This window comes from Paenibacillus aestuarii, from assembly GCF_027789125.1.
GTDB classification, from domain to species: domain Bacteria; phylum Bacillota; class Bacilli; order Paenibacillales; family NBRC-103111; genus Paenibacillus_E; species Paenibacillus_E aestuarii.
In genome coordinates this window covers 1-52,571 of record NZ_JAQFVF010000053.1, presented here as the reverse complement: position 1 = coordinate 52,571, position 52,571 = coordinate 1, and the positions used below count along the sequence as shown (strand labels likewise).

Genomic DNA, 52,571 nt, shown 5'->3' with positions numbered 1-52,571 from the left:
GCAAATAAGGAGACGATTCATGGTGTCAGATATATTCGCTTCCCAAAGAAGAATTATCTGGAGAATGTCATCTCTTATGTACAGGCTGAGTCTTTTCCTGTCATTCAGGTGTATAACAAACCGGATTGGGTGCTGCCAATCAAGCAAGTGTGCTTCCATTCCCGGGTGGTGTTGTCGCTTCACAACCAGGTATTCGGATCTCATCTTGAACAAAGCGAGTTAGAGGAGATTGTGCAAGCTGTCGATCACATGGTGGCCGTCAGTCAGTTTCTAGCAGACTCGATTGCGAGGCGCTGTCCCTCCGCCAAAGCGAAAATAACAGTTTTATATACAGGAGATGAGCCGAGCATCTACACACCTCATTACACGCTGCAGGGGCAGCGGATTGCGCTGGAAATGAAAAAAAAGCTGGGTATTCCGGCAGATTACTTTGTGGCTCTGTTCGTGGGAAGGCTAGTCCCCAAGAAGGGCTGCCATCTTCTCATCACAGCGATGAAGAAAGTCTTGCAGCAGCAGCCCAGGACAGCACTAGTTATTGTAGGAAGCAAGTGGTTCGGCAATTTCAGCGAGAATGGGTACGTCAAAATGCTGAGAGAACAAGCGAAGCCCATTTCGGAGCATATCTATTTTACGAGCTTTTTGCCCGTTTATGAGCTGCCGGATTATTACACAATGAGCGATGTTTTGATCTGTGCGTCTCAATGGAAGGAGCCTTTGGCTAGAGTTCAGTATGAAGCGATGACAGCCGGTATTCCGATTATCACGACAGGGAGGGGCGGGAATACGGAAATCATCAAGCATGGCCAGAACGGAATTGTCATTAGCCAGTATGAACACCCGGATGCTTTTGCCGAGAGCATGCTTTACATGATTAAAAATAGAGGCAAAAGAGAGATGATGGGCATAACGAATAGAGGGTTAATTGAAAACTGCTTTAATTTTGAGCAATATGCGCTCCGCATTGCGGAAGTCTACAAACGCTTTGACTTATCCGAAGGAGATACACATAGCAAAGTCCCCGCTTCCTGATTGGAAGGCGGGGACTTTATTCGTGGCTCCTAACTCCATGGAGTCAGGAGCAAATATTTTCTATCTTCGGCAAGAAACCTTTCAAAAAAACCTCCCATTAGGGCTATGATTCTAGTTAGCTTCTAAGAGAAGGTTTCGATTTCAAAAATCTCAGAAGATGGTGGAGTAGTACACATATTGCCTGCGCCTATCCAATACTTTTCTTAGCTTGTTCGAGTAAATTAGATACATAATCGGCTTTTTCGTCCGAATAAGACAACAGTGTAGTATATCCTTTTTTAATGGCGTCGAGCTTTCGTTCACAATATTGCTTTGCTACATTCGGGTTTTCTCGTAAGTAATTTCTTATGAGAAGATTATTTACCCATTGCTCGCCATTCCAAATGACGACAGCAAGATTATAGGCATGTTCTTGGCGTTTTCGAAAATACAATCTTCCCTTTACACCCGTTTCTCCGAACCCTTCATAACCAAGTTGTGCTAGTTCATTAGTTGCGGAATTGCTCAGCTCAAGCGTTTTCACGCCTATCAAAACATCAATAATTGGTTTTGCAAACATCCCGTGTACCGAGGTACTGCCAAAATGCTGGATGTCGATAGCATCGTCTCCGAAAGCTTTAAGAAGATTTATTTTTTCGTTTTGAAATAAGGTAATCCACTTTTCATCATAAGGCATTATACGAATAATCTCATCAATTCCCATCCCCAATTTCACTCCCTCTTTTGGTGTAGACTGTCATATAGAAATTAGGATATCATCTCAAATTGCAATTCGTTTGTCAAACGTTTTCAAATGATCAATGATATTATAACTATTCTTAATCGCTGAACTTTACGTGGATCTTCTCCAAATCCGAAATCCTACTATGTAAGTAGTTTTGTATCACGAGACTACAAAGTAGGGGAATTTCTGCATGTTTCTAAGACACAAATCTCCCTACATAAAAAATAATAGCTGCGTCGGATAAAAAGCATAGTAAAAACTCCAAGCCATTGATGACTTGGAGCTTCTAAAGAGGGATCCTATGGATTACTCCCTAGTTTGGATACCTTGATTGATTAGTGTTGTTCCCGAAATTTGCTTTTTAACGGAGTCAATATCGGCATTGGTGATCGTGAAGTCTCCGCGTTTAGCATCTGGTGCTTGCAACTGAATCCCGGTGAGGAGCTTTGTGCCATCTTTAGGATTCATTTCTTGTGCCTGCCGGCGCTTCATATTCGCGATCGCTACACCGGCCAGAATCAAAATTAATGCCCAGAAATATCCTTCTTATGATGTTAAACTGCCAAATAGTTAGCTACCCAATTTACGACGATTTCGACTTATTATAAATGTCGAAGGCGACGGCCAGGAGCAGCACCAGACCTTTAATGCCTTGTTGCCAATCGATGCCTAATCCGACAAGGGACATACCATTGTTCATGACGCCCATGACAAGGCCACCAATAATTGCGCCTATCACTGTGCCGACACCGCCACTTGCGGAAGCACCGCCAATAAAGCAAGCAGCGATAGCGTCTAGTTCGAAATTGGTGCCCGCCTTCGGCGTAGCTGCGTTCAGTCGAGCAGCGAATACAAGACCGGACATGGCCGCAAGCACGCCCATATTGACGAACACCCAGAATGTTACTCTCTTTGTTTTCACGCCTGAGAGGTTAGCCGCCTTCTCATTGCCTCCTAGCGCGTAGATATGACGTCCCATGACCATCTTGTTCATCACAAAAGAGTATATAATCACTAAAACCGAAAGTAGAATCAGGATGTTAGGTATCCCTTCGTATTGCGACAGTACAAAAGCAAAAGCAAGGATGATTATAGTGATAACTGCTAGCTTAGCCACAAATAAGCCTGCTGGTATGACCTCGAACTGATACGTAAGCTTTGATTTGCGGTTCCTAAGCTCAATTAGAATGTAAATGATAGCGAGCACTGCTCCGATCAGGATGGTAAGCAGATGACTATCTCCCAGAGGATCTGCGATAAAACCGGAGCTTATTTTTTGGAACATCTTCGGATACGGCGCAAGCGACATTCCATTTAGCACAATCATCGTCAAACCGCGAAACAGCAACATTCCTGCCAGGGTAACAATGAAAGACGGAATTCTGACATATGCGACCCAAAACCCCTGCCAGGCGCCTACCAGAGCTCCAACGAGCAGACAAAGGATTACGGAAACCGGGAAAGGCATATGATATGTCACCATCATTACGCCGGACAGCGCCCCAATGAATGCTGCCACCGAGCCGACCGACAAATCAATGTGGCCGGTAATGATAACGAGCAGCATGCCGATAGCAAGAATGAGAATGTAGCTGTTTTGCAAAATCAGGTTCGTCACGTTCAAAGGTTTAAGAAGCGTCCCGTCGGACAAAATTTGAAACAACAGCGAAATGAGCACCAGCGCAATGATCATCCCGTATTGGCGAATATTACTCTTAAACATGCTAACCATGGTTTGCATGCCTAGTCCCCCTTGTTTTCGTCATGTATTTGGCAATAGCCTCCTGCGATGCTTCCTCTCTGCTTAATTCACCGGTCATCCTCCCCTCACTCATTACATATATCCGGTCACACATGCCGAGAATTTCAGGCAGCTCCGATGAGATAAGAAGGACACCTTTCCCTTGCCCGGCCAGATCGTTGATAATCGAATAGATTTCATACTTCGCACCGACGTCGATTCCCCGCGTCGGTTCGTCTAGAATAAGAATGTCAGGCTTTGCGAAAATCCACTTACTGAGTACGACCTTCTGCTGATTGCCGCCGCTCAAATTTCCGGTCTTCTGCAAGATACTTGGCGTTTTTATATTCATTTTCTTGCGGAACGAGTCCGCTTGAATAATTTCCTGGTTTTCGATTACAACGCCCCTTTTGGAAATCGAGTTCAAATTACTGAGCGTAATGTTGTGCTTAATGTCATCGATCAGAATCAATCCATACTGTTTCCGATCCTCCGTCACATAGGCCAGTCCTTGCTTGATCGCTTTATTGATATCGGATAAATCCGCTTCCTTCCCGTTGATCGATGCCCGACCGCTAATTTTCGTACCGTACGACCTACCAAATAGACTCATCGCAAGCTCCGTTCGTCCCGAACCCATTAGGCCGGCGATACCGACCACCTCACCTTTACGGATGTAAAAGTTGATGTCGTCAATGACCTTTCTCTCCGGATGCAAAGGGTGATAGACATTCCAATGGCTAACTTCGAAAATCATATCGCTGACATTCGGCATTCGGGGCGGGTACCGGTGTGTTAAATCACGCCCTACCATGCCTTTTATAATGCGGTCCTCATCCACCTGGTCCTTCTTCATATCTAGCGTCTCGATCGTTTGCCCATCCCGCAAAATCGTGATCGAGTCAGCTACTTTCGCAATTTCATTGAGCTTATGGGATATCATGATCGACGTAATTCCATGCTTTTTAAATTCGAGTAGCAGCTGCAGTAAATTTTCACTGTCATTTTCATTTAGCGCCGCTGTCGGTTCGTCCAAAATCAGCAACTTCACCTCTTTGGATAGTGCTTTGGCAATCTCGACCAACTGCTGCTTACCGACACCAATATTCGTAATCAGCGTCTGTGGAGATTCAGCCAGGCCTACCTTATTCAGAAGCTCTTTTGTCTTCATGATCGTTTCGTTCCAATTGAGCACGCCGCGTTTGGCCTGCTCATTGCCGAGGAAGATATTTTCAGCGATTGACAGGTATGGAATCAAGGCGAGCTCTTGATGAATAATGACGATGCCGAGCTGCTCACTATGTTTGATATCTTTAAACTCACATACTTGCCCCTGAAACAAAATGTCGCCTTCATACGTTCCGTGAGGGTAAACACCGCTAAGCACCTTCATCAAGGTCGACTTTCCTGCTCCATTCTCGCCCATCAAAGCGTGGATTTCTCCCCGCTTGACCTTCAGATTAACGTTCTCCAACGCTTTTACACCCGGAAACGTCTTCGTAATCCCTTTCATCTCCAAAATGATATCGGACATTTTCATCACCGCCTATCCCAATCTAACAACTGCAGTGGCTGCCAATCCGGCCGCCACTGCATCCGTGTTCCTATGATCATCTGTTACGATTATTTGCTGATTTGATCTTTTTTGTAATAGCCGCTATCCACTAGCACTTTTTCGTAGTTCGATTTGTCGACCGAAACTGGCTCCAGCAGGAAGGCAGGAACGACCTTCACGCCGTTGTTGTACGTTTTCTCGTCGTTGACTTCAACTTTCGTGCCTTTCAACACGCTATCGGCCATCCCAACCGCTTTTTTAGCCAATTCACGGGTGTCCTTAAAGACCGTTTGCGTCTGCTCACCGGCAACGATCGATTTCACCGATGCGAGCTCAGCATCTTGACCTGTGATGACCGGCATCGGCTTTGCCGAGCCATAGCCAACGCCCTTCAGTGATGAGATGATCCCAATGCTGATACCGTCGTATGGAGAAAGAACCGCATCAACCTTATCACTCGTGTAATTTTTGCTGAGCAAGTTATCCATCCGCGCTTGAGCCGTCGCACCGTCCCAGCGAAGCGTAGCCACTTGCTCGAATGCCGTTTGCTTGCTCTTCACAACCAGCTTGCCGGAATCGATATAAGGCTTCAGTACAGACATCGCACCGTTAAAGAAAAAGCCTGCATTATTATCATCTGGGGAACCTGCAAACAACTCGATGTTAAACGGACCTTTGCCGTCTTTGAGGCCAAGTTTCTGCTCGATATACTGTGCTTGCTGCACGCCAACTTTAAAGTTGTCAAACGTCGCATAGTAGCTGACGAAATCACTTTTCCGAATCAAACGGTCATAGGAAATGACTTGGATTTTCTTGTCGTTTGCCTTCTTAAGGACATCCGTCAGCGACTCTCCATCAATAGGAGCGATAACTAAGACGTTGACGCCTTTGGTGATCATATTCTCAATCTGGGAAACTTGATTTTCGACCACATCTTCGCCATACTGCAGATCGGTTTTGTAGCCGAGCTTCTTGAATTCGTTCACCATATTTTCACCGTCATGTACCCAACGCTCCGAGGACTTCGTCGGCATCGAGATGCCAACATATTTACTTGCCGAATCGCCGGAGCTTCCACCACTTGCCGACTGCTTGTCATCCGCCTTTACTGCTCCTGGAGAAGATCCTCCTCCTGTTGCAGCACCGCCACTAGCTGCCTGCTGCCCTCCACATGCGGCGAGCGCGAACATCATGAATACAACCATAGTTAACCATCCGAATTTTTTCATTTCGACCTTCCCCCTAGATTGTTTTGTTGTTGCAAAATGAATATAGCACCCTCTGGGAATGAACGTCTTTCGAAATTGACGCACGTTTTTTTCAAAAATTAAACTTTCCTCGCAGGTTTAATATTTATAAAAAAGGTGCTCTACTTTTCAAAGATCTTACTGAAAAATTGCGCTATAATGAAAAAAGTACGCTACAGGGGGATAGGACTTGAAAAAATTAATTGTCATCTATATGATCCTGATCGCCGCTTTCATCGGTTATGTCACCTTGCATCAGCTCAACTCAAAAAATTCGAAAGATTACGGTCTGGAAAGCGGATTGCGAGGAGAAGTCGACGAGAAATACGTCATGGTGACATTTCAAGCCGGTATGGATTACTGGAAACGAGGGATAAAAGGTTTTGAAGATGCGGCCAAGGTGCTGAACGTATCTGTTGAATACCGAGGAGCGACCCAATACGACGCGAATGAGGAAAATACCGTGCTCGAGCAGGTAATCGCCAAAAAGCCCGCCGGCATTGCCGTTACTGCAATAAATCCGGAAGCGCTTACAGCCACCATTGACAAAGCCGTTCAAGCGGGTATTCCTGTTGTCTTGTTCGATTCGAATACCATGGACAGCAAGGTACGCACGTTTCTCGGTACAGACAACCGATCGGCTGGTGCAACAGCTGCCAACCAGCTCGCCAAATTGATCGAAGGGACCGGAAAAGTAGCAATTATTACCAGACCCGGACAGCTCAACCATCAAGAACGCACGGACGGATTCGTCGATACACTCAAGAGCTCTTATCCAAACATTCAAGTGGTTGCAATCGAAAACGGGAAAGGCGACCAAGCAGAATCTGAGCAAGCGACCCGCCGCATTATACAGCAAGTTCCGGATTTGAATGGCATTTTCGCTACAGAGGCTAATGGCGGTATCGGGGTCGGCAATGCGCTCCTTCAGACTGGAAAGGCAGGCAAAATCAAAGTGATAGGCTTCGATACAGACAAAGGCACGCTCGACATGGTCAAAAACGGAGTGCTGTCCGAAACTTTGGCGCAAGGCACTTGGAATATGGGGTATTGGTCACTGCAGTACTTGTTTCATCTTCATCATGGCCTTGGTGACTCCAATGGCGAATCCATCAGCACATTACCAGTTTATACAGATACGGGTATATCCGTCGTGACGAAAACAAACGTGGACAGTTATTATGCGAAATAAAAGCTTTCCCTCTGTCGGAATAAAGCATATGCCACTACGCTTTAAACTCATTGTCCTGTTTGTTCTCGTCAGCATCTTGCCCTCCATCCTTCTCGGTAGTTTGATCAGCATCGCTGTAAACGACACGATAGAAAAGCGGGTCAACGCCAATACGTTACAGCTTATCGACAATGTGAACAAATCGCTCGAAGCGTTCGTGAATGAAATGCAGAATACGACGTATATGATCTCGTTTAATCCCGACATTTCGGAGTTTATGGAAGGAGCCCCTGTTCCGGCCGGCTACTCCCATTCGGAGCAAATGTACAGGATGAAGAAGTTTCTGCAAGGGTTTACAACACTACATTCCGAAATTGCAGGCATTCTGGTCACGAACAGCACGGGTGACTATATCAGTAACGATATGTATCCCCGTTCATCGGTCAAGCTGACGGATGAGCTGTGGTATAAGGAAGCCGTGGCCGGTCGCGGTATTTTCCGGTTGCTGGGACACCCCCACAATCGCGGTATTTCGAATCATGTTAACTACAAAGACGAAGAAGTGGTCACCGCCGTCAGGGCTATACTCGATCCCGCCACCCAGCAGGTTCAGGGCGTCATCATGATCGATCTCAAGCTTCGGGTCATTGCTGAAACGGTCCGTGACGTTCGGCTTGGTAAATCCGGTTACTTAATGGTGACTGATGGAAACGGCGAAAGCATCTACTCACCTCCTCATCCGATTTTGGCCGAGATCCCTAAGGAATGGTTAGGCGACAGCGGTTCAAAAGTAATCACAAAAAACCTTGAGCAATTAACCAAAACTACAGGACAATCCTCCAATACGGTAAGTCATGGTCCTGTACAGATTATTTACCGGAAATCGGAATTTACCGATTGGACGACGGTCGGCGTGTTTCCAATGCAGGATACGGTCAATGACATTAGCCAAATTCGTTTCTATATTGTTTGCTTTATATTTTTCGTTTGTTTGGTCGGCCTCGGGTTGGCTTATTACTTATCATTTACGATCACCCAACCAATTCGTAAGCTTATGGCTTTGATGCAGAAAGTAGAAACCGGAAATTTATCCATACGTTATACCGGGCAACATAATGATGAAGTCGGAATACTTGGCCGTGCATTCAATATCATGCTCAGCCAAATTAACAAGCTGATCAAGGAAGTCGGGCGCAAAGAACAGCAAAAGCGCGAAGCAGAACTTCGCAATTTACATGCCCAGATAAAGCCCCATTTTCTGTACAACACACTGGATACGATCCATTGGCTAGCCCATCAACGTGGAGCAAACGAGATAACCGAGGTCGTCGATTCACTATCTACTCTGTTTCGTATTGGGCTCAGTAAAGGAAAACCGATTATTCCGTTATCACAAGAAATCGAACATGTGCGAAGCTATTTAAAAATTCAAAAGACACGCTATCAAAGCAAGCTCGAGTATGAGCTGGATATCGCCCCGGAAACTGAAGGTCTGTATATTATGAAACTGATCGTTCAGCCTTTTGTTGAGAACGCTCTCTATCATGGTATTAAAGAACGGCGTGGCCCGGGTTTAATTCGAATCTCCAGTGAAGTCCGGGATGGCAAGCTGTTGCTGTACATTAGAGACGACGGTAAGGGAATGGACAATTCCGCGTTAAGCCGCCTACGGCAAAGTCTCGAGGATGTCAAAGAAGAGATTGTCCAGCAGACGGCTAGCCCGATTCGATCTAAAGCGACTGATCCATCATCAGAGGTATCCTCTGGAGGTTACGGGCTTTTGAACGTCCAATCTCGCCTGATCCTAACATTCGGCGAAGCTTATGGGTTACTCGTGGAAAGCGAGTATGGGAAAGGCACGACGATCACGATTGTTCATCCTTATTTGAAGGATTTATATCAGGAGGTGCATCAAGATGAAGACTTGGAAGGTCATACTAGCAGATGATGAAGCCCTCATCCGCAGTGGCATTCGTAGTTCAATACCGTGGGAGCAGCTTCAGATGGATGTCGTCGGGGAAGCCGAGGACGGTGAGGAAGCACTGGAATTGGCCCTCCAGCTAAAGGCGGATCTTATGCTCGTCGACCTAAACATGCCGATCATGGATGGTCTAACGTTAATCGGGGAGCTTCGCGAAAAACTACCAGAATGCAGGGTAATCATCGTCACCGGTCACGAAGAGTTTTCCTATGCACAAAAAGCGATCCGCCTTGGTGTGGACGATTACGTACTTAAGCCGATTCGAGTCAATCAGCTCACCCATGTGCTATCGGAAGCGAAAAACCAGTTGGATCAGCAGTCCATGCAGCAGAAGCATTTTGAGCTTGCCAACCGGCAAATCGCCAAAAATTTACTGCTACTACGGGAACGCTTCTGCTTAGAGTGGATAGACGGAGAATTAAATACCGATCAAATCCGCGAACAGCTAAAGTTTTTGCAGTTGCCGAGCAATGCGCCCCGGCTGCTCGGAGTCGTCCGCTGGCCTGAAGTGAGCCGGGGACAGCAATTTCTACGTGAAAATGACCGGCAGTTATTCTTGTTCGCCATTGAAAACATCATCGGAGAATACATGATACACTCGCCCCATGTTCTGTTCCGCGACCGTGGAGGTCTTATCATCGTTCTGACTTGGGATATGATCGCTGAAGAAACGCTCGCACAGATGGAGCAATCGATATCAAAATACTTAAAAATTTCCACTAAGCTGCATTTCACGAATGTAGCCGGGGGGCTATCCGGAGTTCCCGCTGGATATCTGGAAGCAAGACAAAGCGTCTATCAGGAAATACAATTGTCCCCGCTCGTCCGCAGAGCCAAGCTGTTTGTTCAAGAGCACTATGCTGAACCAGAATTGACACTTGAAGAGGTTGCTGAGAGTCTTCAGGTATCTCCTGTCTATTTCGGTCGGGTGTTCAAACAAGAGGTTGGTGTTTCGCTAGGGCAATATTTGGCTCAAATGCGGATGAAGCGTGCTATCCAATTACTTGTATCAACGGAACTTAACATACTGGAAATAGCCGAGCGCGTAGGCTACCACTCGCAGCACTATTTCAGCACGTCGTTCCGCAAAGCTATCGGCATCTCTCCTCTTCAATACCGGCGAGGCGGACTGTCAGACGACGTGGAAGTGGAATAGTTCACCTGACTATGACATATTGAAAAGCTATCCTATTTCGCCTAAAACCTTAAAGCAACCAAGAAATACAAAAGCCTGGAAAGTATGTTTCCCAGGCTTTTCTATGTTAGAGGTGTTCCGGCACATTTGGGCATTATATAAATGTTCCTTCACTTCCTCAAAAGCAGCGAAGGAAAAGCCATTAATTTCAGCACCTCCTTAGAGTCTGCGGCCATTCGGACGTAGCGCCCATGAAGCGATATTGAGTGCAGCATATGCAAGCGGAAGGATAATATGAAACCCATAATCACCATAATCGTTAGCAAAGGAATGAGATAATGCAGCACCAGTCATTAAAAAGAAGAGTCCAGCATGAGCCCATTCTTTAAGCCGAGGAAAACCTGGCACGACGATAGCAATAACTCCAAGTAATTTCCAACTCCCGAGAATGTTCGTGACGTATAATGGGAAACCAATATTGGTCACTAACTCGACATTTCCCCCAAATCGCATCAGTTGCCCAATACCGCTTAACGTAATAGATGCTGCAAGTAATATTGTGACTGTCCAATAAGCAATCATTTTTCCTAGGTGCTGGGTTTCTACTTTCACAGTTGTTTCCGTACCGATAATGTGACTCATTTGTTTCCTCCTCATGATGGTTTCAAATGGAACTTATTCAGATCCTCTAACATTCCAAAGGGCTAGCTTAATCGGACACCATTCAGTGTCATTTTGATTATATGACACCATTTGGTGTCGTGTCAACAACCTTTTTAAGCTCTAGACGAAAACTATCAGTCGGCTATGTATGCAAACATTTCATGCACCTTACTCTTTGACTACATGTTAAAAAGCCTCGGCGCGATAATACCGAAGCTTGTTGATTATGATTCGGTTCTAGATAATGGGCGGTTCGCTTAACGAGCAAGTCCAGATTCCAATTTGACATCTCCTCCCTGTCATACATCGTGAATCATTTCGAGGGAACGTAACGCGGCTGTAACCGTTATTTCATTGGGCAGTTGTTTCATTTCATGTAGCGATATTCCAGCAGATTCTTCAAATTCGAGATTTTCTGCAGCAGCTTCTCCCCTACATTGGTTTCCCTCACCAGCTTCCGCTCCAGTTCTTTGTCAACCAGCCTTTTTACAGACAATACGTCCGTTCCGTTACATAACACATCTTCTTTTGATTTAAATCTCTGGTGGGCAACGAGTTGCATGCCAAAGGAATTATACAACAAGGTATATCCGGCGATACCCGTTGTGGATTGATAGGCTTTGGAAAAACCGCCGTCAATGACAACCATTTTCCCGCTTGCTTTAACGGGGTTCTCTCCACGAATTTCTTTAACTGGCGTGTGGCCGTTAATGATATGTCCATGATCAGGATTCATATCAAACTCCAGCAGGATTTTCCGGCAGATCTCCTCATTTTCACGCAAATGGTAATAAGGGTTCTTTCTCTCCTTATAGGTTTCTTTATCTTGGATAAAGTACCGTTCAAAGGTGGTCATTTCTCTCTTTCCAAAGAGTGAGGAACATTCCCCTGTCCATATGTACCAAACCATATCCGTAGCCAGATCATCCGTCTCTTCCGGATGCGCAAAGGCGTAACGTAAATAATATTCAAAAACATCGAGCAGCTTACGACCCGAATACGTCTTGTCTTCAATCTGCATTTCTTCCATGTTTCCTTCTTCATCCAAAGGAATACAGCCGTGAAATAACAAATTCCCGTTGTATTTTAAATAAAGGCTACCCTTTTTCATAAAAAAATTCATATGTCTGGCCAGTTTTTCGGAATGCTGAACGGAGAACAGCAACTTTTCCATTACCTGCTGTTCTTCCTCAAGCAATTTTGCAGGCTGCTGCGGATTTACGGTTGCGAAACAGGTGTTTTCCAGCGGGTAAGTTTTACCGCGGATCTTGATTTCAGTTTTGTCGTAATCGATTTGCTCAAGCAAAAGCCTTTCAGACATATTAAAGTATGGTCGTCTCTTGATAATAGGGATTTCAAGCTTAAACTGGATCATGGCAATGGCTTGATGAATTTTGGTAATCTGCAGGATTTCCTGCTCCGAACCATCATGGTCAGTCTGCAGCTTCGGTCTAAAGGCCGGATTGTCATCATAGTATTTCTCCGCCAAGTTCAACAGTGGGCGAAGATTGATTCCATATACGTCTTCGATAATGTTCAGATTGTCGTATCTGGCGCAGATCCGAATAATATTTGCAAGGCAGACCAGAGAACCCGCATAGGCGCCTATCCAAAGGACATCATGGTTCCCCCACTGAATATCTACAGAATGGTAGTTAATCAGCGTGTCCATAATTTTATCGGGGTCCGGCCCGCGGTCATAGATATCTCCGACCACATGAAGATGGTCAACCACCAGGCGCTGGGTTGTATAAGCAAGGCCGATAATGAGCTTGTCCGCCTGGCCCAAGGAAATAATTTGCCGATAAATTTCCTCATAATAAGGATCCTTATTGTTGGTCGAATCCGTCTTGTATAGAAGCTCTTCTACAATATATACAAATTGCTCCGGCAGAGCTTTACGCAATTTCGAGCGCGTATATTTGGAAGAGGCATAAGAAATGAGTTTAAGCATTTGTTCAATCGTTTGTCTGTACCATCGGTTCAAGGCTTGTTTATTGCACAGGTCTCCTTTAACCAGCTGTATTTTTTCTTCCGGATAATAAACTAACGCCGTAAAATCATTGATTTCATGATCCGTCCAAACCTCACGGAACAAGACTTTGATTTTCTCTTTAACAGTACCCGAACCGTTTCTTAGTACATGCTGAAAAGCCTGGAACTCCCCATGCAAATCACTGACAAAATGCTCAGTTCCCTTGGGAAGATTGGAGATCGCTTCAAGGTTGATGATTTCTGTTACAACTTTTTCTTCCGTATCATATTTCTGGGCCAATAAATCTAGAAACTGCGCATCCAAAACAGATGTCCCCCTTCAAGGAAATATGGTGATGTATAAGAGGTTTTTTTAATGGGGCTAGCCGCGTACCTTTAAGCTTAGTGTTAACAGTAAATGGGAAAAACATTAGGCTTTAGATTGTCCTGAAATTATTGGAGCAAGAATATCAGCTTTCCCGTTACCCCCAAAAACTTCTTGCTGTTCAACGCTTAACACCCGTTTCATAAGTTTATTGATTTCATCTATCATAGATAACTCCCGTTAACGTAAGAAGCTGCTGAGTGCAGCGGTAGTTTCAACTAAGTTGAGTATTGAGCTCAAGTGTCCGCGCATACGTTTAGCGTGTTGACAGCGGGGACTTCACATCCACGGATGGATAGTGACAAGTAAAAAAAGAAAGGATACCCTTTGCCGTTCATGGCAAAGGGTATCCTTTCTTTGTCAGATTTGATTATTTCATCGGTTGAATTTGGATTGCTCTTCAAGATGTCTTCCACCTCTTGGTAGGAGATTAATCCTACTCCGGTTGCTGCACCAGCCCCATTTTTATGTTCAGCCTTGAAAGCTCTTTCGTATTTGAATGCTTCTCACCTTTCACCCGACATCAAATAGTAGAAAATTACTAAAATATTGAATTTTTCCAACCTTTTAATTTTGCCACGGCTTCGACATAATAGTAATCTCCGTAAATGAGCGATACGTTGACATTTAAGTCATGCGGTTTGTTTCCAGTTCCCTGCAGAAGAATTGCTTCATGTTCAGGAAGATGCCAGGTTGCGTATTGACACGTCAGTGTTTCAACGATTCGCTTGGCTTCCCGCAGATATAACCCAGCCTCTGACGGCGGCACTTGCTTCGATATATCGATCATGCCGGATGCCGCGATTGCCGCAGCAGAAGAATCTCTAGGCTCCGCTTGCCGATCCTTTACCCGAAAATCCCATAGAGGCACTCCGTCCTTTTCAACATTAGCGATGAAGAAGTGAGCCACTCTCTTCGCTGCATCTAAATAGCGAGTCTGTCCTGTAAGCCGATACATAACGGAGAAGCCGTAGAGCGCCCATGCGGTTCCTCGGCTCCACGCAGAGCCAGGTGAATCCCCCTGCCCGCCTAATTCCTGAGTGAACTTTCCTGTTTCCGGATCAAAACAGCAGATATGCCGAACCGAGCCATCTTCGCGGATAAAATTCGCCATCGCCGTCTCCGCATGTGCAAGGGCAATATGCTTAAATCTCGGATCCTGCAGCTCTTCCGCAGCCCACATCAAGAGGGGAAGATTCATCATACAGTCGATTATCGACCAGCCGGTGTTGCCCTCCTGCCAAGCTCTAACACCGTTGTTCCAAGCCCTGATAAATCTGCCTGCAAGATTAAATCTGCCAGCCAGGAAATTGGCAGCTTCCAATCCGATTCTGCGCGCGTCGGCATCACCGGTCAATTTATATTTGATGACTGCCGTCGGAAGAAACTGGAAGCCCACGTCATGGTGCAAATTGGATGCTCTGATGAAGTTTTCCTCAATCTGCAAATCCCGGTTCCAGGCAGCGGTCTTATAATGTTCTTTACCGGTTATGTCGTACATGAGCCAAAGGATCCCCGGCCAAAAGCCGGATGTCCAGGCGTCGCTTTTGGTATCGTCGTAGATGCCATCCTCTTTTGCTACATGTGGGATTTTCCTGCCGATTTGGTTAATCATTTGGTCGATTTTCGCTTCAATTGCAGCCCAAAGACCGTCTAAATCCGAAAGGGAAAGTGCTTTCTCCATCATCTTTTCCGTTCCTCTCATAGTAACTTAATACTTACAGTTACAACTGTTTATCGAACCAGGCAAGGACGCTTAGGGTCAAACTTCCACCCAGGAATCAAATACTGCATGGCAACAGCGTCGTCGCGCGCTCCAAGGCCATGCTCCTTATACAGCCGATGAGCCAGCTCAACTTGCTCCATATCGAGATCTACGCCCAGCCCAGGCTTGTTCGGAACGGAGACTAGACCGTTGACAATCTTAAATGGCTCCTTAGTCAGCCGTTGGCCTTCCTGCCAAATCCAGTGCGTATCGATAGCCGTGATTTGCCCTGGCGCAGCTGCCGCTACATGTGTAAACATGGCCAGTGAAATGTCAAAATGGTTGTTGGAATGCGAGCCCCAGATAAGCCCCCAATCTCGGCACATCTGAGCGACGCGTACGGAGCCTTGCATCGTCCAGAAATGCGGATCGGCGAGCGGAATATCGACCGATTGCAACTGGATGGCGTGCCCCATTTGTCGCCAATCCGTGGCAATCATATTGGTAGCGGTACGCAGACCGGTCGCTTTCCGAAATTCGGCCATTACTTCCCGCCCGGAATAGCCGTTCTCCGCGCCGCACGGGTCTTCCGCATAGGCAAGTACCTGATGCAAATTGCGGCACAGTCGTTGAGCATCGGCAAGCAGCCATGCGCCATTGGGATCTAGCGTAATCCGTGCCTGCGGGAATCGTTCGTGCAGCGCAGTAACAGCTTCGATCTCTTCTTCTGCGCGAAGCACGCCTCCCTTCAGCTTGAAGTCGCGAAAGCCGTATCGTTCATAAGCCGCTTCGGCAAGCCGGATGATCTCATCCGTGGTGAGCGCCGCTTGGTGGCGCAGCCGGAACCAGTCGTTATCAGCATCAGGCTGGCTCGTATAGGACAAATTGGTCTTCGTTCGATCGCCGATGTAAAACAAATACCCGAGCATTTCAACTTCATCACGCTGCTGTCCTTCTCCGAGGAGAGCTGCTACCGGAACACCAAGATGCTGGCCAAGTAAATCAAGCAGTGCCGACTCGAGGGCGGTAACGGCATGGATCGTCACGCGTAAGTCGAACGTTTGCGAGCCGCGTCCGCCCGCATCCCTATCGGCAAACCGGCCTCGTATTGATTGGAGAACGTTATTGTAGTTCCCGATACTTTGGCCGATCACAAGGGGCTTGGCCTCTTCCAGCGTTTGCCGTATTCGCTCTCCGCCGGGCACTTCACCGACGCCGGTATTGCCTGCATGATCTTTCAGAATCACAATATTACGCGTGAAATAAGGAGCATGTGCGCCGCTCAGATTCAGCAGCATGCTATCACGGCCAGCCACAGGAATAACCAGCATCTCGGTAACGACCGGCGCAGCGTTAAAGAAGGTCATGAACAATCACCGTCCTCAGGATTTGATAAATACTGTTTTAAGAGAGGTGAAGAATTCGATTGCAGCCCTGCCCTGTTCGCGGGAATGTGAGCTCGATTGCTTCATGCCGCCGAACGGAGCCTGCAGCTCCACTCCCGCGCTTTCTGCGTTGATGCGGATCATTTCGGCATCCATATCGTTAATGAAGCTGAGCATGCTGCCTATATTTGTTGTAAAGATAGAGGCGCTTAGACCGAAATCGACATCGTTAGCCAACTCCAGCGCTTCTTCCAAGAAATCGACCTTCATTTAGGCCAATACCGGTCCAAAAATTTCTTCCTGCGCGATCGCCATCTTTGAAGTGACATGCTTTTAAACGGCTCATAGACGTCGCGGTGTACGATGCCCCTGCTCGTTGCTGTACATTTTTGACCGGTGGAACGGAGTCCTCCTCTGATCGTAGCATCGGCGGCAAGGTCGAGATCGGCATCGGAAGCGACGATAACCGGATTCTTCCCGCCCATTTCAAGTTGATATTTCGCACCACGCAAGAGCGGTTTTAGCCGATCCATTTACCGACTCCGTTGGAGCCGGTAAATGTGATTCCACTCACGTCCGGATGTTCTGCTAAGCCTTGGCCAATAACGGATCCAACTCCTGTAACCATATTTGCGACCCCTGCCGGTAATCCGGCTTCAGCTAAGCATTCGAAAAGCTTGGCACATGTAACGGCGGTTTCGGACGCTGGCTTTACGACTACCGTATTGCCGTAAACTAAGGCAGGGGTCATCTTCCAAATCGGTATTGCTATCGGGAAATTCCAGGGAGTGATGACGCCGACGACACCGAGCGGCACTCGAGTTGTAAACATCAGTGCACTGCTATCCGAACGGCGTTATTCAAATCTTGAAGTGAAGATTCCTGAACAGAACCGACAACCTCATGCCGGTTTGCGGGGTTTAGACTAGCTTCGGTCTTTCCGGAAACGGATGGCTGCCATGTGCCGCCGATATAATTCAAATATGTCTTCGTCTCCATTCTTTTGTCTACTGTTAAGCCTCCTCTCCTCTCACGTTGATGATGGTTTTGGAAACTTGTCAAAAGCAATTTGCAAGATGCGTTCCAGCTGCATGTAGTGTTCTTGCTCCACTGCAATCAACGGCGGGCGGACTGCGGTCCCAACCGGCTGTCCGATGATTTGCATACCTGCTTTAATCAGCGCTACTGCATAGCCCTTTCTCTGCTTACGAATATTCGCAATCGGGAGGATCACATAGGTATACAGCTCATGAAGAAGCTCATTGTTGCCACTAAGCAGTGCTTCGTAGAATAGTCTCGAGATGTGAGGTATGTAGTTGGAGATCGCGGATGAATATGAGGTAAAGCCTATGCTGTAATATGCGGGCATCGTCACCTCTGCCATCGGCATTCCGTTCAGCCATGCCAACCGCTGCCCGATTGATTGTGTCAGCTCGACATTCAGCTCCATATTCCCGAGGCCGTCTTTAAATCCGACAACTTGAGGGTATTCGATTAATTTTTGAAGCGCTTTCAAACCAAGCACACAATTATCCCGCTGATAAATAATAGCATTTAAATCGGTCGATTCGACGATATTGCTTATGTAACGAACTAGTCCCTCCTGCTCAGGTTCAATCAAATAAGGCGGCAATATGAGATACCCGTCCGCTCCAAGCTTCTCGGACAGCCTGGCAAGCTCCAAGGCATAGCTGATGTTGCCCCCTACACCGGAATACACCGGTACTTTGCCTTTCGTTACAGAAACGGCCACTTCAACCATCTGTTCATAATCAGCCAGCGAAAGTGCATGAAACTCCCCGGATCCGCAGCATACGAAAATGGAAGATAAGCCCTCCTCGACGAGGAAGCGGACGTTTTGCTCAAAAGCCTTTGCATCCAGCCGGCCTTGATCATCCATTGGTGCAACTGGAAAGCCTAGAATACCTGTCGGTACTTTTCTTTCGTTCATGATCATCCCGATACCACCTTTGATTTATAAGAATGTTAATTACAGCGAATTCATGACTTTCATTCTCACATGATGGAGATGAGCATACATGCTGGCATGCGCTGCCACCGGATCTCGCTTGGCAAGCGCGTCATAGATCGCTTGGTGCTCGCGCAGCGTCGACTCATGACTACGATCTTGTAGAGCGATTTGGCTCAGTGTCTCATCGAACATGCTTAACAGTGGATCAATGTTTCCCTCTAGAATCGGATTGTTGGCGCTGTAGGCGATTACACGATGAAACTCTTTATCTAGCGGAGCATAACCTTCCTTGTTTTCGGACATCTCATTGAGCAGTTGTTCCAACGTCCGAAGCTGCTCGCTTGTAATTTTCTCCGCTGCTATCGTAACAAGTCCAAGCTCCAGCGCCATTCTGGCTTCCATTATCGCAGGAATATCTCCGGCAGACAGCGCTAGCATAATGGAGTACGGCTTGCTGCCAATCTTCTCGGCGAAGTAGGTGCCTTCGCGCGTCTTACGGCGTATGATCCCCATCGTCTCCAGCGAACTGAGGGCTTCCCGCAGCACCGGCCTGCTGACAAATAACATCTCACACAACTCTAGTTCTGACGGTAGTTTATCTCCCGGGTTCAGCGCTCGGCTCTTCAACAGGCCGATAATTCTGTCGACAACTTGCTTTGACATCGTTTCGCGTTTGATCGATTTCATGTTTAAGTCTTTCTGAGGATTATCCATGGTGAACTCGCTTTCATATATTCTCGATTTGTCTTTTTGTTAAATTGTAAGACAAATAAACTAGCGCGTCAATAAGATTTCATAAGTGAAATAGCGGTGTAACGTGAGAACATTCGGAAATGGAGGATCACCTTGTGCGAGAGATTCATTTTCTAGAACCAAGAAAAAAAGCAATCGAAGACCTTTAAAACCTTCGATTACTTCACTTTATAGTTACCCGTCATGTAATTTACAGGTAAATGATCTATTTTTCCAGTTGATATGGGAATATCACTCTACAACATCGCTAGCACTTCACTTGTTTTGCGAATTCGAGCAAATTCCTCATGCAAGTTCACTAATGTCATCTCGTGGATTTGTTCAGGAGTATAATACGTCCCATCAGGGCTGCGGCGGCCGAACGTAGCGCAAGCATCCTCAACAAGTATAGGATTAAAGCCGAAGTTACCAGCCATACGTGTTGTCGTTTCTACACAATGATTCGTTGTCAGCCCTACGATTACCATTTCCTCACACTGTAATTGCTCAAGTACATGTTCTAAATCAGTGCCTATGAATGAACTATTAACGTTTTTTTTGAAGATGTATTCTCCCTTAATCGGCTCAATTCCCGCCTTAAATTGGCACGTTGTTTTGTTATGATAAAATAGTGATGATTGTATCCGGGATACGTGCTGGACAAACATGACAGGTCTCCCAGATACTCTCCAACCGTTAAGCAGCATTTTGATTTTTTCCTCTGCATCTTTATTATTCCGTTCCCCCCACTTTGGGTCATTGAACGCTTTTTGAACATCGATAATTAGTAAGGGCGTCTTTTGTGAAATATTGTTCATCGTTTGTAACCTCCATAAGTTAATGAATTCATTCTATCGAAAGGAGCAATTATTTTACACAAAGATGTGTATGTGTTTTAATGAAGTAACTTAGAAATATTTTTTATTTTCGATAAAATACTTTAAAAATAAAGGTGATATACCGTGGATCAAGTGGATCAAAAAATTTTAATGGTACTCCAGGAAAATGCCCGTATTTCGATGACAGAGCTAGGCCAGCGCATTGGCTTGACAGGACCAGCGACTACTGAGCGAGTCAAGAAGCTAGAGGATCGTGGAATCATTGAAGCCTACCGCGCGAAGCTATCCTCTGAAGCACTAAACAAACGAGTGACTGCTTACATTTTATTCGAAACGGAACGTTGCAAAGCATTTGCAGAGTTCTGTAAGGAGCACCCAGAAGTGATGGAGTGTCATCGACTTGCGGGACAATACAGTTACCTTGTAAAACTTGTCACCGAATCCATCAAAACAATGGAAGCTTTTATAGACAATGCAATGCCCTATGGCAAGTCGTCCACACATATTCAACTTTCCTCGCCTGTTGACTACAAAAGCTACTGCCTATTGAATCAATAAAAAAGGTCTTGTTGGGTAGCTCTTAAACACATTCTAAACAGCAAAACAGGTGCTTTCCTCTTATGAGAATTGCACCTGTTTTGCGTGATGGCAGCGATCATGATCTCCTTGCCATTACCCACATGCAGGTTGCCCCGCAAATGTGCTTTGACTTTGATTTTCACATCCGCCCAGACTGCTAACCATACAGGGGGTAAGCAAATCCCGCGTTTTCAAATCAAGACCGCCACGTTTCTTGACTCTCTTCAATTCGATTCATAACGAAGCCTCCTGCTTGTTTTCGGCTGAATGAGGCAGCCGCAAGAATGACGGCAATCGCGACGGATACTGCCGCGCCCCAACCAACAGCCCGTATTGACGCACTTCCTACAGCAATACCACCAATTCCTCCGGCTGTAGCGATGCTAAGCTGTAAGATGGAACCGTACAAACTCAGCATAATTCCGGAGGCTTCCGGAGCGATTGCGACCAAGTTAAACTGAAGGCCAGGTCCGGATGACCAAGCTGAGAAAGCCCACAGCATAAGGAAAGGAATGGCGGCGAATGTTGATTTTGCGATACTGGACAGCATCACCAGCGCTATCACTTGAACGAGCATGCTGCCCATAAGTGATCTCGGGATACCGATCCGGTCCGTCATGAATCCACCGAACTTGGATCCGACTAAGGTAGCGATCCCGAAGGCAAAGAGAGCAATGCTGACTTCCCGCTCGTTCATGGATGTACCGTTCAACAGGAAAGGGACAATATATGCATAAAGCATGGCATATCCCAACTGCCAGAAGAATGTGACACCAAAACCGTTTAGGATTTCTGGGTTTTTCAAAAGCGCTAGTTGCTTGCCTAGAGGAATAGGTGCATCACCTGCTGTAGGTGGAATCGTTCGAGCTACGGCAAAGATCGCAAGCAAGCTAAGAATACCGATGGCGACGAAGATGACCTGCCAGCCGTACGCTGCAGCCATGACGCGGCCAATGGGAACTCCGGCAATTAGGGATGCACTGAACCCCATGATCACTGTTCCGATTGCCCCTGCTTGTTCGCCGGGGGCCGCGTGTTTTGCTGCGACGGTCTTAGCTCCGATAACGAAAACACCGCCCCCTATGGCAAGCACTATTCGGGATACGATGAGAAATCCGAAACCTGGCAAGGTAATTGTCAAAATGCTGCCGATAACCACTATCGCTAGAGAATACATTAATAAATAGCGCCGGTCTATTTTTGTCGTGGCCATAACGAAAATGGGTGAACCAATTGCGTTTGCGAGAGCGAATACGGTAATAAGTTGTCCTGCAGCCGGTACTGAAATATTTGCCCAGGATGCAATTTGGTCTAGAATACCAGCAATCACATACTCCGATGTACTGACAAAGAAACTAATAAAGGCTAGCATGTAGATTTTCCAGCTATTATTCATTTAATCCCCCTCTACTCAATACCAGTAACTTCCAACTCTTCTTATAAGTTGTTTCGCGCTAGTCATCATAATTCCATTAACCCCAATCAAAATGAACATTGATTGATTAATCAACTCACGTTAATAATTCTAAACAAAATCAAAATGCTTGCAATAATCAATTCCTTATGATGTGTAGATTACTCAACAAATCATCAATAATTGGCGATTATCTAAGAAAGGTGAGTATAGAATGAGTAAAGTGGATAGAAGGGTACTCAAATTTCAAGAAGCAATAAAGAAAGCCATCTTGAACTGATGGCTGAAAAAAACTAACTTCGATGATATTACAAACCGGGACCGATAAGGCTATTCATTTTCTATCTCCTGTAATTCATCGTTTACTTTTACCAATCGATTGCTTTGCCATCTCTGTAAAAACCACTACGCGGCCCTTCCGAACCGATCATCGCCGACTGTAGGATCAACTCAGCAGCACGTTCCGGAGTTCTCGGAGCAGAGGGTCCCCCCATATCCGAGCTTACCCAACCCGGATCTACTGCATAAATTTTAATTTCTCCTCTGACTTCTGCTGCTGCCATTCGGGTCAATGCATTCATGGCAAGTTTGGAGATTTTATACGCACCCGCTCCTTCGTACGACAAGGCATTCATAGCTCCATATTCCGAGGAAACATTGATGATCCTTCCATATTTCTGCTTTTCCATGAGTGGAATAAAAGAATGCATGACATGGTAAACGCCGAAGAAATTCGTGGACATCGTTCTTTCCAAAATCGCAGGATCCATATGCAATAACTTCACATTCTCATCCAAATATACGCCTGCATTGCTAATCAATACATCCAATCGACCAACATTGTTGGTAACGGTCATGGCTGCTCGACGGATGCTTTCTGGATCTGTGACATCCATGACGACGAACAAAACATCCAATCCGGACTCAGTAAGTTTTTGCGCTGCTTCAGATCCCTTCTTTGAATCCCTGCTTGTCATAATGACCTGGAAGCCCATGGAAGCTAATTGTTTGACTAGTTCGTATCCAATTCCCCGATTCGCACCTGTGACAAGAGCTGTTTGCTTATCTTGCATTATTGGAAGCCTCCATTCGGTCATATATCAAACTTCTTGGATAAATTGCCGCGATACTTAATAACAGGAACAAGATTCCCCCTAGCATGACGTACTGTGCACTTATTCCGGATATGAATAGTCCGCATACACTTGCACCAATGGTTGTTCCCAAATTGGCAGATGTCAGAAAGAGTCCATTCGCAAATTCAAGTGCTTCTGGTGCTGCAGACACAATCCAATATTGAGCTATGTTTCCTCCAATACCGCCCAAAATCCCCCAAAACAAAATTATAAAGAACATGGGCACACTGAACTGCCCCACAATGAATAACAAAATGTAAACTACTCCCATTACAAATGGATAAGACATGACCGCTCTTAATGCATGATTAGCAAGCAGTTTCCCTGCAATCATGTTTCCAACAATATTTGCCACTCCGTATAGGAATAACATCAAACTGATTGTGTGCCAAGCATAATTCGTCACGGTCTTCAAATACTCTGCAAGATAACTGTACACCCCGAATACGGCTCCGTTCATGAAGATTACAGCGGCAATGGAAAGCCAGGTCACGGATCTTCTTAATACGGATAATTGAGTACCATATGAGAGCCTTCCCGCAACAGGCATGGAGGGCACATACAAGAGTGTCGCTACGAATGCGACTGTCGTTATGGCAGCAAAAAACAACATCGCATAAGCAATTGAACTAGCGGTAGCAATCAAACTCGAGATCGGAACGCCAAGGACCATCCCCGCAGACACGCCAACGAAAACTTTGGAGACTGCCTTTGAAGCTTCTTCCTTGCTGACGGACGCCGCTGCGACGGTAAATGCCAATGAACAATAAACAGGATGGAAAAAGGCCGGAACGACACGTGCAATCAATAACACGGAAAAGTTTGATGTAATGGCAGAGACAAGGCTGCCCACAATAAAAATGCCAAGTACGAGCAACATCACTTTCTTGCGATTCATGCCCGAAAACATTAAGGGCAAAATTGGGCCGGAGACGGCAACCGCAAGCGCAAAGAGACTTACGATCAACCCTGCGGTGGAGATGTTGACATGGTAATTGTCCGCAATTATAGGCAAGATCCCGATTACGCCCATCTCGGTATTCAAAATACCGAATACACCCAAGGTCAATATATAGACAAGCATATGGTTTCCTTTAGTTCTCATAAGCCATAGATGTTGAGAGGGTAGAATTAAACTCGAATCCGGAAATACACGCCCCTAAAGAGATCAAGATGTTGTGACCGGAACCCTGCTTACGCATCACAGGCAATACCGCTCGCATAACATTCATTGGGCCGATCAACGCCACCTGCAGCTGACGATCAGTACTTCGACCAGTCGCAACGACTTGATTTCCAGCATTCAGGGCTGCTTTCGCGATATCGACATCCATGCCACGCCCGGCACCAGTGACAAGCCAAACTCTTTGTTTAGACATTTTTCTTCCTCCTGTTAATGATTATTTTAGGCACAAAGACATAGACTAGTGTACGACCCAGCGCCAGCAACGAAAGGTAAGCATTACTATCTAACTTCGCACTCACTGTATTGATGATGAGATCGAGGGTTCTCAGCCAGTTCCTTAAAATCCCCTGGGTCGTTCGTGGGATAATAATGTTCCGGAAATCGTATTCCTTTGTTATTTATTTTAGCGGGCTTTTCCCCCATAGCAAATACTCATATCTAATAACAAGATATGCTTGTAAGGCATTTCTGAAATGTGTATTGTAAAAGTAAAGGGGGGGTTTAAATGGAAGTTAGAGTTTTGCGCTATTTTCTTACTGTTGCAAGAGAAGGAAGCATTACAGGTGCTGCTGAATTTTTGCATGTTACACAGCCAACTTTGTCTAGGCAATTAAAAGATCTTGAAGAAGAGTTAGGAAAAAAACTATTTATCCGCAGTAGTCACAGTATCATTCTCACAGATGAAGGAATGCTCTTAAGAAAGAGAGCAGAAGAAATCGTTGATATGGTCGATAAATTAGAGGCAGAATTCAGATCCATGGAAGAAACAATAAGTGGTGATGTTTATATAGGCAGTGGGGAAACAGACGCCATGAAACAGATTGCGCGAATAGTAAGAGATTTACAGTTAAGTTATCCAAATATACGGTACCATCTCTACAGCGGAAACGAAGATGATGTGACCGAACGGCTTGACAAGGGACTGCTCGACTTTGGTATTTTAATTCAACCGGCTGATTTGTCAAAGTACAATTATATCAATATCCCAGCCAAGGATGTTTGGGGCGTTGTTATGAGGAAAGACAGTCCTCTTGCTTTCAAAGAAACCATTCAGGCAACAGATTTATTGAATGTTCCGCTAATTTGTTCACGCCAGGCCATGAAGCAGACATTTTCTAAAAATGAATTTGCGGACTGGTTTGGTGAAGATTTCGATAAATTAAACGTCTTGACTACATACAATCTTGCATATAATGCTGCCATTATGGTCGAGGAAGGCATTGGTTATGCAATAACTCTTGATAAGATCGTGAATACATCGAGTGATAGTAACCTTTGCTTTAGACCGCTAGAGCCAAGACTTGAATCTGGCTTAAATATTGTTTGGAAAAAACATCAAGTCTTTTCGGCTGCTGCCGATATGTTTTTAAAAGAGTTACGGGCAAAGTTTTAAAAGCGCCCAAAATGAGTCTTAATCATCGTAATCCCCCCACATTAAAACCCACTCTTCGCCATACATGGATTACTCGCAAAATTTGCTGGGTTTTTGAGTACTCCCTAAAAGCGAGATGGTTATCACAATAATGTCGTCGCTTCAAACTTACGAGCCCTTCTAATTAATTTAGAATTTGACAAAATGTGGTATTCCAGAATTAATTAGAAAACGGAGCCCGCAAATCCGCGCGACTCCGTTATTGTTGTTTCAGAATTGAGTTAGAATTTGAAGTAAACGGCGGCGAAAATGAAGCTTTGTTGCAGAATTCGCTAGAAAAAATATTTTGGCCAATTTTCTGAATATGTAAATATTCACTCGAAGCTTTCGACCATGTAACAGCTTATTTAATCACTTTTTTATTCGTACTAGTCATGTAGTCCTTCATCTGAGGCGCATTATGCCAGCAGTTTCCGCACCTAGACATGGCATCCCTATTTGAACTATTGATAAATGTGACTACCCACTTCTTTGAATTCATTCGATTTTTCCCTTAGTCCCTGCTCAATAGCTTGCTGTTCTTCTAGCCCATGCTGTTTCGCATAATCGCGAATGTCCTGAGTAATCCTCATACTGCAAAACTTAGGCCCGCACATGGAACAAAAATGAGCCGTTTTTGCCCCTTCTGCAGGAAGGGTTTCATCATGATATTCCATCGCTCTTTCTGGATCTAACGATAAATGAAATTGATCTCTCCAGCGAAATTCAAAACGCGCTTTGGATAAAGCATGATCCCTCTCTTGCGCCCCTGGGTGACCTTTTGCCAAATCTGCCGCATGAGCAGCGATCTTATAGGCTATTACCCCTTCACGAACGTCGTTTTTGTTTGGTAAGCCGAGATGCTCTTTGGGTGTGACATAGCAGAGCATAGCGGTTCCGAACCATCCGATCATCGCTGCTCCGATCGCTGAAGTAATATGGTCATAACCTGGGGCAATGTCCGTCGTGAGCGGTCCCAACGTATAAAAAGGTGCTTCCTGACAAACCTCCATCTGACGATCTACATTTTCTTTAATCATATGCATGGGAACATGCCCCGGTCCTTCGATCATGACCTGCACGTCATGTTTCCATGCTATTTGGGTAAGTTCGCCCAGCGTGTCTAATTCGGCAAACTGCGCTTCATCGTTGGCATCCGCAATTGACCCGGGACGCAGCCCATCTCCCAGGGAAAATGCGATATCATAAGTTTTCATAATTTCGCAAATTTCCTCGAAATGGGTGTAAAGAAAATTTTCTTGGTGATGAGCAAGACACCATGCGGCCATAATCGAGCCGCCACGGGAGACAATACCTGTAACACGTTTCGCAGTCAAATGAATATAGCGTAATCGGACTCCAGCATGAATCGTAAAGTAATCGACACCCTGCTCGGCTTGTTCAATAAGTGTATCGCGATAAATTTCCCAGTTCAATTCCTCCGCTTTGCCACCCACCTTCTCTAGTGCTTGATATAAAGGAACAGTACCAATCGGAACGGGGGAATTGCGGATAATCCATTCCCGTGTCGTATGAATATTTTTACCCGTGGAAAGATCCATAATGGTATCCGCACCCCACCGCGTTGCCCATCTCATCTTTTCAACTTCTTCGTCGATAGATGAAGCTACGGCTGAATTTCCGATATTGGCATTGATTTTTACTAAGAAATTTCGGCCGATAATCATCGGTTCACTTTCAGGATGATTGATGTTGGATGGAATAATGGCTCGGCCGGTAGCCACCTCATTACGCACAAATTCTGGAGTTACGTTTTCTCTTAACGCTACGTACTCCATTTCAGGGGTTATGATCCCATTTCTTGCGTAATGCATTTGAGTTACATTCGCTCCGGCTGCAGCACGCAATGGACGGCGATTCATTCCAGGGAATAGATCTGCTTGATTGAGTAATTCCTCTTTTCTATGACCATTGTCTTCAGCTTGGACGGTTCTACCTGTATATTCTTCCACATCGTTCCGTTCCAATATCCAATTTAGCCGATTCAGCGGAAGACCCTTACAAATATCTGTTTGTACCAGTGAGTCTGTATATGGACCACTGCTATCATATACCCTCACAGGTGAATTTTTTTGTTCGTTATCGATACTACCAGTCGGGGTTAATACAATCTCACGCATCGGAACATTAATATCTGGACGTGAACCTTGAATATAAACCTTTTTGCTGCTCGGAAAAGAAGATAGGTCAGGAATTACTTGATTGCTTTTAGTTTCGCTTGCCATTTTATTGCCTCCTTGGAGTTCAATTTGTGCAAGCAGAGGCACCCGTGTACATACAAAAAAGACCGCAACGAAAAGAAGCGGTCTTTGTATACACAAAGGCTTGAACGTTTCCTCCGCTGGCATTACCCAGATCAGGTTTTACGGTCGACAGCATAATGAGCTATCCTCTCAGCCTGGTTAAACCAAGCTCCCGTGTATTCGATTGGTCAACTACATCTTATACGTATTGGTAACATAAATCAACCCCTATTTCTTTGCTCGAGACTACTAAAGAATCAGCCGCTTGTCTAGTTCACTAATGCTAATTCCGACAGGGAATCTATTATGACAAAGAAAGAAAAAGGATTAACGAAAGAACAGGCACTGCAACTAGTCTACATAATGAAAAAAGCCTCTTCTAAAGTCGGGATCCCGAAAATTGTAAAATAATAAAAAACAGCGGTGCCCTTTCTAAGAGCAATGCTGTTTTCATTTTAAATAATATGTCTTGCCTCTGTAACAACCCATGCCAGCTGCTGCTGATATTGATTCAGCAACTCATCAAGTTCCTGAGATAAACGTAATGCATCTTGAGATGCATATCCATACTGCTCACATACCTCGTACAATTCTATCCTTTTTAGCTCAATCGCTCGTTCAACTTGAATGATCCCTATCACGCAGCAACCCTCCATTTTCGTTCAGATATGCTCAGATAATTGAATACTAAGACTCCTCCATATCTTCTCATCGTGGAGAATGCCGGATTCTAAGAGTACCCTCCACCATCCGCGAAATGCCACATTGATAGCTTGCCTCTCTTCTCCTTGCGGATAAGGGCCTCCTAAACGGGTACCACATACCAGATAGGTATTTGTCATTCCAGAATTTACGAGCTCATCCTCAATCCACGCTTCGAATGCACGAGCGAACAGTTCATAATCTCTGCGCCAGTAAGCACCACGAGCCTTGGCATCAAGGTAAAATGAGCTAAATTCGGTAGTAATAAAAAACTCTTTCGGAACTTCCCTTTTAGCGTCCCTAAGCATTCAGCAATAAGTGAATCCAATATCCTCCCACATCCTACCTTTAGTGGAGTAGGTTTCTTTGAGTGCCACAAGCACCTTAGTTACGTCAAAGTCGTTCCTTTCCAAGCTTCTCTTAACACCTGAAACATAGGGTTATATAAAATATACATCCGTTTTTACCTCATTCAAAAACTTTAGATCCTGTCTTTATAAACGAGGGTCAGTCCCCTGGTAAGCCTAAGGGAGCTTTTACTCATTTTCATTCATCTATTTCTGAAAGCGAAGGAATCACATTTTGCGCACCAAGGCGGGTTACGGTGATGGAGGCGGCCAGTTGGGCAACGTCCACAGCCTCATCTATACTTTTGCCCGAAGTGATCATCGCCGCCAGCGCACCCGAGAACGTATCCCCTGCGGCCGTCGTATCGACCGCTTGGACTTTTCGTCCTTCCTTATACACGCTATCGCGTCCGTTATAATAGACGACGCCCTTCTCGCCAAGCGTAATAAGCGGATAGCGTATCCCTTTAGCCCGTAAAATCGTTAATGCAGCGAAAGCATCATCCGTAGTTTGAATATCTACACCGGTATATAGCCGGCATTCGATTTCATTAGGGGTAAAATAGTCCACGCCTTGCAAAATCGCATCTTCGATCGGAACGGCAGGGGCCGGATTGAGAAAAATAGGCACTTTCCCTTTCACCAGCTCTATAGCCGCAATTACAGACTCCATAGGAATTTCCAGCTGTAGCATAATAGCAGCGGCCGAAAGCAGCTCTTCCTTATACCCGGCAATATAATCAGGGGTAACCCTGTCGTTGGCGCCGCTATCCAAAATAATACAATTATCCCCATTACATACCGTGATAGCGGCAACCCCAGTCGTTACCTTCGGCTCAGCCGACATGTAGTCCGTACGGACCCCGAATCCAGAGAGGCTGTCCAGCAGAGAGCGGCCGAAAATATCGTCCCCTACTTTTGCCATCATCCATGTCTCCGCGCCCATTTTGGCGCTAGCTACGGCTTGATTGGCTCCTTTGCCGCCGGGGGACAGGAAGAATCCTCCCCCATGAATCGTCTCGCCGATACTCGGCATCCGATCCGTCTGCATCACCATATCCATATTGGCGCTGCCAATGACAATAATCTTCATTCTAGTTCCTCGCTTCAACCCAAGCTTAATGATCCGCAACCAGCAGGCTGACGACCTCTCCCTTATTGACATCAATCAGGCCAAAATCCGTGATCTTGAGCGCCGGGCTGACCGGCAAGGAATGGGTGCTTATCGACATAATAGGGTTATAATGATTGTAACCCAGCGACCTCATCGCATCGGTCAGACGCTGCACTTCTTCGGCAGCTTGCTCCAGCGGCGCTTCCGTCAGGATTCCGCCTACTGGAAGCTGGAGATTCGCCAAGATCTGCCCCTGGTGTACGACGGCAAAGCCCCCTTGATTCCGAATGACCAGATTGGCAGCAAGCTGCATATCCGTCGGATCATGCCCCACGACAAGCAGGTTATGATTATCATGCGAATAGGTCGTAGCAACTGCCCCACGCTGAATCGTATCGCCGCCGATCAGACCGTAGCCTCGGCCGCCGCCTTTGCCGTAACGCTCGAAGGTGGCGATCAGTCCGAAGCCGCTTTCCTGCCACTGCAGCCGTCCGTCCTTGATCTCCGCTTCCCCGATATGCTCTTCCGTAAACGTCGAGCCGTTCTTAACCATCATCACACGGCACTTATGTGTTCCGTCCGCAGCCTTGACTTGGACGTCAAAGTCCTCCGCTTCCAGTTCATTCAGCTTCACACTGCTGTAAAAATGTGAAGGGAACGTGTACGACGAGTTTGCAGCAGCATAGGACTCGCCTACGGAGTAGACGTTTCTTCCATTCTTGTATACTTGCTCAATCGACAGCTTCTCCAAATCCGACAACAGCACGAAATCTGCAATTTTGCCGGGCGCGATAGCTCCGCGATCATACATTCTCATCCGGCGTGCCGGCGTGAAGGTGGCCGCATAGATGGCTTTTTCCGGTTCCATGCCCATCTCCATCGCCTTGCGCACAATTTGATTCAAATGCCCTCGGCGCTGGAAAGAATCCGGCATGACGTCATCCGTCACGAAGCAGAAATGCTCCGCCACATCCTGACTGATTAAATACTTCATGACTTCAGCGGTCATCGACTTTTCCTGAATTTCAAGAAACATCCCAGCGGCAATCCGTGCTTCCATGCCCTCGACCGTTTGATGCGTATGATCCGAATCCACCCCGCTATAGATCACCCGTTGCAGGTCCAGATCCAGCAGCTGCGGACAATGCCCCTCGATGATCAGCTGCGGATGATGCTGGCGCATATGGTTCAAGATCTGGTTCGTTTTGCAGTCACGATCAGTGATGATATCCACATAGTTCATAATCTCGCCCAGGCAAATAATGCGCTCCGTACGCAGCAGCTCGTCCATATCCTCGATCTCGATCGTACCGCCCGTCGTTTCCATGGAGGTTGCCGGTACCGAACTTGGCAGCGCGTAGAACATGTCGGCCACGCACTCTTTGCTAGCGGCTATCATTTCCTTGACGCCCTCCAGGCCGAATACGTTCGCCATTTCGTGAGGTTCAGGAACAATGGTGGTCACACCATTCCGGATTAGTCCGTTAGAGAACGCCTGCGGAGTGACCATAGTGCTCTCAATATGCAGATGAATATCGATCAGCCCGGGAATCATATAGCGCCCTTGGCCGTCCAGCCGCTCGGCTGCATCGAAACGATCGACCCCCTTGTGGCCGATGTAGAAGAATCGGCCGTCCAGAACCGCTGCATGACCAGGGATGAATTTTTTAAAATAGCTATTAAAGATATGAATATTCTCAATAAGCAAATCGACTTTCATGATGTCGCTCCTCCTGCTTGCGCTACTCCACCAATACCAGCTTCTCGCTCGGCAGCACCAGTCGAACCGGTTGTCCGCTGGCATAAGGGAGCTCCATTTCTTTATTTACAGTAAAATCGCCGAGAGACGTCTCTACCACATACTGATAGCTTCGTCCTAGGTAAGTGCTGACCTTCACGCGGCCGCTCAATTGATTGGCTTCCCCCGCCAGCTGCTGATCCGTGCCCATCAGCACATCATCAGGGCGAATGGCCCCTGTCATGCCGTTGGACTTGACCTGACCGGGCGCGAGCTGCGTCAAGAATGTGTGATCCTTCGTCCGAAGCCGGATTACTCCGCTGCCCGAGCCTTCCTCCCGGCTTTCGAACGCGATAAAGTTGGTAAACCCGATAAAACGTGCAACAAATTCCGTCCGCGGATACTTGAATGCAACGGAAGGCTTATCCAACTGCTCGATAACCCCTTTATTCATAATGGCCACCTGGTCCGAAATGGAGAAACACTCCTCCTGATCATGGGACACATAGACCGTAGTAATGCCAAGCTCCTGCTGGATGCGCCGAATCTCCACACGCATGTTCACACGCAAATTCGCGTCCAGATTGCTGAGCGGCTCATCGAACAGCAGCAGGTCGGGTTCGATGACGAGCGCCCGCGCAATCGCCACCCGTTGGCGCTGTCCCCCGGACAGCTCTTTCGGGAAGCGCTTCTCGAAGCCGGACAGGCTGACCGTCTCCAGGATGCGGCTGACCCGCCGTTCCAGCTCGGACCCGCTCACCTTGCGTAGGCGAAGCCCGAAGGCCACATTATCGAACACATTCAAGTGAGGGAACAGCGCATAGCTCTGAAAGACGAACCCAAAGTTGCGCTTGTTCACCGGCACTCGCGTATAATCTTTGCCATTCAGCATAAAACGCCCCTGCTGCGCTTCCAAAAAGCCCGCGATCAATCGCAGCGTCGTCGTCTTGCCGCAGCCACTCGGCCCCAGCAGCGAAATGAGGCTCCCTTTGTCCACGCTTAGGTTAAAGTCTTTCAATATATATTGTTGATCGTAGGCGACCGACACGTTTTCCAATGTTAGTAATGCCATGGATGAAAGCCTCCATTATCGTTTGGTAAAATAAGACAGACCCATGAGCCGTTCGATCAAAAACATCACGACAGCTGTAAACACCATAAGTAAGACAGATATCGCAGCGATGGTCGGATCGAAATGGTTCTCCACGTAGGTTAGCATTTGAATCGGCAGCGTGCTGACACCCGGTCCTGTCATAAATACCGAAATGTCCACATTATTGAACGATTCCAGAAACGCGATCAGCACTGCTGCGATAATGCCCGACTTAATATTCGGCAGCACCACCTTGAAGAAGGTGGCCAGTCGGCCAGCCCCAAGACTTAAAGCCGCTTCCTCCACGGCAAAATCAAAGTTAGATAAGCTGGAGGCGATCACCCGGATAATAAAAGGAAGCATGATCACCGTATGCCCGAACAGAAGCGCTGAGTAAATCGGCAAATGATAGGCCGAAACTAAATATTTCAGCATGGTGAAACCGAGAACAATGCCCGGAATCAGCACCGGCGAAATAAACACCGCGTTCAGTGCCTCTTTACCCTTGAAGGAGAAGCGGCTCAGCGCGTAGGCAGCGGGCAGCCCCAGAAGCAACGCGAGCACGTTGCCCGCCAGCGACACAATAATGGAGGTGTAAAAGGTTTTGACAAACATCGTCACTTCCAAGATATTGTGGTACCACTTGAGCGAAAAACCCGTCGGCGGAAACTTCAGCACGCTGGTCGGCTCAAACGAGGCGACCGCAATGATCAACAGCGGCCCCAGCAAAAATATATAAACAAGTAGCGTAAACAGGCCAAGCCCTCGATTGTTCTCTCGCATCCGACTACCCCTTTGGATTCACTTTATTAGCGAGTTTGTTCATTAGCGCGATCACGATGAACGTAATCGCCATCATTATCGTGGCCACGACAGAGGCCAAATACCAGTCGTTCAACGTAATCGCGTTCTGATAAAGGAACGTAGAGATGACGCGCTGCTTGCCCCCGAGTAAGGCGGGCGTTGTATAAGCGGTCAAGCTGCCGACGAACACCAGGATGCTCCCTATGATAAGACCCGGTACGCTTAATGGAACGATCACCCGGACGAACGCCTTCAAGCGACTTGCGCCGAGACTCTCCGCTGCCTTGAGCAGATCGGGATCGATATTTTCCATGACGCCGACCAACGTGATAATAATCAGCGGCAAAAACAGATGCACCAGGCCGATCATCATCGCCGTAGGAGTGTAGAGGATGTCCAGCGGCTCTTTCACGATGCCTAACGCAATCAGCGTATTGTTGAGCAGCCCTTTTTTGCCAAGAATGATCATCCAACTGAATGAACGCACAACAGAGCTCGTCAGTAGGGGGAAAATCGCCAAACCCAGCAGCACCGCTTTATGTCGCGGACTTCGGCGGGAAATATAATAAGATACCGGGAAGCCAATCAACACGCATAATATAGTGGTGACCAAGCTGACCCTTAAGGTGGTCCATAAAATCTTCAAGAAATAAGGGTCTCCCAAAAAGTGCCAATACCCGCCTAACGTCAGCTGTCCCTTATCGAAAAAGGTGGAGCCGACGGTAAGCAGAATGGGAATTAGCATAAACGCCGCCAGAAAGACGAAACCCGGCAGCAGCAGTAACGTGATGTACGATCTCTTCATTGCTGCATTCTCCTATTCCCTTTGGTTCGCTAGGCGTCAAGTACGCGAAGAAACATGGCCAGAAATGCATCCGTATCCACTTCGGTGCATACTTGAACATTTGGCTCGCGCTGCAGCCGATTTTGGAAATCGCAAACCGTTTGACCGTCGCAAAGCTCGCTTCTCGTTTCTACGTCGACATAATAAGATTTCATCGTCACAACGGAGCGAGTCAGTGCGACTCCGACCGCCAGCGGGTCATGAAGGGCGCAGGCCCGTACCCCGTTACGCTCGTAATAGCGGTTCAAATAATCTCGGGTGCTTTCCCGAACGTATTGCTGCATCGTCGCATCGTTAAGCTTATTGATATGCTCTTCTGTAAGCAGCGCCTTACGCGTGACATCCAGCCCTACGAGAATCAAGGACGGGAACCCGGCCTGAAAGACCAGCTTCGCCGCTTCCGGATCCACGTACATGTTGTATTCGGCGGTAGGTGTCACGTTGCCGTAGCTCATCACAACGCCGCCCATCACAATAACCTCTTTCACATCGCGTACCAGTTCCGGATATTTGATAAGTGCAGCAGCCAGATTCGTCAGCGGCGCCGTCATGATCAGCGTCACTTCTCCGGGATAACGGCGAACCTGATCGACAATATAATCAGACGCATTTCCTTCGGCTGGCTCTATATGCAGCGGCATATCGCGAAGTGCACCTCCGAGCCCGTCCTTGCCATGAACGCGATGCTCAAAATGCTCTTGGCGAAGCAGCGGCTTGCTCGCGCCTCGCACGACTGGAATATGCTCAGCTCCGGCGAACTGCAGGATTTTACAAGTATTGACCGTGGCCTGTGCCAGCGATACATTGCCGCTGACCGTGGTGATACCTAGAATGTCGAGCTCACCGCTCTTGACGGCCAGCAAAATACCCAGCGCGTCGTCCACTCCCGTGTCTACGTCCAGAATGACTTTTTTGCTCAAGGTGATGTTCCCTCCTCCCGCAATAAAAACAAGGGTACATGCCCTACTGCCATATACCCTGTTCAATTTGGTTTATTGTGCAACTTGCTTGTTAAACCGGTCGATCCACGCCTTCAAATTTTGATTGACAAACTTCATATCCAATTTGTTCAACTTATTGACGGTATCCGCTCCGTAAGTAATGCCCTCAGCATCCGCTCCTGTCAATTGAAGCTTCGTATTGACCGGAGAATCAACCTTCGCCTTCGCTACCTTCTCCTGTACTTCTTTGCTCAAGTGATAGTTGATGAAATCTTCCGCGAGCTGCTTATTCTTGCTGCCTTTCACGACGTTCACCGTGTTCATGATGGCATAGCCGCCCTCTTGCGGCGTAATGAACTTCGTCTCCGGTACCGCTGCCTTCAGATCCTTCACATACATTTCCATGATCGGTCCTGCAGCAATTTCACCTTGGGCGAACATGTTGACGAACTCGGACGTTTGGCCGTAGTACTTCACCACGCTCTTATTCAGATCTTTAAGCTTCGCAAACGCTTGATCTTCATTAAACGGCGTGCTTCCCGCGACCCGGGATGCGGCATCCAAAATCATCGGCCCTGTCGTGCCCGTAATGTTCGGCATGGTCAGCTTCTTCGCAAGTTCTGGGCTCCACAGATCGCTCCATGACTTCAGTTCCTTACCACCGGTAGCTTTCGGATTATAGGCAATTCCCAATTGCGAGATCGTATAAGCCGGACCGTAGTCTTGACCCAGCGGCGCCTTCGCCATGTCATAAATGTCATTCAGGTTCGGAATTCGGCTGCGGTCGATTTTTTCAAACAAGCCAGCATCAATGCCTTGCTGTGCGTAATAGTCGGACAAGTAAATCAGATCCACATTTGAGGTTCCTTGGCGCACCTTATTTAAACGGTCGGCGTTGTTGCCCGTATCGAGCACGATCTTCACGTTATGTTCCTTTTCGAATGGCGCGTAAATTTCCTTTTTGAAAAAGTCGTCGGAAAATCCCCATGTCGAAATTACGAGCTGGGTAGGCTCTCCCTTCGGTGCAGACGATGCCGCCCCGGCAGTAGCGCCCGCTTGCTCCTTCGGAGCACTCGTTCCGCAACCAGACAGAGCTAATCCAATAAGAGATACAGTAAGAAGACTGCGAACCATTTTTTTCACTTTCATGTTCCTCCCGAGTGTGTGATTAACGAAGGTCGATAAAGCTAAGTCCATCGATGTAGTCTTTGTCATTGACGATCCCCAGATTCCTGATTGGCCAAATCCCTTCCCAACGAGGGACGGCAAACGAAGAAACAAATAAGCGCTCCTGAAAGAAGATTCTTCTCTCAAGAGCGCTTCGCATTGTAAACAATGAAAAGGCGTCTTTCCTGTGCGACGAGCCAGTCCGGGAATCCCTTAAGATAAATCAAAAGGGAGACTCCTCCTACTCGTTCTTCAATATGATGTTGGTAATGGACCATTGGGTATTCGGGTCGTAATCCCTTAACACGGCGTCGATATTCAGCCCAAACTCCTGCTCCAGTCGTTCGCGGATCCGCCTCTTGTAAATCGAGGACATAGTGAAATCGACCTCATATTTCAACGTCGGAGCCTCACCTTCCAAAGCCGTAGAACGCGGGGACTTGCGGTGCTTGGCGTATAACGTGATGATATTGTCCTCAAGCGCCGCTCGGAGATACGTAGTGCCAAACCCGAACAATTCCTTGGAAATTTCGTTATACAAGTGACAGAGCTTCTTCTTATACTCAACGGAATCTGGGGGAAGCATGAGACCACCTTCTGAGCAAAATCGACTCTACGTCTCAAAATTATAAGTTAATAATACATAAGTTCTTAGATTTTAGCAAGCTATTGTTCGGTTTTATTGCGTAAAATAAGTCATTTCATACACTGAAAGGTTAATATACAGGTTTTTTCCGAATAAAAATCGCATTAGAGCTACATAGCTCCCCTGATCATTTTGCTCTTTTGCAACTACACATACTAAAAATACCGACGATAAAGCGCTACTCCGCGGAGTTGAACATAGATTTGTGTGGTGGAGGCTTTTTCATGCCCCAGCATGCCTTGAATAAAATCTAAAGGTGCTCCGTTATCAAGCAGCTGACATGCATAGGTATGGCGAAACAGATGGGGATACACACTTGCCTCAATTTCTCCGCGATCTGCAAGCGTTTTTAATACCCACCTGAGTGTTGGAAAGGCCATACGCTTAACCGGCTTTGTATCAGTAACAAATAAAGCCTTACATGAGTCCTCACGATTGGATAATACTTCTTCAACCATACTTTACACTCAGTAGTGAAATAAACTTCTCTTTGCTTTGAACCCTTTTTCCTTCAATAAAATCAGAGTTAGCTCGGAAATATCTAAATCTCCTAGATTCGTAATCAGCATCTTGAGCTGCAAAGCATAAACTTTCAACGTATTTGGACTAAACCCTTGAATTCTCTTGTCCGCTTCATAATGATGCCAAAGTTCACTTAAAATCATAATGAAACCTCCAATTAGGGCAATTAATTCTGGTTTGCTTCTAATAGAAGATTTTAAAACTGGTGGTTCAACTAGTGTGCCCGTTAGCTCAATCTCTCTTTAAATTCAGTCCCAAACCTTTGGCCTCTTTAATCCGGCTGATCTTAAATAATCCAAAAGTTGACCCGAATGTACTGCTTCATGGTATGCAATTCTCATAAGCATATCACCTAATGATCGAATATACCCTACGTCTTTTCTATCAATCTGGATTCTTGTTAAATCCTCTTGTGTATAGGATTTTACTGTATTCAAAAATGCATTCCGATAGGTTTCTGAGAAGTTAAGTTCCTCTTTGAGCGTTGTAAAAGTACGCGTCTCGTAAGGGGATTCATAAGCGGTTAGACTTCCTTCATTCAACAAGGCAAGGTGGTAATAGTGTTCACTATCCAGGACATGGCGAATCATCTCTTTTATGCTCATAGCTTCTGAATCCGGTCTCCAGTCCAAAAAATCATCCGGAATACTTCCCCAAATAATCATGCTTCTGCGCCGAACCTCGCTCAAATTCTGGACTATAACTTCTATTGCGTTCATAGCAGCTTCCTTTCGATTTCAATTTATTGTTATATTATATCAGAACTTACGTTCGTAATGCATCTAAAAGATATTTGAAGTATTCTGTCTGTTACTTTAATAAAACCAGGGAGCAGTTGCCTTGGCGATCTGCTCCCTGGTTATTTCACTATCGTGTCCCCTTTAGTTCAATCCCAAACCCTTTCCGCTAGTACTGGTTATTATTAGGCCCCGTTAGATCTCACGAATGTAATGTAATCGACTTGGACAGGCTCTGCTGATTCGATCCGAAGTGTCCGGTTGATCTGTCCCCGGTGATATTGCCCATGTAAGAGGACTTGCGACAGGATGTCCCGGACGGACGTTCGGAACGGAACTCCGCTCTGGTTCGCATAGTCGATCATTTCGTCCAACTCGGATTCCTCGAGCCCTTCGATATAGTCGCGATATTGCTTGGCGTTTTCTTCGAACATCATCCGGATCGACGTCAGGTCCTCAGCTTCCTCCCATAACGAATATTGCGCGCTGCCCTTACCCTGCAATCGAGACAGCCAGACTTGTTCCGCGACCGCAACGTGCCGAACTAGCTTCAGAAGGTCCTTGTTCTTCGTCTCACTCTCCTCGAGCGCGTCCAAGATGCGTCCGTCCGCCCAGTACAGGTGGTCCATCATGCACTTAATCGTCTTCATATCGGTTTCCCCCTCTTCGTCTGATTACTTGAACCTACTTGTTATCCGTTAGCGTAACATGTTTTTAACCATCTTGAAATTAGCTAACATAACACCCTTGCGTTCAACAACCTGCGACTGAATTATTCGGTATCCTTGACGTTCAAAAAATGGTTTAGCAGTTATACTTGCCTCTGTATCAATTTCAAAAAGACCTAATCCTCTTGCTTCAAATTCAAGTGTGTTCACCAAGGCAGAAGCAATTCCTTGTCCCTGAAAATCCTTATGAATGTAAAGTCTATCTAAGTGACCATAGTGTGTCATATCAGAAAAACCGACTATTTCACCTTTGATCTCCGCAACAAATGTGACATTTTGACTCAGAGAGTCTTTCCAAGTATTCAGTTTGAGCGTCTCTTCATCTTTGGGAGCCCAAGCATCGAGTTGCTCTTGCGAGTAGTCCCGTTTGTTTACCGAATGCACTGTTTCGTAGAATAAGGAGACAATCTGATTGATATCCGTATCAGTGAACTTTCTTATCTCCATTTTGAATCCCTCCTCCTTACGAGCAATACATATATTTTAGCACGTTCCTCAACTCTCCTTCCCGTTACTTTAATGAATCAGGGAGCAGCACCTTGGTGGTCTGCTCCCTGTTCTGGGTTCAACTACGTCTCCCGATAGTTCAATCTTTTGTGTTGTGTCACAGTCCCTTATTAGGGTGTACGAATTAAGTCACGCCCTGAAATCGCTGCCCGCTCGATTCGTCAAGATCGCGCTCGCGATAATACTGAAGAGATGGTCAGCCCTTGGCGCGGACGACGGCTGGTTGCTGAGCCACGCAAGCGCAGCAGCTAGCGAGAACAGGTCATCACCATCCATGTCTATACGCGCCAATCCCTCGGCCTGAGCGCGAGCGAGAAGCTTCGTGCCTGCCGTGCGCATCGTGATGCATGAAGCGTGGAGTGCGGACTCCGGATCCTCCTTGGCTGCCATCATCACGTCCACAACACCTTGATAATTGCTCGTGAATTCAACGACTTCGCGTAACCACGACACAAGTGCATCATCTGGTGAACTCGCAGTTTCGAGTATACGTGCCTTTGTCGTAAACTCGTCGAAGCTCGCGCGGAGCAAAGCTTCGAGCAGTGCCTCTCTCGTCGGAAAATGACGATAAAGCGTGCCGAGCCCGACACCAGCTCTGCGAGCGATGTCGCGCAGCGATGCATCAACGCCGTGCTCGGCTATAACGACGTTTGCGACTGCAAGTATGTGCTCATAATTTTTCTTTGCATCGGCTCTCATAAAATACTCCCTTGACAAACGGAGCATCGCTCCGTATACTCAAAAACGGAACAGTGATCCGATTATACGGAGCACTGCTCTGGTAAGTATAACTCATCTGCATGAAAGGAGAAAGTATGATGTCTAAAAATTCAATGAAAGCAATTCGTCTGCATGAATTCGGCGGTCCTGAGGTACTGCGTTACGAGGAGGCGCCGCTTCCCGAGCTGAAACCTGGTGAGGTACTTGTCCGCGTTCACGCAGTTGGCATCAATCCTCCCGACTGGTACTTGCGCGAGGGGTATAAGGATCTTCCTCCTGAGTGGCAACCGGCAGTGTCCTTTCCCTTCATTCTGGGGTCGGACATATCGGGCGTCGTCGAGGCGGTAGCCACGGATGTGCAAGGTTTCTCCATCGGCGATGAAGTATTCGGCATGGTTCGCTTTCCGAGCATGGGGGAGAGCGCTGCTTATGCCGAGTACGTCGCCGCGCCAGCGTCGGATCTTGCACTAAAACCGGCTGGTATTGATCATGTGCAAGCCTCAGGGGCTCCGATGGCAGGTCTCACCGGATGGCAGTACCTGATTGAGCTGGGACACGATGAAGCAAATCCATTTCAACCGGAGTCGCATCGCCCAGTGCCGCTGAGCGGCAAGACAGTACTCGTCAATGGTGCCGCGGGAGGCGTGGGACACTTAGCGGTGCAGCTCGCTAAATGGCAGGGTGCGCACGTCATCGCGGTGGCATCAGGCAAGCATGAGTCGTTCCTGCGCGAGCTAGGTGCCGACGAATTCATCGACTACACCAAGAACCCTCCCGAGGACATCGCCCATGATGTTGATCTCGTCCTCGATACTCTAGGCGGTCCACCAACCGGACGTTTCTTGCGTACTCTCAAGCGTGGTGGCGCTTTGTTCCCAGTGTTCATAGGTTTCACCGATGCCGAAGAAGCTGCAAAGCTGGGCATAACCGTATCGATGACCCAAGTGCGATCAAACGGCTCGCAGCTGGCGGAATTCGGGCGCTTGCTCGATGCGGGGAAGGTTCACGTCGCCATCGACAGCACGTTCCCACTTGCCGAAGCTGGGAAGGCGCATCAACGAGCAGCCGGTGGACACATCCAAGGCAAGATTGTGCTCACGGTCGTATAAGGACGACAGCTCGAATGATTGAAAAAAAGGATGAACAACAATGATTTTACTCCTAGGTTACGTTCACCTAAATCCGTCTGATGTGAATGAGTTCACTGCAGACGTTCAGGCTGTCGTTACCAGTACGAGAGTTGAAAAGGGATGCCTCTTTTATGCCTTTACTTTGGAAGATGCGCCCGCCGGACGCATACTGACTGTCCAGCGGTGGGAAGATCAAGAATCGCTGACCGCTCATGTTGAAAGACATGAGTACGCGCCGTTTTTAAAAAAGTGGGGAAACAGGATGAGAATGGACATTCAAAAATATGATATCTTAAACGAGCGCTCGTTCATGGAGTAAATTTCAATCGTTTATTACTATTGGTGCAAAGCTACTTCTCCTGCTTAACCAGTCAGCAACAATATAAATTAATAGGTAGACGGGGAAGGCGTATAATATTTCCAATCTTTAGGGTCGTAATGTCCAATCCAAGTATAAAATGGTTCTGCTACAAAACATGTAAAGGCGCTAAAGAACAATGCTTTCCATATATAGTGGATTTGAGGCTTAAATGGAATGAGAAGGATTAACAAAGCCATTCAATTAATAGAGAAACCAACGGTTATTCTCGCATTTACCAAAGAGGTTTATGCTTTCAACCCCGATTATGTTGACAAAGGTGCCGCTTCCGTTGAAACATTTACAAAGGAAATTGAAAAAGCCCATGGTTTTATACGATGGTGTCCAAATTAAAATAAAACGCAAGGACGAGTCTGATTGTAAACTCACCCTTGCGTTTTTATTGTTTATAAATTACCTAAAATCAGGAGGAGTCCTGCGCGCTACTCCCGTTAAAATAGCTGCTTCGATAACGGCTTTCCTTACTTTGGCAACGACCTGATCGTTAAAGATACTTGGGATGATATAATGTTCATTCAATTCATTCTCATAAACTACAGAAGCAATAGCTCGGGCTGCCGCAAGCTTCATCGGTTCATTAATGCGGCTGGCCCGGCAATCCAAAGCTCCTCTGAACAGACCAGGGAATACGAGTACATTATTGATTTGGTTTGGGTAATCACTTCGGCCTGTCGCGAAGACCCGCACATGCGGCAGCGCTTCCTCAGGCTCAATCTCTGGATGCGGGTTGGCCATTGCAAAAACGATGCTGTTAGCCGCCATTTTCTTTACATCCTCCCCAGTCAACAGCCCTCCTCTGGACACGCCGATAAAGACATCCGCCCCGCAGATCGCGTCTTTCAAGTCGCCTTGCTGCGTTTCCACCTGCGGTTTTTCGGCAAGCCATTTCCACATCGGATGCGCATAATCCCCGCCACGGAATATAATACCATCCCTGTCCACTGGAACAAGGCTCTTGACTCCAGCTGCAAGTAACATTTTGCAGATGGATACGCCAGCGGCTCCAATTCCATTAACGACGACACGGATCTGTTCCATTCGCTTCCCCACAACCTTCAATGCATTAATAAGCCCTGCTATGACAACAACCGCTGTACCATGCTGATCATCATGAAATATAGGAATATCCAATTCATCAACCAAACGGGATTCGATTTCGAAGCAGCGTGGAGAACTGATGTCTTCTAAATTAATGCCGCCGAAGATCGGACTGATCACTTTGATCGTACGAATGATCTCTTCTGTATCCTTCGTGTCCAGGCAGATGGGAAACGCATCCACATCTGCAAGCTGTTTAAACAGCATGGCCTTGCCCTCCATGACTGGAGCGGCGGCATGAGGACCGATATCGCCCAATCCTAATACAGCCGTTCCGTCCGAAATAACAGCAACCGTATTTCTTTTGATGGTCAAGGAGTATGCCTTATGGGGATTCTCATGGATGGAGGTGCAGACCCGTGCCACTCCAGGCGTATATACTCTGGATAGATCGTCCCGATTCTTAATCGCAAGACGGGGTTGTGTTGAAATTTTACCGCCCAAATGCGCCAGAAATGTACGATCCGAGACGTTGATCACTTTGATCCCTTTCATCTCTCTAAGTGAGCTAATGATCTGTGGTTCAAGTGAATCTGAGGCATCCACTGTCACATCGCGGACAGATGAATCTTGTCCGGAACGAATCATATCGATGGAAGTGATATCCCCCCCTGTTTTGGAGATGATGGCAGCCACTTGTCCAAAGTCAACTGTGGCATGATCCAACTCCATGCGAATAATAATACTGTTATATGACATATTAATCATTCCCTTCTCATTAAACACAATTGGCTCCAATAAGGCCTTGCCCAATGAAGCCAACCGAGTTCTTCCATGTATGGCAGTTCTATTAACAATGCTCAATCAACCTTGCTAATAGCGCTGTTCGAAATGGGATTTCATCAATCTGAACATACTCAAGCGGAGAATGCGCATGATCACCTCTCGCACCAAGCCCGTCTAACGTCGGAGTCCCTACCACAGCAGTGAAATTTCCGTCACTTACTCCACCTGTCGCCGTTTCTTCGAGTACCGTAGCAAATTCGGCGTGAGCCAAATCTCGGGCAAGCTCGTATAGTGAACCGATAGCCGCGGTTCGTTCCATTGGAGGGCGGTTCATTCGCCCCGAAACCGTCAGTTCGGCATCCGGATGTTTCGCCTGAAGCGCAGCGAATTGTGCTTCAAGCCGCTTTGCTTCACTTAATGTCGCTACTCGAACATCGATCTCCGCCTCCGCATGCTCGGCCACAACATTACTGCCGATTCCTCCTTGAACAACACCGACATTGACGGTCGTACCCAGCGAATAGTCTGTCCATCCATGAAGTCGCTGAATTTGGTATGCCAATTCCTCTATAGCGGAAACTCCCATTTGCGGATTGACACCGGAATGGGCGGATCTCCCTTTTACCGTCAGTTTATAGCGTCCGTTTCCTTTGCGGGACGTTTTGAGGGCTCCGCTTGGCTCCATAGGCGGCTCTAAAATGAAAGCGACAGAGGATAGCCTGGCGACGTCTTCGATGAGCTCTCGGGAAGTCGGGCTTCCAATTTCCTCATCGCTGTTAAACAGCATAACCACCCGCTTATCCTCCGGTAACCGTCCCATATCCTGCAAGACCTTAATGGCAAACATAGCCTGCAGCAAGCCGGCTTTCATATCATAGACGCCGGGACCGTAAGCCTTGCCGTCCTCGATGCGGAAAGGCCGTCGCTTGGCTTCGCCGAGCGGCCAGACGGTATCATAATGGCCAAGAAGCAAGATCTGCTTAGGACCGTTGCCCACATAGCATAGAAGACGATCTCCTGCTGTGGGATGTGCAATGCGTTCGACTTTTCCGCCAGTCAGGCGAGTAAAATGATGAGCATACCAGTCCGCCATCAGGTCGTTCTGCTCTTTGCTTCTGGAAGGTGAGTCCATGTTCACGCTTTCTTGAAGCAGCTTCAACAGTTCAGGCAGATAGGATTGTAATCGTTCTATAATCGTTAATGACATGATGTGACTCCAGTTAGTGGGAATGCGAATTGGAACCAAACAAACGGTCCAAACCATATACGCGTTCCAGAATGATAATAAAAACAAGACTTACTAAAATAACGACAGAAGAAATCGAAGCAACCAACGGATCCAATGACTCCTGCATGTGGCTAAAGATAGCAAGTGGGAGCGTAGTCGACGATGGGGATACCATGAATAGAGATACCGTTACATTATCGAATGATGTCAGAAAGGCAAAGATCATGCCCGACATAATGGCCGGCTTCAATAAGGGAAGCGTGATGTCCCGAAACACATGCCATGGTTTTGCCCCCATAATGTATGCAGCTCGTTCCAGCGTATAGTCAAAGGAGCTGAGACCTGTGAGCACAAGCCTCACCACATAAGGAATCGAGATCAATACATGTGCCAGCAGCAGACCAAGAAACGTGCCAGCAATCCCAATCTGGGTGAAAAATAATAAGATGGCAATCCCGATAATCAGGGCTGGGATCGTCAAAGGCGATAGCAGCAATCCGGTCATGATACCGCTGCCACGAAATTTGTACTTGTGCAAGGCAAGTCCTGCCAGAATGCCGATCAAGGTTGAAATGATCGCTGTCAGCGCAGCAAGCTCGAGGCTGAAGATGAAGGAGTCCACGAACTCAGGACGGTCTAATATTTTCGTATACCATTTCAAAGAAAAGCCGACCGGTGGAAATGAAAGATATTTCACCGAAGTGAAGGATGTCGGAATGACCACGAGCAGCGGTGAAATGACAAAGAGCACCACGATAAATGTAATAATGCCCAGTGGCGAAATTTTTCGAGTCATGAGGAGAACACCTCTTTATAACGTTTGGTTTCGACCAACCGGGTAAACAAAGTCACCAAAGCGACTGTCGAGATCAGCAAAAGAAACGAAATTGCGGCCCCCAATTGCCAATTCAGTTGCGTCATAATTTTCTCATAGGCAATAACCGGAAGCACCTTCACTGAGGTTCCCCCCATTAAGGCCGGCGTGACGAATGAGCTCATCGATAAGCTGAACACGAGCGTTGATCCGGCAAGCATACCAGGCAGTGTTAATGGCACATCCACGCTGATGAACGTACGGAGCTTGCTTGCACCAATAATATTCGCCGCTTTGTACAAAGAGCCGTCGATTTGATAGAAACTTGTCGAGAGGGCCAGGATCATATACACGATTAATGAATCTGTTAAACCAATAATAACACCAAGTTCGTTGTACATAAGCTTCAGCGGCTTATCGATCAGACCGATGTTGAGCAATGCTTGATTAATAAGCCCTTTCTCCCCCAGCATGATGACCCAACCAAAGTTTCGAATCACGACGCTAACAAGATGCGGAGCTATAATGAGAAACGTAATGATTCCACGCATTTTGCTAGAAGCCCGGGCCAAATACATGGCTACGGGGTAACCGAAGACGAAGCAAGTGATCACCGTATATAGACTTAACTTGATCGTCCTCCATAGGATCTGTACGTAGTAAGGATCCTGCACAAACAACAAGTAATTCTCAAAAGAAAACTGCTCCTCATTGTTTTGAAAACTAAGCAGCAGGATGTAGACCATCGGCAGCAAGAATACACCTAGGAGCACTGCAATTGCAGGCGCCAACAGCAAGCCAGCGGTTCGCAAATTACGGCTACGATTCCCGCTCATTGATGGTTCCTCTTTCCTGAAAAGACGAATACATCTTCTGGCTTCCACTCCACAAATACCGTCTGTCCGTATGAAAGCTGCATTTGCTGCTGTGCGCTTTGGATGCGAACCGTCAGGCTAGTGTGTCCAATGTCAACTTCATAATCGGTGTAGGCTCCCAAGAAAGAAGTCAGCTTTACAACGCCTTGTATGACGTTGGAGCCATTCGCCTCACGCGCCTCGGTATAAAGATTGATTTTCTCAGGGCGGACATAAATGGATACATGCTCTCCCTCTGCGAAAACCCTCTCCCGACGCAGGGCCGTTAAGGCAAACTCAGCATCCGTCCTTAGCGAAATGTCTTGTTCCCGCACTTGTGCCACAATGCCCGTCATTCGATTGGATTTCCCGATAAACGTATGCACGAACTCCGATGCGGGTCGATTGTAGATATCCCAAGGATTCCCAATTTGTTCCACTTTACCATGATCAAGAACGACGATACGATTGGATAAATAGAGCGCTTCCTCTTGGTCGTGCGTTACGAATATGGTCGTGACTCCAATCTCCTGCTGAAGCCGTTTCATCTCATCGCGAAGCTCTTCCCTAAGCTTGGCATCCAGATTGCTCAGCGGCTCATCCAGCAGCAATAAAGTAGGCTCCGTTACAAGTGCCCTTGCAATAGCAATGCGCTGTCTCTGTCCTCCAGACAATTGCTTGGGATAGCGATCGGCGACATGCGGCAGCTTCACAAGCTCGAGCACCTGACTCACGCGGCGGCGAATTTCATCCTTAGCTATTTTACGCAGCTTGAGACCGTACGCGACATTCTCAAATATCGTCATGTGCGGAAAAAGCGAATACGTTTGAAAAACCATGCCCAAGTCCCGCTTATTGGAAGGCACTCCATTCATACGCTTACCTTTGATGATCAATTCCCCTTGATCGGGCTCCAGAAAGCCGGCGATCATATTGAGTGTCGTCGTCTTCCCGCACCCGGAAGGGCCGAGGAAGGAGATACACTCTCCTTGCTCGATTTGCAAATTGAAATTGTCAACAACTACGTTTGAACCAAACCTCTTTTGTATATTAATCAATTCTACATCAATTTTTTTAGTCACATGCCTCACCTATTTCCCGACTTTAGGAGCAACTTCTTTGTTGAAACGGTCAAGCCACAGCGATGTGTTTTTACCAACGGTCTCAAGGTCCAAATTCACTACCTTGCTGCGATCAAAGCTCAGCTTTTCCGCAATATCTTTTGGAAGAGTAACCGGAACGGCAGGATTGTAGTAGAGTTCCTTACCGTATAAGACTTGTACTTCGTCAGACAAGAGGAAGTCAATGAACAGCTGCGCTGCATTAGGATCTTTGGCGCCTTTGACCATGGTTGCAACGTTAGGAACAAGGTTCGTGCCTTCCTTAGGTACGACGAACTCCAAATTCAGCCCTGCATCTTTTTGAACCAAGCTTCTTGCTTGTGTCCAAGTCGTATACGCTGCTGTTTTATTTTGAAGATCCTGCTGCAGTTGAGCGGAAGTTTTGGCAAAGGTAGGCAAATAGCCTGCCAAGGTTTTGAATTTATCAAAGCCCGGGTCCATGTTCTTCTCGGATCCGCCATTGGCGTATGCGAGCATGATCAGTGCGGAACGGCCAAAGTTACTGGAAATCTCCGCCATAGTAAGATTACCCTTCATTTCAGGTTTCACCAGGTCATTCCAAGACGTTGGAACCGGCAAGCCTTTGGTTTTTACAATCTCAGCATTGTAGGAAATTCCCATTGGAGTATAGTTAACTGCCACCCCGCTATTATCTTTAACCTTGAGATTGGCATCGACTTTCTTCATATTAGGGATCGTGCTATCAGATAAAGGTTCCCAAAGACCTTCTACTCGGCCTCCCTCCTGCTCGCCGCCTTCAATCACAGTGACGTCGATCTGAGGAGAAGCTTTTTGTGCTTTAACTTTGGCCACAATTTCAGTAGACACCCCGGAAACATAGGTCAGCTTCACATCCGGATATTTTTGATTAAACCTTTTGAAAATCTCATCCTTCATGAGTTGTTCGACCGTAGAACCATTACCCGCCACAACGAGCTGCTTCTCCGGTACTAATGTTGCTGCCGTTGCAGCAGGTGCTTTATCCCCGGATGCAGCGGCACCCTTGTCCGATTTATCGGAATTAGTTGCGCATCCTGAAAGCAGAGCACCCGATAATGCTGCTATTGATAAAACCGTTCCCCATTTTTTCATAAAAATCCTCCCTCGTAATTCGTTCACTATACGTGAACATCGTTTACTATATGTGAATTTTGTTAATATAGTAACATGTTTTTAGCAAATTGTGCAATTATAAAATTAAAGCTGATGAGGTCTCTCCTATCCCTTTCTCCCCTTGTACTAAAGCTAGGAAAAATTACACATTTATGATACACTAGCAACCGAATCTGCAACCCTTGGCCTCGTCCAGTAAGGAGCTTGAATGTAGAATGGACAATCACCTTTCATCCGTTAAGAACAGCAGCAGACTGTTAAAAACGTTTCTAGATTCCGATAAGGAAATGGGCGTCAGCGAATTGAGCCGACAGCTCGGACTTTCTAAAGGCGCTGTACACAAACTGCTTATGACGTTGGAGAGCGAAGGCTTTATTAAACAAAATCCTGCGAACAAGCAATACTCCTTAGGATATACACTTTTAGAATTAGGAAACAAAGTTCTACGAAATCATAACCTGACAGACTTCTCCAAGCCCTTTTTGCAAAAGCTTGCCAAGACAACCGAAGAACTTGTATGCTTGTGCGTTCGAGATGAGCGGGATGCAATCTATGTAGATAAAATTGAGGACACTCAGCATCCAATCCGGTTTAACGTCGAAGCATACCGGCGATTCCCTCTATACGCAACATCGGCGTCCAGAGCCATTCTCGCCTATCAGGAAGACGCCTTTATTGAAGACATCCTTTCTGGAGAAATACGAACCTACACGCCTTATTCCATAAAAAATCCTGAAGAAATCAAAGATCTCCTTACGTCCATACGGCAGCGCGGATATGAGGTTAGCTCGAATCGGCGCAACGTGGGGGTAACAGGCATCGCAGTGCCGATATTTGAAGCAAGCGGAGCGGTGAATGCTTCCATCAGTATTATCGGACCAACCGACCGCGTCCTACCTGTACTGGACACATTTATTCAGCAAGCTGTGGCCACTACAAGAGAAATATCTGCACAATTGGGCTACCGTGGAAAGTAAATATTTCATACTTCTTCATAAAAAGTGGCGCTCCGAGAGGTTTCGGAACGCTGCTTTTTACTTTAGGAATACAGTCAAGCTGCAGCCGGCAAGAACGAGCGGCTGCCTTCAATCCTAAGAATAATACACCTCAACTGCGTCCCCTAAGGATTATCCACTACTCAAATATCGAAAATTCACGTCTTTAGGACCACCTAAAAATGCTATTTTATTGCAGGGACAACCCTCAGCAATCAAATTGGTTTTATAATTGCATTCACTGTCGTTGCTGTTCTTACTGAACTTATTGGCGGGGCTTTAGGAGCAAGATTAACGGACGGGAATGGATAATCGTTCTGCCCTTGCAGTAGGGCCAGGCATGATATTAACGACTTTGATTGCTCCGCCAATGCTTAAATTATTTTTCAGTGATACCACGGCAAAAAGAGGCTCCCATTGATTTGGAACCTCTTTCGTTTTTTCCACGCTAAACTCCCTCTATGGAGAATCACATAGCTCCTTAATACTCTCGTTTTCTTAGATTTTGACCACAATTACTTCTTTGTAGATAACATTTTAATGGAATGAAGTTGAAGAGGAAGAAATTTATGGGTTGCAGAGGTGCAAAAAAACTCTTCACCTATACCACATGCTGTAAATAGTGGATACTGAGGTAAAGTATGGTTGCACTTTTGGATCTCCACATGGGCTCATGGCGGTCAACCCTCCCACATCTCGCAGAGTCTTCGCTCTCACATTCCTTCATTCAACCTGTCCATGAGGTGGAGGTCAGATATGCTGCCCGACAGGATCTCTTCGTCCGTATGTTAACGCCGTTCCGACTCATCCGTGCTTCTTGTCATCTTCCTTTTGCTTAGGTCATCATCACTGAAAATCGTAATTTATGCAGCTTGTGATCGCTCTTCAAATCGAGGAATATCCTGGATCATCTTTTCTTCACTGAACTCGTGTCCCTTTTTCAATACGCCAAACAGGATTCGTATGAGCTTGTTACATAAAGCGATGAGGGATTGCATCTTTTTCAATGGATTTACCGGTCGTTTCGTGTAGTACTCATGCAAGGTTCGGAATGCTGTATTTTTAGCAACCAGTGGCATCATCACTCTAAAGAGCAAGGCACGAAGGCGCTTCCTACCTCTCTTCGTTATCTTCGTCTGTCCGGTGTGCTTGCCTGAGGAATTCGTTTTTAAGTTCAATCCAGCAAGTTTCGTGATCTGTTTGGGATGACGGTATTGCCGAATGTCACCTACCTCAGCTAGAAAACCCGCGATGGTGTCTCTTCCAATCCCTTTAATGGCCAGTAATTGCTGCACATGCGGGATCTGCCCCAGCAGTTCATCCAATTTCATTTCCAATTCTTCCAGCTTGCTATTAAACCAGTCGTACTGAGTCAGCAGAAGTTTCAGCTCCATTTTAGCTAACTCTGCACCTTGTTGTATGCCCACTGAACAGCTTGCTGCCTCCTTCAGATTCCTTACTCGGCCTAAACCAAGCCCACGCTTGGCAACCTCTCTCAGATGCCGCAGCAGGGTTTCATCTGGTACATCAACAAGTTCATGGGGCAGTAGATAGAGACTTAGCATTTGGATGGCTGACTTGCACTCCCAGTCCTTAAATACCGTCAGAAACTCCGGGAAATACCGGTCTAACCAATTATGGACACGTGCTTGCACAACACAAAGATCAGTCGTCAGGTGATCGCGAATTTTCATCGCTTCTCGCAGTTCGGCATAAACGCCCTGAGGAAGGTTCGGTACGGCATATCTTCCGTCTTTGACCAGTTGCGCAATGACTTTAGCATCCTTGACGTCATTCTTCGTTGGAGAATTGTCATCTAGTTCTTTGCTTTTCTTCACGTGCAGCGGATTCACTACACCGTATTTTACATGCTTTTCTTTTAGAAAATGGGCGAAGTTCAGCCAGTAATGGCCCGTTGGTTCCATCCCAACGATAATGTCCTGGAAGCCTTGCTCTATTGAAATCTTCTGAAACCAGCTTACGAACAACTCAAAGCCTTGTCGATTGTTTTCAAACGTAATGGACTTCCCAAACTCGACTCCGCGGTTGTCTTGGGCTCTCGCTACATGTTTGAATTTTGCAATGTCGACTCCGATAATTAAGGTAGAAGATGTGATTTGATTAATTCTTTCATTTTGAGTAGAATGCATGTTGTAGTCTCCTTGGTTTGTTTTTGGATCCGGTTGCTGGCGAGCGTTCAGGACCCATTAACATTTTACCAAGGAGTCTTTTTATTTCTCAAACCTCGTATTTCTTCATAATAGGAATGCTGCCC

General features: G+C 46.7%; 52 protein-coding genes, 1 pseudogene and 1 riboswitch. Of the genes and pseudogenes, 10 read left to right on the top strand and 43 right to left on the bottom strand.

Annotation, left to right across the window (positions count from 1 at the left end; translation table 11 throughout):
* A partial coding sequence (locus tag O9139_RS21665) for a glycosyltransferase family 4 protein (RefSeq protein WP_270881522.1) occupies window positions 1–1,029 on the top strand: 1,029 nt, incomplete at its 5' end.
* Window positions 1,030–1,216: 187 nt separating this feature from the next.
* On the opposite strand, the gene O9139_RS21660 is transcribed toward O9139_RS21665, so the two are convergent.
* From O9139_RS21660 to chvE, 5 genes are all read right to left on the bottom strand, one after another.
* Window positions 1,217–1,732, bottom strand: a complete 516-nt coding sequence (locus tag O9139_RS21660; RefSeq protein ID WP_270881521.1) for a GrpB family protein — start codon at window positions 1,730–1,732, stop codon at window positions 1,217–1,219.
* Window positions 1,733–2,059: 327 nt separating this feature from the next.
* Window positions 2,060–2,221 carry a hypothetical protein gene (locus O9139_RS21655; protein WP_270881520.1) on the bottom strand — a complete coding sequence of 54 codons (162 nt, stop codon included), beginning with the start codon at window positions 2,219–2,221 and terminating at the stop codon, window positions 2,060–2,062.
* 115 nt (window positions 2,222–2,336) lie between these two features.
* On the bottom strand, window positions 2,337–3,494 hold the full coding sequence (gene mmsB / locus O9139_RS21650; protein ID WP_270881519.1) for a multiple monosaccharide ABC transporter permease: 1,158 nt from the start codon (window positions 3,492–3,494) through the stop codon (window positions 2,337–2,339).
* The gene (mmsA, locus tag O9139_RS21645) at window positions 3,478–5,028 is read right to left on the bottom strand and encodes a multiple monosaccharide ABC transporter ATP-binding protein (RefSeq protein ID WP_270881518.1); all 1,551 of its coding nucleotides are present in this window, start codon (window positions 5,026–5,028) and stop codon (window positions 3,478–3,480) included. Before mmsA ends, mmsB begins: the two co-directional genes overlap by 17 nt.
* An 89-nt stretch (window positions 5,029–5,117) precedes the next feature.
* Window positions 5,118–6,278: a multiple monosaccharide ABC transporter substrate-binding protein gene (gene chvE / locus O9139_RS21640; protein WP_270881517.1), complete on the bottom strand. Its 1,161-nt coding sequence runs from the start codon at window positions 6,276–6,278 to the stop codon at window positions 5,118–5,120.
* Between the two features lie 208 nt (window positions 6,279–6,486).
* On the opposite strand from chvE, the gene O9139_RS21635 reads away from it, so the two are divergent.
* The 3 genes from O9139_RS21635 to O9139_RS21625 are packed head-to-tail and all read left to right on the top strand — an operon-like array spanning window position 6,487 to window position 10,604.
* On the top strand, window positions 6,487–7,488 hold the full coding sequence (locus O9139_RS21635; RefSeq protein ID WP_270881516.1) for a substrate-binding domain-containing protein: 1,002 nt from the start codon (window positions 6,487–6,489) through the stop codon (window positions 7,486–7,488).
* Window positions 7,489–7,516: 28 nt separating this feature from the next.
* A complete protein-coding gene (locus tag O9139_RS21630) occupies window positions 7,517–9,415 on the top strand; it encodes a cache domain-containing sensor histidine kinase (protein WP_270881515.1) in 1,899 nt (632 codons plus the stop codon).
* A complete protein-coding gene (locus O9139_RS21625) occupies window positions 9,384–10,604 on the top strand; it encodes a response regulator (protein ID WP_270881514.1) in 1,221 nt (406 codons plus the stop codon). The genes O9139_RS21630 and O9139_RS21625 overlap by 32 nt, the downstream gene beginning before the upstream one ends.
* A gap of 198 nt (window positions 10,605–10,802) precedes the next feature.
* On the opposite strand, the gene O9139_RS21620 is transcribed toward O9139_RS21625, so the two are convergent.
* The 9 genes and pseudogenes from O9139_RS21620 to O9139_RS21580 form a co-directional block, all read right to left on the bottom strand.
* Window positions 10,803–11,225 carry a DoxX family protein gene (locus O9139_RS21620; protein WP_270881513.1) on the bottom strand — a complete coding sequence of 141 codons (423 nt, stop codon included), beginning with the start codon at window positions 11,223–11,225 and terminating at the stop codon, window positions 10,803–10,805.
* Between the two features lie 388 nt (window positions 11,226–11,613).
* A complete protein-coding gene (locus O9139_RS21615) occupies window positions 11,614–13,545 on the bottom strand; it encodes a fructose-1,6-bisphosphatase (RefSeq protein ID WP_270881512.1) in 1,932 nt (643 codons plus the stop codon).
* A gap of 105 nt (window positions 13,546–13,650) precedes the next feature.
* The gene (locus O9139_RS21610) at window positions 13,651–13,773 is read right to left on the bottom strand and encodes a hypothetical protein (protein WP_270881511.1); all 123 of its coding nucleotides are present in this window, start codon (window positions 13,771–13,773) and stop codon (window positions 13,651–13,653) included.
* Between the two features lie 373 nt (window positions 13,774–14,146).
* Window positions 14,147–15,292: a glycoside hydrolase family 88 protein gene (locus O9139_RS21605; protein ID WP_270881510.1), complete on the bottom strand. Its 1,146-nt coding sequence runs from the start codon at window positions 15,290–15,292 to the stop codon at window positions 14,147–14,149.
* A gap of 47 nt (window positions 15,293–15,339) precedes the next feature.
* Window positions 15,340–16,677: a glucarate dehydratase gene (gene gudD, locus O9139_RS21600; RefSeq protein WP_270881509.1), complete on the bottom strand. Its 1,338-nt coding sequence runs from the start codon at window positions 16,675–16,677 to the stop codon at window positions 15,340–15,342.
* A 15-nt stretch (window positions 16,678–16,692) separates the two neighbouring features.
* Window positions 16,693–17,694 (bottom strand): annotated as a pseudogene (locus O9139_RS21595) (aldehyde dehydrogenase family protein).
* A gap of 31 nt (window positions 17,695–17,725) precedes the next feature.
* The gene (gene kdgD, locus O9139_RS21590) at window positions 17,726–18,649 is read right to left on the bottom strand and encodes a 5-dehydro-4-deoxyglucarate dehydratase (RefSeq protein WP_270881524.1); all 924 of its coding nucleotides are present in this window, start codon (window positions 18,647–18,649) and stop codon (window positions 17,726–17,728) included.
* A 36-nt stretch (window positions 18,650–18,685) separates the two neighbouring features.
* The gene (locus tag O9139_RS21585; RefSeq protein WP_270881508.1) at window positions 18,686–19,354 is read right to left on the bottom strand and encodes a FadR/GntR family transcriptional regulator; all 669 of its coding nucleotides are present in this window, start codon (window positions 19,352–19,354) and stop codon (window positions 18,686–18,688) included.
* Window positions 19,355–19,656: 302 nt separating this feature from the next.
* Window positions 19,657–20,208, bottom strand: coding sequence for a cysteine hydrolase family protein (locus tag O9139_RS21580; RefSeq protein ID WP_377523503.1), 552 nt, complete (start codon window positions 20,206–20,208; stop codon window positions 19,657–19,659).
* A 153-nt stretch (window positions 20,209–20,361) separates the two neighbouring features.
* Here O9139_RS21580 and O9139_RS21575 point away from each other — a divergent pair, with 153 nt between their 5' ends.
* Window positions 20,362–20,796 carry an Lrp/AsnC family transcriptional regulator gene (locus O9139_RS21575; RefSeq protein WP_270881506.1) on the top strand — a complete coding sequence of 145 codons (435 nt, stop codon included), beginning with the start codon at window positions 20,362–20,364 and terminating at the stop codon, window positions 20,794–20,796.
* Window positions 20,797–21,013: 217 nt separating this feature from the next.
* On the opposite strand, the gene O9139_RS21570 is transcribed toward O9139_RS21575, so the two are convergent.
* The 4 genes from O9139_RS21570 to O9139_RS21555 all read right to left on the bottom strand — a co-directional run bounded on the left by O9139_RS21570 (window position 21,014) and on the right by O9139_RS21555 (window position 24,746).
* On the bottom strand, window positions 21,014–22,213 hold the full coding sequence (locus tag O9139_RS21570; protein ID WP_270881505.1) for an MFS transporter: 1,200 nt from the start codon (window positions 22,211–22,213) through the stop codon (window positions 21,014–21,016).
* 386 nt (window positions 22,214–22,599) lie between these two features.
* On the bottom strand, window positions 22,600–23,307 hold the full coding sequence (locus O9139_RS21565; RefSeq protein ID WP_270881523.1) for an SDR family NAD(P)-dependent oxidoreductase: 708 nt from the start codon (window positions 23,305–23,307) through the stop codon (window positions 22,600–22,602).
* Window positions 23,294–24,472: an MFS transporter gene (locus tag O9139_RS21560; protein WP_270881504.1), complete on the bottom strand. Its 1,179-nt coding sequence runs from the start codon at window positions 24,470–24,472 to the stop codon at window positions 23,294–23,296. Before O9139_RS21560 ends, O9139_RS21565 begins: the two co-directional genes overlap by 14 nt.
* Window positions 24,462–24,746, bottom strand: coding sequence for a hypothetical protein (locus tag O9139_RS21555; protein WP_270881503.1), 285 nt, complete (start codon window positions 24,744–24,746; stop codon window positions 24,462–24,464). The genes O9139_RS21560 and O9139_RS21555 overlap by 11 nt, the downstream gene beginning before the upstream one ends.
* A 312-nt stretch (window positions 24,747–25,058) precedes the next feature.
* On the opposite strand from O9139_RS21555, the gene O9139_RS21545 reads away from it, so the two are divergent.
* Window positions 25,059–25,946 (top strand): LysR family transcriptional regulator, encoded by an 888-nt coding sequence (locus O9139_RS21545; protein ID WP_270881502.1) that lies wholly within the window; start codon window positions 25,059–25,061, stop codon window positions 25,944–25,946.
* Between the two features lie 482 nt (window positions 25,947–26,428).
* On the opposite strand, the gene thiC is transcribed toward O9139_RS21545, so the two are convergent.
* The 17 genes from thiC to O9139_RS21460 all read right to left on the bottom strand — a co-directional run bounded on the left by thiC (window position 26,429) and on the right by O9139_RS21460 (window position 40,817).
* Window positions 26,429–28,210, bottom strand: a complete 1,782-nt coding sequence (gene thiC, locus O9139_RS21540) for a phosphomethylpyrimidine synthase ThiC (RefSeq protein ID WP_270881501.1) — start codon at window positions 28,208–28,210, stop codon at window positions 26,429–26,431.
* 91 nt (window positions 28,211–28,301) lie between these two features.
* Window positions 28,302–28,414, bottom strand: a riboswitch (TPP riboswitch).
* Window positions 28,415–28,683: 269 nt separating this feature from the next.
* Window positions 28,684–28,869, bottom strand: coding sequence for an aspartyl-phosphate phosphatase Spo0E family protein (locus tag O9139_RS21535; protein ID WP_270881500.1), 186 nt, complete (start codon window positions 28,867–28,869; stop codon window positions 28,684–28,686).
* Window positions 28,870–28,890: 21 nt separating this feature from the next.
* On the bottom strand, window positions 28,891–29,238 hold the full coding sequence (locus O9139_RS21530) for an LPD1 domain-containing protein (protein WP_270881499.1): 348 nt from the start codon (window positions 29,236–29,238) through the stop codon (window positions 28,891–28,893).
* Between the two features lie 238 nt (window positions 29,239–29,476).
* A complete protein-coding gene (gene rbsK, locus O9139_RS21525; protein WP_270881498.1) occupies window positions 29,477–30,370 on the bottom strand; it encodes a ribokinase in 894 nt (297 codons plus the stop codon).
* A 25-nt stretch (window positions 30,371–30,395) separates the two neighbouring features.
* Window positions 30,396–32,111, bottom strand: coding sequence for an adenine deaminase C-terminal domain-containing protein (locus O9139_RS21520; RefSeq protein WP_270881497.1), 1,716 nt, complete (start codon window positions 32,109–32,111; stop codon window positions 30,396–30,398).
* Window positions 32,112–32,133: 22 nt separating this feature from the next.
* Window positions 32,134–33,201 carry an ABC transporter ATP-binding protein gene (locus O9139_RS21515; protein WP_270881496.1) on the bottom strand — a complete coding sequence of 356 codons (1,068 nt, stop codon included), beginning with the start codon at window positions 33,199–33,201 and terminating at the stop codon, window positions 32,134–32,136.
* Window positions 33,202–33,216: 15 nt separating this feature from the next.
* Complete coding sequence (locus O9139_RS21510) at window positions 33,217–34,005, bottom strand: ABC transporter permease (protein WP_270881495.1); 789 nt, start codon at window positions 34,003–34,005, stop codon at window positions 33,217–33,219.
* A gap of 4 nt (window positions 34,006–34,009) precedes the next feature.
* Window positions 34,010–34,831 (bottom strand): ABC transporter permease, encoded by an 822-nt coding sequence (locus O9139_RS21505; RefSeq protein ID WP_270881494.1) that lies wholly within the window; start codon window positions 34,829–34,831, stop codon window positions 34,010–34,012.
* A 29-nt stretch (window positions 34,832–34,860) separates the two neighbouring features.
* Window positions 34,861–35,790 (bottom strand): nucleoside hydrolase, encoded by a 930-nt coding sequence (locus tag O9139_RS21500; protein ID WP_270881493.1) that lies wholly within the window; start codon window positions 35,788–35,790, stop codon window positions 34,861–34,863.
* 72 nt (window positions 35,791–35,862) lie between these two features.
* Window positions 35,863–36,960 (bottom strand): ABC transporter substrate-binding protein, encoded by a 1,098-nt coding sequence (locus O9139_RS21495; RefSeq protein WP_377523457.1) that lies wholly within the window; start codon window positions 36,958–36,960, stop codon window positions 35,863–35,865.
* A gap of 259 nt (window positions 36,961–37,219) precedes the next feature.
* Window positions 37,220–37,564, bottom strand: coding sequence for a DUF2294 domain-containing protein (locus O9139_RS21490; RefSeq protein WP_270881491.1), 345 nt, complete (start codon window positions 37,562–37,564; stop codon window positions 37,220–37,222).
* Window positions 37,565–37,779: 215 nt separating this feature from the next.
* Window positions 37,780–38,082, bottom strand: coding sequence for a tyrosine-type recombinase/integrase (locus O9139_RS21485; protein WP_270881490.1), 303 nt, complete (start codon window positions 38,080–38,082; stop codon window positions 37,780–37,782).
* A gap of 9 nt (window positions 38,083–38,091) precedes the next feature.
* Window positions 38,092–38,289: a hypothetical protein gene (locus O9139_RS21480; protein WP_270881489.1), complete on the bottom strand. Its 198-nt coding sequence runs from the start codon at window positions 38,287–38,289 to the stop codon at window positions 38,092–38,094.
* 105 nt (window positions 38,290–38,394) lie between these two features.
* Window positions 38,395–38,865, bottom strand: coding sequence for a DinB family protein (locus O9139_RS21475; protein WP_270881488.1), 471 nt, complete (start codon window positions 38,863–38,865; stop codon window positions 38,395–38,397).
* A 203-nt stretch (window positions 38,866–39,068) separates the two neighbouring features.
* Complete coding sequence (locus tag O9139_RS21470; RefSeq protein WP_270881487.1) at window positions 39,069–39,533, bottom strand: DinB family protein; 465 nt, start codon at window positions 39,531–39,533, stop codon at window positions 39,069–39,071.
* Window positions 39,534–39,581: 48 nt separating this feature from the next.
* The gene (locus O9139_RS21465; RefSeq protein ID WP_270881486.1) at window positions 39,582–40,058 is read right to left on the bottom strand and encodes a GNAT family N-acetyltransferase; all 477 of its coding nucleotides are present in this window, start codon (window positions 40,056–40,058) and stop codon (window positions 39,582–39,584) included.
* 189 nt (window positions 40,059–40,247) lie between these two features.
* Complete coding sequence (locus tag O9139_RS21460; RefSeq protein ID WP_270881485.1) at window positions 40,248–40,817, bottom strand: TetR/AcrR family transcriptional regulator; 570 nt, start codon at window positions 40,815–40,817, stop codon at window positions 40,248–40,250.
* Window positions 40,818–40,936: 119 nt separating this feature from the next.
* Between O9139_RS21460 and O9139_RS21455 the strand changes: the two genes are divergently transcribed.
* The 3 genes from O9139_RS21455 to O9139_RS21445 all read left to right on the top strand — a co-directional run bounded on the left by O9139_RS21455 (window position 40,937) and on the right by O9139_RS21445 (window position 42,680).
* On the top strand, window positions 40,937–41,947 hold the full coding sequence (locus O9139_RS21455) for an NADP-dependent oxidoreductase (protein ID WP_270881484.1): 1,011 nt from the start codon (window positions 40,937–40,939) through the stop codon (window positions 41,945–41,947).
* 40 nt (window positions 41,948–41,987) lie between these two features.
* Window positions 41,988–42,287 carry a putative quinol monooxygenase gene (locus tag O9139_RS21450; protein WP_270881483.1) on the top strand — a complete coding sequence of 100 codons (300 nt, stop codon included), beginning with the start codon at window positions 41,988–41,990 and terminating at the stop codon, window positions 42,285–42,287.
* Window positions 42,288–42,503: 216 nt separating this feature from the next.
* The gene (locus tag O9139_RS21445; RefSeq protein WP_270881482.1) at window positions 42,504–42,680 is read left to right on the top strand and encodes a hypothetical protein; all 177 of its coding nucleotides are present in this window, start codon (window positions 42,504–42,506) and stop codon (window positions 42,678–42,680) included.
* A gap of 60 nt (window positions 42,681–42,740) precedes the next feature.
* On the opposite strand, the gene O9139_RS21440 is transcribed toward O9139_RS21445, so the two are convergent.
* From O9139_RS21440 to O9139_RS21415, 6 genes are all read right to left on the bottom strand, one after another.
* The gene (locus O9139_RS21440) at window positions 42,741–44,144 is read right to left on the bottom strand and encodes an NAD-dependent malic enzyme (RefSeq protein WP_270881481.1); all 1,404 of its coding nucleotides are present in this window, start codon (window positions 44,142–44,144) and stop codon (window positions 42,741–42,743) included.
* Window positions 44,145–44,235: 91 nt separating this feature from the next.
* Window positions 44,236–45,378 carry a M20 family metallopeptidase gene (locus O9139_RS21435; RefSeq protein WP_270881480.1) on the bottom strand — a complete coding sequence of 381 codons (1,143 nt, stop codon included), beginning with the start codon at window positions 45,376–45,378 and terminating at the stop codon, window positions 44,236–44,238.
* Window positions 45,379–45,391: 13 nt separating this feature from the next.
* On the bottom strand, window positions 45,392–46,195 hold the full coding sequence (locus tag O9139_RS21430; RefSeq protein WP_270881479.1) for an ABC transporter permease: 804 nt from the start codon (window positions 46,193–46,195) through the stop codon (window positions 45,392–45,394).
* Window positions 46,192–47,049, bottom strand: coding sequence for an ABC transporter permease (locus tag O9139_RS21425; protein ID WP_270881478.1), 858 nt, complete (start codon window positions 47,047–47,049; stop codon window positions 46,192–46,194). The genes O9139_RS21430 and O9139_RS21425 overlap by 4 nt, the downstream gene beginning before the upstream one ends.
* Window positions 47,046–48,149, bottom strand: coding sequence for an ABC transporter ATP-binding protein (locus O9139_RS21420; protein WP_270881477.1), 1,104 nt, complete (start codon window positions 48,147–48,149; stop codon window positions 47,046–47,048). The genes O9139_RS21425 and O9139_RS21420 overlap by 4 nt, the downstream gene beginning before the upstream one ends.
* A 9-nt stretch (window positions 48,150–48,158) precedes the next feature.
* Window positions 48,159–49,280 (bottom strand): ABC transporter substrate-binding protein, encoded by a 1,122-nt coding sequence (locus O9139_RS21415; protein WP_270881476.1) that lies wholly within the window; start codon window positions 49,278–49,280, stop codon window positions 48,159–48,161.
* Between the two features lie 236 nt (window positions 49,281–49,516).
* Between O9139_RS21415 and O9139_RS21410 the strand changes: the two genes are divergently transcribed.
* Entirely contained in the window at window positions 49,517–50,278 is a 762-nt protein-coding gene (locus tag O9139_RS21410; protein ID WP_270881475.1) for an IclR family transcriptional regulator, read from the top strand.
* 309 nt (window positions 50,279–50,587) lie between these two features.
* Here the strand turns inward: O9139_RS21410 and O9139_RS33200 are convergent, their stop codons facing one another.
* A complete protein-coding gene (locus O9139_RS33200) occupies window positions 50,588–50,743 on the bottom strand; it encodes a hypothetical protein (protein ID WP_333742798.1) in 156 nt (51 codons plus the stop codon).
* Window positions 50,744–51,159: 416 nt separating this feature from the next.
* Window positions 51,160–52,446, bottom strand: coding sequence for an IS110 family RNA-guided transposase (locus O9139_RS21400; protein WP_270877931.1), 1,287 nt, complete (start codon window positions 52,444–52,446; stop codon window positions 51,160–51,162).
* Window positions 52,447–52,571: the final 125 nt, after the last annotated feature.

Bases quoted from the DNA above. Each gene is read 5' to 3' on its own strand.
- O9139_RS21660 (WP_270881521.1), bottom strand. From the start codon at position 1,732: ATGGGAATTGATGAGATTATTCGTATAATGCCTTATGATGAAAAGTGG.
- O9139_RS21655 (WP_270881520.1), bottom strand. From the start codon at position 2,221: ATGAATCCTAAAGATGGCACAAAGCTCCTCACCGGGATTCAGTTGCAA.
- mmsB (WP_270881519.1), bottom strand. From the start codon at position 3,494: ATGCAAACCATGGTTAGCATGTTTAAGAGTAATATTCGCCAATACGGG.
- mmsA (WP_270881518.1), bottom strand. From the start codon at position 5,028: ATGTCCGATATCATTTTGGAGATGAAAGGGATTACGAAGACGTTTCCG.
- chvE (WP_270881517.1), bottom strand. From the start codon at position 6,278: ATGAAAAAATTCGGATGGTTAACTATGGTTGTATTCATGATGTTCGCG.
- O9139_RS21630 (WP_270881515.1), top strand. From the start codon at position 7,517: ATGCCACTACGCTTTAAACTCATTGTCCTGTTTGTTCTCGTCAGCATC.
- O9139_RS21625 (WP_270881514.1), top strand. From the start codon at position 9,384: ATGAAGACTTGGAAGGTCATACTAGCAGATGATGAAGCCCTCATCCGC.
- O9139_RS21620 (WP_270881513.1), bottom strand. From the start codon at position 11,225: ATGAGTCACATTATCGGTACGGAAACAACTGTGAAAGTAGAAACCCAG.
- O9139_RS21610 (WP_270881511.1), bottom strand. From the start codon at position 13,773: ATGATAGATGAAATCAATAAACTTATGAAACGGGTGTTAAGCGTTGAA.
- O9139_RS21605 (WP_270881510.1), bottom strand. From the start codon at position 15,292: ATGATGGAGAAAGCACTTTCCCTTTCGGATTTAGACGGTCTTTGGGCT.
- gudD (WP_270881509.1), bottom strand. From the start codon at position 16,677: ATGACCTTCTTTAACGCTGCGCCGGTCGTTACCGAGATGCTGGTTATT.
- O9139_RS21585 (WP_270881508.1), bottom strand. From the start codon at position 19,354: ATGAAATCGATCAAACGCGAAACGATGTCAAAGCAAGTTGTCGACAGA.
- O9139_RS21570 (WP_270881505.1), bottom strand. From the start codon at position 22,213: ATGAATAATAGCTGGAAAATCTACATGCTAGCCTTTATTAGTTTCTTT.
- O9139_RS21560 (WP_270881504.1), bottom strand. From the start codon at position 24,472: ATGAGAACTAAAGGAAACCATATGCTTGTCTATATATTGACCTTGGGT.
- O9139_RS21555 (WP_270881503.1), bottom strand. From the start codon at position 24,746: ATGTCTAAACAAAGAGTTTGGCTTGTCACTGGTGCCGGGCGTGGCATG.
- O9139_RS21545 (WP_270881502.1), top strand. From the start codon at position 25,059: ATGGAAGTTAGAGTTTTGCGCTATTTTCTTACTGTTGCAAGAGAAGGA.
- thiC (WP_270881501.1), bottom strand. From the start codon at position 28,210: ATGGCAAGCGAAACTAAAAGCAATCAAGTAATTCCTGACCTATCTTCT.
- O9139_RS21530 (WP_270881499.1), bottom strand. From the start codon at position 29,238: ATGCTTAGGGACGCTAAAAGGGAAGTTCCGAAAGAGTTTTTTATTACT.
- rbsK (WP_270881498.1), bottom strand. From the start codon at position 30,370: ATGAAGATTATTGTCATTGGCAGCGCCAATATGGATATGGTGATGCAG.
- O9139_RS21520 (WP_270881497.1), bottom strand. From the start codon at position 32,111: ATGAAAGTCGATTTGCTTATTGAGAATATTCATATCTTTAATAGCTAT.
- O9139_RS21515 (WP_270881496.1), bottom strand. From the start codon at position 33,201: ATGGCATTACTAACATTGGAAAACGTGTCGGTCGCCTACGATCAACAA.
- O9139_RS21510 (WP_270881495.1), bottom strand. From the start codon at position 34,005: ATGCGAGAGAACAATCGAGGGCTTGGCCTGTTTACGCTACTTGTTTAT.
- O9139_RS21505 (WP_270881494.1), bottom strand. From the start codon at position 34,831: ATGAAGAGATCGTACATCACGTTACTGCTGCTGCCGGGTTTCGTCTTT.
- O9139_RS21495 (WP_377523457.1), bottom strand. From the start codon at position 36,960: ATGAAAGTGAAAAAAATGGTTCGCAGTCTTCTTACTGTATCTCTTATT.
- O9139_RS21490 (WP_270881491.1), bottom strand. From the start codon at position 37,564: ATGCTTCCCCCAGATTCCGTTGAGTATAAGAAGAAGCTCTGTCACTTG.
- O9139_RS21485 (WP_270881490.1), bottom strand. From the start codon at position 38,082: ATGGTTGAAGAAGTATTATCCAATCGTGAGGACTCATGTAAGGCTTTA.
- O9139_RS21480 (WP_270881489.1), bottom strand. From the start codon at position 38,289: ATGATTTTAAGTGAACTTTGGCATCATTATGAAGCGGACAAGAGAATT.
- O9139_RS21475 (WP_270881488.1), bottom strand. From the start codon at position 38,865: ATGAACGCAATAGAAGTTATAGTCCAGAATTTGAGCGAGGTTCGGCGC.
- O9139_RS21470 (WP_270881487.1), bottom strand. From the start codon at position 39,533: ATGAAGACGATTAAGTGCATGATGGACCACCTGTACTGGGCGGACGGA.
- O9139_RS21465 (WP_270881486.1), bottom strand. From the start codon at position 40,058: ATGGAGATAAGAAAGTTCACTGATACGGATATCAATCAGATTGTCTCC.
- O9139_RS21460 (WP_270881485.1), bottom strand. From the start codon at position 40,817: ATGAGAGCCGATGCAAAGAAAAATTATGAGCACATACTTGCAGTCGCA.
- O9139_RS21455 (WP_270881484.1), top strand. From the start codon at position 40,937: ATGTCTAAAAATTCAATGAAAGCAATTCGTCTGCATGAATTCGGCGGT.
- O9139_RS21450 (WP_270881483.1), top strand. From the start codon at position 41,988: ATGATTTTACTCCTAGGTTACGTTCACCTAAATCCGTCTGATGTGAAT.
- O9139_RS21445 (WP_270881482.1), top strand. From the start codon at position 42,504: ATGAGAAGGATTAACAAAGCCATTCAATTAATAGAGAAACCAACGGTT.
- O9139_RS21440 (WP_270881481.1), bottom strand. From the start codon at position 44,144: ATGTCATATAACAGTATTATTATTCGCATGGAGTTGGATCATGCCACA.
- O9139_RS21435 (WP_270881480.1), bottom strand. From the start codon at position 45,378: ATGTCATTAACGATTATAGAACGATTACAATCCTATCTGCCTGAACTG.
- O9139_RS21430 (WP_270881479.1), bottom strand. From the start codon at position 46,195: ATGACTCGAAAAATTTCGCCACTGGGCATTATTACATTTATCGTGGTG.
- O9139_RS21425 (WP_270881478.1), bottom strand. From the start codon at position 47,049: ATGAGCGGGAATCGTAGCCGTAATTTGCGAACCGCTGGCTTGCTGTTG.
- O9139_RS21415 (WP_270881476.1), bottom strand. From the start codon at position 49,280: ATGAAAAAATGGGGAACGGTTTTATCAATAGCAGCATTATCGGGTGCT.
- O9139_RS21410 (WP_270881475.1), top strand. From the start codon at position 49,517: ATGGACAATCACCTTTCATCCGTTAAGAACAGCAGCAGACTGTTAAAA.
- O9139_RS21400 (WP_270877931.1), bottom strand. From the start codon at position 52,446: ATGCATTCTACTCAAAATGAAAGAATTAATCAAATCACATCTTCTACC.